Source organism: Janthinobacterium violaceinigrum (genome assembly GCF_009208555.1).
Lineage (GTDB): Bacteria > Pseudomonadota > Gammaproteobacteria > Burkholderiales > Burkholderiaceae_D > Janthinobacterium > Janthinobacterium violaceinigrum.
This window is the reverse complement of sequence record NZ_WFLI01000030.1, coordinates 1-56,474: the sequence shown is the minus strand read 5'-3', so window position 1 is coordinate 56,474 and position 56,474 is coordinate 1. Positions and strand designations below refer to the sequence as shown.

The window sequence follows — 56,474 nt, the reverse complement described above, 5'->3', positions numbered from 1 at the left end:
AGCGATCGCCGTATCGCCGGCGGTGGCGGCAGCGGTCACGGCAGCGCCCACGATCGATGCTGACGTGGCGCCAGGCGCTGCAGCGGCGGCCGCCACGGCCGCGCCGATGGCTTGCGCCGCCGTGGCAGGGTTGGCGGCGCGCGCTGCCAGGGCAGCAACCAGATTGGAGGCAAAGGCTTTCGCGCCAGCATCGGCACCGGCAGCCGCGCCAGCCGCCTGGCCAGCAGCGGTGGCCTTCGCTTGCAAGTCGCCCAGCAGGAACAGCACGTCGTTACCGCCGGCCATCACGAAGACGGCTTCCGTGCCGCTGAACTTGCCGCCGGAAACGGCCAGGTGGTTCGCAATCTGCGTCACCACGGGCACGGTCAGGGCGCCCAGCGCACTGCCCGTCAACTTGTTATTCGGACCGACGGGGTTGGTGACGCGCGAGCCGCCCATGGCGTAGCCGAAGCAGCCGGCATGCTTGACGCGCGGGGCCTGCAGGGTGGGAATGCTGCCTTCCAGGCCCGTTTCTGCAGCGCATGGCGCCGGCAAGCCGAATTGCGCGGCCAGGTGCTCGGTCCAGTTCTTGCCCGTCAGTTCAGGATTGATCTTGGTATTGTCGCCATTGATGGTGAATTTGCCGCCACCGCTCGCCGCCACGCCTGCGACCGCATACGAACCGACATCGGACAGGCTGTCGCCGAACGACACCTGCGCCGTGTATTTGACTTTCAAGGCTTGATCGCCGCCGCTGGCGCCACCGCAACCTGCCAGGACAGCCGCAGCCAGCACGGCCAGCGCGAATTTTGTTTGATGCATTTTGTCTCCTCGGTCTTTTTTCTGGTTTCTAAACGAACGGGCGTGCTATTCGCTACCCAACTAATATGCCATCGTTCCTCAGGCTTGTATAGAAAATATGTTTTAAAAATCAACGAAATAACAACACTGCCAGCACCCTGCCGCGACAGGGCGATCGCATGAATTATGGAGGATTTAAGATGTTTCGTGGCAAGCATCTCTATTGCGCTGCATCAAGAAAAAGCCCCTTGCGGGGCTCTTTTTATGCGGATAGAAATTGCTGCAAGATACCACTTGAGCCGAACGCGGCACGCCGCAAACGGTCATTCACGCCCAGCCATGCGGGGCCGGTGGGCGGTGCTTCGACAAGTATCAGCTCGGCGCCGACCTGGTCCATCGTGCGCAGCGAGGCGTACAGCGCGTGTGCGTAGTTTTCCGGGCTGGCGGCCAGGCGCACGCTGGCGCTGGCCGGCGGCAGATCCGAGTAGTGGATCAGGGCCACGCGGCGGCCGTCATTGAGCAGGCGGTTCAAGGTGGCGCGCACGTCGTCGCTGTGCTGCATCGCAACAGGCGTGTGTGGCGCGTAATGCGATTCCAGGGTGCCCGAGGCGCGCGGCGCGGCCGCGTCCGCCACGGCCGGTGCGCGGCCGATGACGGCGGCAATCTGCTCGCTGCTGATATGGCCGGGACGCAGCAGCACGGGACCGTGCGTGGCCAGGCGCGACAGGTCGACGATGGTCGATTCGATGCCCACGTCGCTCTGCCCGCCGTCAAGGACCTGGCCCAGCAAGCCGCTGTCCAATTCCGCCGCGAACTCGTCGCGCACGTGCTGCGCCGTGGTGGGGCTGACATTGCCGAACTTGTTCGCCGACGGCGCCGCCAGGCCGCCCTTGCCGCCCTTGAAAGTGCGTAGCAATGCGATAGCCACCGGATGCGACGGGCAGCGCAGCCCCACCGTATCCTGGCCGCCGGACACGGCGTCGGGAATGTGCGCGGCGCGCTTGACGATCAGGGTCAGCGGACCGGGCCAGAAGGCGGCTACCAGCTGCTGCGCTTCGGGCGGGATATCGTCGGACCAGTGTGCCAAGTCGGTACCGGGCGCCACGTGCACGATCACGGGGTGGTCCGATGGCCGGCCCTTGGCTTCGTAGATGCGCGCCACGGCGGCGGGGTTTTCCGCATCGGCGCCCAGGCCGTACACCGTTTCCGTCGGAAACGCGACGAGGCCGCCCGCTTCCAGCACGGCGGCCGCGGCCGCGATGGCGGCCTGGTCCAGGTCTTGTGCGGGCACGCTCACGGCGCGATTCCCAGGATCAGGCAAGCATCGCGCAGGCGCTGCTGCGCTTGCGCCAGGGTGGACGCCACCAGGGTCAGATGGCCCATCTTGCGGCCGCGGCGCGGATCGTCCTTGCCATACAGGTGCAGGCAGGCGCCCGGCAGCGCCAGGATATGGTCCCACGCCGGTTCGATGGCCACATCGCTGTCGCCGGCAAACCAGGCGTCGCCCAGGATGTTAAGCATGACGGCCGGCGAATGCTGGCGCACGTCACCCAGCGGCAAGCGCGCCATGGCGCGTACCTGCTGCGCGAACTGGCTGGTGACGCAGGCATCCATCGTGTAGTGGCCGCTGTTGTGGGGACGGGGCGCCATTTCATTGACCACCAGGCTGCCGTCTTCCAGCACGAAGAATTCGATGCACAGCACGCCGACATAACCCAGTTCGGCGACCATGGCTTGCGCCGCCCGCTGCGCCCTGGCGGCGCAATCGTCCGACACGTTCGGGCCCGGCACCGTGGTGGTAAACAGCACGCCGTCGCGGTGCACGTTCTCGGCGATCGGGTACACGACCGACTGGCCGTCCACGCCGCGCGCCGTCAGCACGGACACTTCATAGGCCAGCGGCAGCATTTTTTCCAACAAGCAAGTCACCTCGCCCATTTCCGCAAACGCGGCACGCACGTCGTCGCGCGTGCGCACGCGGAACTGGCCCTTGCCGTCATAGCCCATGCGCACGGTTTTCAGTATGCCGGGCAGCAAGTCGTCGCCGATGGCATCGATGTCGTCCTGCGTGGCGATGACCATGTGCGGCGCCGGCAGCACGCCCGATTTCGGGGCGCAGTCGACAAAGAAACGCTTTTCCGCGATGCGGTCCTGCGCCACCGATACGCCGTGCGCGTCGGGCGCCACGAACACGTGCTTGGCCAGGCGCGACAGGCTGTCGGCCGGCACGTTCTCAAATTCCGTGGTGACGGCCAGACATTGCGCGGCCAGCGCGTCCAGGCCGGCCGCATCATCGTAGCCGGCATTGACCAGGCGCTGCGCCACCTGCCCCGCAGGGCAGGCGTCCGACGGTTCCAGGACGGCCACCTGATAGCCCATGCTCTGGGCGGCCTGGGCAAACATGCGGCCGAGCTGGCCGCCGCCCATCACGCCCAGCCACGCCGGTGGGTTGGCGGCAGGCAGCAATGGGGAAGTCGATTTACTATTCATTATTTTTCAAACACATTAGTCAGGCAAGACCATGGCCTTGGCGGCGGCCGTTTGCGTGGCGCGGAAGGCTTCCAGCTGGTCGGCCAGGGCATCGTCGTTGGCGGCAAGCATTGCCACGGCCGTCAGCGCCGCATTCGCGGCGCCCGCTTCGCCGATGGCGAAGGTGGCCACCGGCACGCCCTTGGGCATTTGCAGGATGGACAGCATGGAGTCTTCGCCGCGCAGGTATTTCGACGGCACGGGCACGCCCAGCACGGGCACGATGGTCATCGCCGCCACCATGCCAGGCAGGTGGGCGGCGCCGCCGGCGCCGGCGATGATGGCGCGCAAGCCGCGCGCGCGCGCGCTTTTCGCGTAGGCATACATCTCGTCGGGCATGCGGTGCGCGGAAATGACTTGCGCTTCGTACGGCACGCCAAACTGTTTCAGGATGGCCACTGCATTCTGCATCACGTCCCAGTCCGAGGACGAGCCCATGATGACGCCGACCAGCGGCTTATTGTGCTCGCTCATCTCAGGCCTTCAGCTTCTCGCCCGTCAGGCGTTCGATGGCTTCAAAGTACTTGGCCTGGGTTTTTTCGATGACGTCGGCCGGCAGCGCAGGCGCCGGTGCGGTCTTGCCCCAGGTCAGCGTTTCCAGGTAGTCGCGCACGAATTGCTTGTCGAACGATGGCGGCGAGATGCCAGGCCGGTACGAATCCGCAGGCCAGAAGCGCGACGAGTCGGCCGTCAGCACTTCATCCATCAGGTGCATGACGCCATTGTCGTCCAGGCCGAATTCGAATTTGGTGTCGGCGATGATGATGCCGCGCGTGGCCGCGTATTCGGCGGCCGTCTTGTACAGGGCGATGGCCACGTCGCGCATCTTGGCGGCCAGGTCGGCACCGATGCGTTCTTCCATTTCAGCAAAGCTGATGTTTTCGTCATGCTCGCCCAGCTCGGCCTTGGCTGCCGGGGTGAAGATCGGTTCCGGCAGTTTTTCCGCCTGTTGCAGGCCCGCTGGCAGCGCGATGCCGCAGATGCTGCCCGTATCCTGGTAGTCTTTCCAGCCCGAACCGATGATGTAGCCGCGCACGACCGCCTCGACCATGATGGGTTTCAGACGCTTGGCCACGACGGCGCGGCCTTGCACTTGTTCCACTTCCTCGGGCGCCACCACGGATTCCGGCGCCACGCCGGTCAGGTGGTTCGGCACGATATGGCCCAGTTTCTCGAACCAGAAGTCGCTCATCTGGTTGAGGACCTTGCCCTTGCCGGGGATAGGCTCGTTCATGACGACATCGAAGGCCGACAGGCGGTCCGTGGTGACGATCAGGATCTTGTCGTCGCCAACGGCGTAATTGTCGCGGACCTTGCCGTGGCCCAGCAATGGCAGGGAGTGGATGGAAGTCTGATAGAGGCTGTTCATAGCGGGGGAATAGTTGGATGAAACGAAACCGGCAGGCAGGGGGTGCCCGCCGGTCGAGAAAATCGGGCGCAGGGATACGCTGTCTGCGGATGCCTGCTGCCCGTTCCAGACAGAATTTTACTTCACAATTTGCGACAGCTCGCCGGCCTTGTAGCGCTCGGCCATTTTTTCCATCGTGATGACCTTGATTTTCGACGCCTGGCCTTCGCAGCCGAACGCCTGCATGCGGGCGCGCACGATCTGCTCGGCAGCGGTGCGCGCTGGCTTCAGGAAGTCGCGCGGGTCGAATTTCGACGGGTTCTCGAACAGGTACTTGCGGATCGCGGCCGTCATCGCCAGGCGGATGTCCGTGTCGATGTTGATCTTGCGCACGCCGTGACGGATGCCTTCCTGGATTTCCTCGACGGGCACGCCATAGGTTTCCTTCATGTCGCCGCCGAATTCACGGATGATGGCCAGCAATTCCTGCGGCACCGACGACGAACCGTGCATCACCAGATGGGTGTTCGGGATGCGCGCGTGGATTTCCTTGATGCGGTCGATGGCCAGGATGTCGCCCGTTGGCTTGCGCGTGAATTTGTAGGCGCCGTGCGAGGTGCCGATGGCGATGGCCAGGGCGTCGCACTGCGTGCGCTGCACGAAGTCGGCCGCTTGCGCCACGTCCGTCAACAGTTGTTCGCGGGTCATGGTGCCGTCGGCGCCATGGCCGTCTTCCTTGTCGCCCTTCATGGTTTCCAGCGAACCGAGCACGCCCAGTTCCGCTTCCACCGTCACGCCGATGGCGTGCGAGAATTTCACCACTTCACGCGACACTTCCACGTTGTATTCGTAGGAAGCCACCGACTTGCCGTCCGCTTCCAGCGAACCGTCCATCATCACGGAAGTAAAACCCGAGCGGATGGCGGCCATGCAGACGGCCGGCGACTGGCCGTGGTCCTGGTGCATGACGACGGGAATGTGCGGGTACGCTTCGACGGCGGCGTCGATCAGGTGGCGCAGGAACGCTTCACCGGCGTACTTGCGCGCGCCAGCGGACGCCTGCATGATCACCGGCGAGTTCAGGGCATCGGCGGCGGCCATGATGGCTTGCACTTGCTCCAGGTTATTGACGTTGAAAGCAGGAATGCCATAACCGTTTTCGGCGGCATGGTCCAGCAGTTGACGCATGGATACGAGAGACATGGTAATACTCCAGATAACAATAGAAACCGTTGCGGCGCTGCGCGGCTCGTGGCGGATGGCCGCGCCGGCGCCTGAATTCTTTACATCAGATCAGCACTGATTCAAGGTCGCCCACCTTGACAATCTTCAGGGCGTTCGTGCCGCCCACCTGGCCCATGGGCTCGCCCCAGGTGACGACGATCATGTCGCCCTTCCGGACGATGCCCTGCTCCACCAGCAAGTCTTCCGCCTGTTTCAGCACCTGCGCGCTGGGGGCGTTCTGCATCAGATGATACGCCCGAACATTGCGGTACAGCGCGGCTTTGCGCAAAGTCGTCACGCTGGGCGTGAGCGCGTAGATCGGCGTGTCGATGCTGTGGCGGCTCATCCACAAAGCGGTGGAGCCGGACTCCGTCAGGGCCACGATGGCTTTCACGCGCAAATGGTGGGCCGTAAACAGGGCGCCGTAGGCGATCGACTGGTCGATGCGGGTGAACGTGACGTTGAGGAAATCGGCGTCCAGCTTGTTGTATTCGGACTGTTCCGCCTCGACGCAGATGGCGGCCATCATTTCCACCGTTTCGATCGGGTACTTGCCCGACGCCGTCTCGGCCGACGTCATGACGGCGTCGGTGCCGTCCAGCACGGCGTTGGCCACGTCCGATACTTCGGCACGGGTCGGCACGGCGTTGACGATCATCGATTCCATCATCTGCGTGGCCGTGATCGCCAGTTTATTTGACGCGCGCGCCATCTTGATCATGCGCTTTTGCAAGGCCGGCACGGCCGCATTGCCCACCTCGACCGCCAGGTCGCCGCGCGCCACCATGATGCCGTCGGACGCGTCGAGGATTTCCTGCAGGGCAGGAATGGCTTCCGCCCGCTCGATCTTGGCGATCATCATCGGCTTGTGGTGGTACGGTTCGCCCGCGATATTGGCCAGCTGGCGCGCCATTTCCATGTCGGTCGCGCATTTCGGGAAGGAAATCGCCAGATAGTCGGCCTGGAAACTCATGGCCGTCTTGATATCTTCCATATCCTTGGCCGTCAGCGCAGGCGCGGACAAGCCGCCGCCCTGGCGGTTGATGCCCTTGTTGTTCGACAACTCGCCGCCGATTTTCACGGTGGTGTGGATCTCGCTGCCGTGGATGCGCTCGACGATCAGCACGATGAGGCCATCGTTGAGCAGCAGCACGTCGTGCTTGTGCAGGTCGCGCGGCAGGGCCTTGTAGTCGAGGCCGACTCTTTCCTGGTTGCCCAGTTCGCCGTTCTCGCCCCACTTGGCGTCGAGGATGAACTTGTCGCCCGCCTCGAGCTGGATGCGGGAATTTTCAAACTTGCCGACGCGAATCTTCGGCCCCTGCATGTCGGCCATGATGGCCACTTCGCGGCCGCACTCGAGCGCAGCCAGGCGTACCAGCGCCGCGCGGTCGATATGGTCTTGCGCCTTGCCGTGGGAAAAATTCAAACGCACCACGTCGACGCCCGCCCGTATCATCTTGACCAGGATATCGAGGTCAGTGGAGGCGGGGCCGATTGTTGCTACGATTTTTGTACCGCGTGGCATAGGAATCCTTGTGCGCGAGCGAAGGTGAGCAAGGCCGGTTGATCAGGCATCCGGCAAGGTAAAAGCGCAGCGGTCAGGCTGCGCTTGGTATTGCACTACAGTCAGGCTGTATCAGCCAGCACGTTGCATGAGAATTTCCACGGCGGGCAAAGTCTTGCCTTCCAGGAACTCCAGGAAAGCGCCGCCGCCCGTCGAGATATAGCTGATTTGATCGGTAATGTCGTATTTGGCAATTGCCGCCAGGGTGTCGCCACCGCCGGCAATCGAAAAGGCTTTCGATTCAGCAATGGCCAGCGCCAGGGTCTTGGTGCCGTTGCCGAACTGGTCGAATTCGAACACGCCCACGGGGCCGTTCCACACGATGGTGCCGGCGGCGGCGATCTGCTGCGCCAGCAGGGCGGCCGTTTTCGGGCCGATATCGAGGATCATGTCATCGTCGGCCACGTCGGCCACGTCCTTGACGGTGGCGGCGGCCGTGGGCGAAAACTCCTTGGCGCACACGACATCGACAGGAATCGGCACTTGCGCGCCGCGCTTGGCCATGATCTCGATGATGGCTTTTGCTTCCTCGACGAGTTCCGCTTCCACCAGCGACTTGCCCACGTTCAAGCCAACGGCTTTCATGAAGGTGTTGGCGATGCCGCCGCCGACGATCAGGTTATCGACCTTGTCGGACAGGGCTTTCAAGATGGTCAGCTTGCTCGATACTTTCGAACCAGCAACGATGGCCAGCAATGGGCGGGCCGGCGCGTGCAAGGCCTTGCCCAGCGCGTCCAGTTCGGCGGCCAGCAGCGGGCCGGCGCAGGCGACGGGGGCAAACTTGGCGATGCCGTGCGTGGACGCTTCGGCGCGGTGGGCCGTGCCAAACGCGTCATTGACGTAGATATCGCACAATTTGGCCATTTTTTGCGCCAGCTCATCGCTGTTTTTCTTTTCGCCCTTGTTCACGCGCACGTTTTCCAGCAAGACGACCTGGCCGGCAGCCAGATTGTCCAGGCCGGCGCCATCGATCCAGTTTTGTTTCAGTGCCACTTCCTGGCCCAGCAGCTCGGACAGGCGTGCCGCCACGGGCGCCAGGCTGTCGGCCGGCTTGAATTCGCCTTCCGTCGGACGGCCCAGGTGCGACGTCACCATGACGGCAGCGCCAGCGTCGAGGGCGGCGCGGATGGCCGGCACCGAGGCGCGGATGCGCGTGTCTTCGGTAATCTTGCCACTGTCATCTTGCGGGACGTTCAGGTCGGCGCGGATAAACACGCGCTTGCCTTGCAGTGCATTTTGGGCGATCAAATCTTGCAGACGGATGAAGTTGAGAACAGCTGACATGGCGATCCAGATGACGAGTGGAAGGAAGTGCGCTATTTTACCGCAATGACCAGAGCAAATCGCCGATTTGTCCTGCTTTACTGAAAAACGTGCAACAGTCGCAAGCCCGTGAAAACCAGCATGCCAAACACGATGGTTTGCAGCATATTGCGCCGAATCACAAAAAAGATCGTGGCGGCAATACCCGACAAGAGTTTCAAATTAGATAATTCGAAGTGCACCTGCTGCCCCTCCATCAGCATGTCGGGCGCGATGATGGCCGCCAGCGCGCACGCCGGCGCATAGCGCAGCATCTCGCCCACGCGGCGCGGAATGGTGATGTGATGGCCGATCAGCCAGAACGTGCTGCGCGTGGCGGCCGTGGCCACCGTCAGCACGGCGATGGCGATCCATACGTCGGTCCTGCCCCAGTCGATACCGTCAAACATGGCGTTTTGTCCATTTTTCTGTCAATTCTTCCACGGCCATGGCGCTGACCATGCCCACCAGCACCGCCACCAGCAAGCCCAGCTTGTATGGCAAGCCATACGCCAGCACGGCCACCGTCCCCGCCACCAGCACGCCGCACAGGGCTGCGCGGCTGAGGATCAGGGGCACGGTCACGCACAGGATCGCCAGGGTGCCGGCAAAACCCAGTCCCCATTCGGCCGGCACGACGGCACCCAGCACGATGCCGATGAAGGAACCGATTTGCCAGGCCATCCAGTTGGGGTAGATCAGGCCCTTGAGGAAGGGCAGCTTGGCCGGGTCCGGCGTTTCATGGGGATAGCGCTGCAGGAACAGGCCCACCGTGATATCGCCAGACACATAACCGAGCGCAAAGCGCTGGCGCCACGGCAGATGGGCGAAATGGGGGGCCAGCAGCACGGAAAAGATAACAAAACGCAAATTGACGACGAGGGCCGTGGCAAAGATCACCCACACGGGCGCGTGCGCCGCCAGCAGAGGCAGCGAAGCGAGCTGGGCCGAACCGGCAAAGACAAACAGGGTCATCGCCCCTGCCTGCGCCACCGTCAGGCCGCTTTTCACCATGGCCACGCCCACCACCATGCCCCAGGCGGCAATGCCCAGCAGGCTGGGTGCGCCCAGTTTCAATCCCGCGCGCCAGGCGTCTTTCAGCAGGGCGTCATCGCGGGCGGCCGCGATGGCGTTCATGCGGCGCTCCGGCTGGCTGAGTGTGGTAACTGCACAACAATGGTGCGTGGCGACAAGGGCGACAACGGCGATACCGGCAAGGCAAATCCAGTCAGTGTGGCGCTGCAGGCGCCATATTTTCGCAAAAAAACGCGCCGCAGCCGAAGAGGGTCGAGCCGCCATTTTAGCCATGATTTTTGCTGTCTGCCTGAATCCGTTAAAATCGTGCTTTTGGCAGCAGCCGACTTCCTTCCATACAGCCTCACGGAGCATGACAAGATGACAAAAACCACCCAGCCAGCGGTCGAACTCGACAGTAAAGACCTGCCAGCCCACTGCCCTAACCCGGCCATGCCGCTGTGGTCGTCGCATCCGCGTGTCTTCCTGGAATTCAACAAGGACGGTATCGCCAAGTGCCCGTACTGCGGCACGGCCTACACCCTGAAGGAAGGCGCCAGCGCCGGCCATCATTAAACTGCCCAGCGGCGCGCCTCCGGCGCGCCGTTTTCATTTACACAGCTAGCTGTACCGCTCAAGCCGGAGTCGTCATGAAACGTCTGAAAGAACTCAATGGCAGCGCCGCGGAAATCGAGGCGGCCTTCTACGATGCCTTGCACCGCGCCGACCTCGAAGCGCTGATGGCGCTCTGGGCCGACGATGAAGAGATCGTCTGCATCCACCCGGGCGGCGCCCGCCTGATCGGCCATGCCGCCATCCGCGCTTCGTGGGAAACCATCTTGGCGGGCGGCGGCCTGCATATCGTGCCGGCCCAGCTGCATGAAACGCACAATTTGATGAGTTCGGTACACACGGTGATCGAAGGCGTCACCAATGAAGATGGCGCTCCCGCCCACCTGCTGGCCACGAACGTGTATGTGAAAACGCCGCGCGGCTGGCGCATCGTGCTGCACCACGCCTCCATCGCCCCCGGTGGCGCGCCGGCCGACGCCACGGGAGCGCAGATCCTGCACTGATGGCTTTATCTCTTTCCTACACCGCCCCGCTCTGGCTGCCTGGCGGCCATGCGCAGACGATTTATCCCGCCGTGTGCCTCGCCAAGCCGGCCGTGGCCTTCCGCCGCGAACGCTGGCAAGCGCCCGATGGCGATTTCGTCGACGTCGACCTGGTCGACGGCCAGCCGGGCCAGCCCTTCGTGGTGCTGTTCCACGGCCTGGAAGGCTCGTCCAACAGCCACTACGCGCGCGCCCTGATGGCCGAGGTGGCCGCGCGCGGCTGGTCGGGCGCCGTGCCGCATTTTCGCGGGTGCTCGGGCGAAGCCAACCTGGCGCCCCGCTTCTACCATTCGGGCGATGCACAGGAAGTGGACTGGATCGTGCAGCGCCTGCGCCCGCGCGCGACGGGCAAGTTTTACGCGGCCGGCGTGTCGCTGGGCGGCAACGCCCTGCTGTGCTGGCTGGGCCAGTCGCAGCACCAGGCCGATTTCATCGATGCGGCCGCAGCCGTGTCGGCCCCGCTGGACCTGGCGCAGGGGGGCAAAGCCCTGTCTTCCGGCGCCAACCGGCTCTATACGCGCATGTTCCTGAACACGCTCAAGCCCAAATGCCTGGCCAAGCTGGAACAGTTTCCCGGCCTGTTCGCGCGCGACGCCATGCTGGCCGCGCGCGATTTGCACGCCTTCGACAATGTCGTCACGGCGCCCCTGCACGGCTACCGCGACGCCGACGATTACTGGCACCGCGCCAGCGCCAAGCACGTCTTGCCGGATATCACCGTGCCCACCCTGGTGCTGAATGCGCAAAATGATCCTTTCCTGCCCGGACGCTTCCTGCCCCGCAGCGCCGCGCCCAGGGTCACGCTCGAGTATCCGCGCCACGGCGGCCACGTCGGCTTTGCCGCGGGCAAGTTGCCGGGAAGCACACGCTGGCTGCCGCAGCGCCTGATTCATTTTTTTGAAGGCGGCAACACGGCGCCACCGGCGCCGCAAAGCTGTCACGCTGGCGATGCGCGCACTCACACGGAAAACGCTACACATGGATGAACTCGTCAAACAGGCCCTGGCCAAATGGCCGAACGTGCCCCACTGCTACGGCTGGCTGGGCCTGGACGCGCGCGGCAACTGGCGCATGCGCGACCAGCATGCGCAACAGCAAAAACTGCCCGGAGACAAGATCGCCCACGTAGCCCTGCTGAACTTTATCAACCGCAATTACGACCATGACGAACGGGGCTGCTGGTTTTTCCAGAATGGCCCGCAACGCGTCTACCTGAACCTGGAAGCGACGCCGTACATCGCGCGCAGCGACCCGCAGCACGGCTTCGTGCTGCAGACGGGCGCGCCGCTGGAACAGATCGCACAAGCGTATTTGTGCGACAACGGCGCGCTGATCTTGCGCGAGGGCGACATCGTCGCGCAAGTCGACGACCGCGACATGGCGCAGGTGCTGCCGGCGCTGCGCCTGGACGGCCAGGCCCTGAGCGACGACGCGCTGCTGGCCTGGCTGGAAAATGGCCAGGGAAACTTGGTGTTATTGCATAACGGCAAGGAGATTGCCGTGCAGCCCCTGAGCTACGATGCCGTGCCGCGCACCTTCGGCTTCCAGCGCGCGCCGCAAGCGGAGAAGGGCTAGCCCTTCTGGTCCTTGAGCTGTTCGCGGCGTTTTTCCTGCAATTCCCGCTCACGCGCATCGATCACGGCCTGGTCATAGAAAGTCGCGTCCGTCGACTTGCGGGCGATCGTCAGCTGGTCCAGCGCGGCCATCGTGGCGCCCTGCAGCACGTAGGATTCGGCCAGCGCCATGTGCTGCAAGGTCATCTTGCCCTGGTCCGCATACGCTTTCGCCAGCAAGTCATACAGTTCCGGCTCTTCCTTGTACAGCTGCACCTGGTCGCGCAAGTACAAGGTCGATTGCTCCAGTTTGCCGGCTGCCATCAGCGCTTCCGCATACTGGTGGGCAATGCCGCGCGACAGGGGGAATTGCTGGCGCGCCGCATCGGCCGCCTTCAGCGCCTGCTGCGCCACTTCCTTCTTTTGCACCGGCATCAACAACACTTCCAGCCCCATCGCCGCCAGCAGCGAATTGGGGCCCTGCGTGCCGCCCGAGGTAAACACATTCGGTCCGGCAGGCTGGTGCAGGGCGGCATTGGCCGCATCGAGTTCCTTTTGCGCCTCGGCGGGCTTACCCTGCTTGACGGCAACGAAAGACAAGCCGTAATGGGCGGCCGTCACCTGAAAGCGGCTTTGCTGTTCCAGCTGCGTCTTGAACACGGCCTTGGCATTCAACAAGCCTTGCATGCTCTCATCCTGCAGCACGCGGGCACGCGCGCGGGCCAGGTGGAAACTCAGGCTGTCCGGGCGCTGCTTGTACGGCTGCTCGCGGATGCGCGCCTGGATGTCGGCGATACGTTCCGTCGTCAGCGGGTGCGTCTGCAGATAGGCGGGCATCAGGTCGCTGTACGAACGGCTGGCCGCCTGCATGCGGCCGAAGAAGGCCACCATGCCGGTGGTATCGAAACCGGCCTCGCCCATGATCTGGAAACCGATGCGGTCCGCCTCGCGTTCGGCATCGCGGCCGAAATTGAGCTGGCGCTGGATGGCCAGCCCCTGGCCGGCGGCAAACACGCCCAGGGCCACGTCGCCGCCCGCGCGCGAAGCCAGCGCCGCCAGCAGCATGGCTGCCAGCGGCATCAGGGCATCCTGGCGCTGCTGGCCCAGCATGCGCGCGATATGGCGCTGCGCCACGTGGCCGATCTCGTGCGACAGCACGGAAGCCAGTTCCGCCTCCGTTTGCGCCGCCAGCACCAGGGCCGAGTGGACACCGATGAAGCCGCCAGGCAAGGCAAACGCGTTCAATTGCGGGTCGCGCACGGCAAAAAAGAAATAATCGTAATTCGTTTCGCCGCGCACGCTGGGGCGCGCCGCCACGAGGGCGTTGCCGAAGGTATTCAGGTATTCGAGCAGGGGCGCGTCGTCGAGGTAGTCGCGGTCGCCGCGGATGCCCCGCATGACTTCCTCGCCGATCTTGCGCTCCATCGCCGGCGACAGGTCTTCGCGCGAGGTATCGCCCAGGTTGGGCAGGTTCGGCGCCGGCGGCACGGCCAGCGGTGTCCAGTTGCCTGCCGGCTTGGCTGCCGCGCCTGCAGCTGGCGCCGCCGGCGCGGACGTATAGGTTTGTGCCGGCGCGCATGGCGCAGCCAGGCAGAGGGCCGCGAGCACGGACACGCGCCAGGGGCTGCGCAGCAATGCCGCACGGGCGTTTTCAAGTACGATCGGAAGGGTAGTTTTTGAATTCACGGGTGCTATCATACCTTGTTCGCAGCGCCCATTCCCACGCAACAAGCATGCGCCATGCCAGTGGCATGACGCGGTGGCACGGCGCGCCGCGCCCCCACTTCTCACCTATTTTGACGCCATGACAACAGCAGACAAGCAAGCCCCCGCCGGGGAACTGACCCATTTCGACGCCACGGGCCAGGCCCATATGGTCGACGTGGGCAGCAAGGAAGACACGCGCCGCAGCGCCGTGGCCGCCGGCACCATCCGCATGCAGCCCGCCACCCTGGCATTGATTATTTCCGGCAACGCCAAGAAAGGCGACGTGCTGGGCATCGCCCGCATCGCCGCCATCATGGGCGCCAAGCGCACCAGCGACCTGATTCCCCTGTGCCACCCGCTGGCCCTCACGCGCGTCACCGTCGACTTCGAAGTGGACGCCGCGGCCAACAGCGTGCACTGCCGCGCCCAGGTCGACACCACGGGCAAGACGGGCGTGGAAATGGAAGCGCTCACGTCCGTGCAGATCGGTTTGCTGACCATCTACGACATGTGCAAGGCCGTCGACCGGGGCATGGTCATGACGAATGTGCGCGTGCTGGAAAAGCATGGCGGCAAATCGGGCGATTGGACGGCGACGGTCTAATCGAGTCAGGCACCTGACCTGATCGCCTCCCTGAACACTGGCATCGTCGGCCCTCCCTAGTGACGGGAGATCCCTCACTAGGCGGCTTGACGCGTGAAAAGGGTGGCTTGGCCGCTTTACAGCTTGAAGTAATAAAGCAAGGACTCTTTCTGATACTGCAGACTCTCCGCGCTGGCGTCTTGCATCGAGCTCAACCACAGTTGTGCCAGCTTTCTTTTTCCAAGCAAATTGAAATTGCCGTCATCAGACAGGTAAGCGTCCCCGAGTCCACTCAGATCTGGTCCAGCAAATCGGCCAACCAAGGGATCCCAGGGATGCATGACGTTACGTGATAATTTATCCTTCCTCACACTGATACTTTTTGAAATGATAAATTTATCAACAACGGCATTCATCTTCACCACTTTGAGTATTCTTTGTACATGACTCTGATAATTAGATGCAGAAATCATCCCATCAAGCAAAGCACCTTGCCAAAGCACATATTCAAAACGTACATTGCTGGAAACCGCTTCATGCAAAGCGAGTTTCAATTTCTCCTGCGCCCGTCCGCCAGCGAGCCAATCTTCGATGTGGCTGCCCTCGACACCCACTGGCATGAAAATCACCCGATCAGCCATACCTGAACGCAGGATATCCTGCCCCAAGGACGTCAAAAGTGTTCCGTCCGCACACTCATCCCACGCGAAAGGTGACTGAAATGGACGCTCGCTGCCATCCAAACCAATCTGATAGACGCCCGGGACGCTGGCAAAATTTTTCACCTCACATTTTGATGAAGATACTTCGTTCAATACCAAGATACGAACATCGCGTGCGCTAGCGGCAGCAAAAAAAATTAAAGAGAAAATCAACGCAAATGTTTTAACAACCAATAACATAACGACTCCGCTTCCCCAACACCACCTTGATCAAAAAAACAACAGCTATAGAAACAAAAACGACTATTGCCACTTCCGAAAAAAACCTTGCATAAGCGCTGCCAAAATCCACATCGCGAGAAATTCTTGAAAAAATCAGAATCATAAATCCATGAATAAAAAACAATCCAAAACTTATCTTTGCAAGATAACCGAGGATATTATTTTTACGCTCAAGGTAACGCTCGAAAATAAAAAATATGGCCACCAAAAAAGCCAGCTTCCCGACATTCAGGAAATTCAATGAGCCTAGCGAACTTAAAAATCCAACAGGCTCGCTTTCAATGCCAGGATAAAGGAAACCAAAAAGCAAAAATATCGCAACTGAACCAAAGATAATTCTTGACTTCCATGCATAACTCAAGGAATCCAAAACCGCAACGTTCTTTGCTGCAACCATTCCAAGCAAATAAAAACCTGCAAAATTTAAAAAAGAAAAGAATGCATTCGTATTATTTACCGAACGGGATGAGAAGATACTAAGAACAAGACCACAGACGACAAAAACGTAAATTATTTTATTTTTTGATAAAAAATTGAAAACCGGCGTCAGCAAGAAAAAAATGACAATCATCGGAATGAACCACATCGGCGGAACAACTGTTCCCCCTGTAACCAAAGACCACGCGATATACTGATCTGAAGTCAGTCCATACAGAACATGACGCGAAAAATATAAGCCTGCAATAATCGCTGGAACAGAAAGAATCAAATATGGAAGAACCACATACTTGAGCTTCTTGATTAAATATTTTCCATATTCGAATTTTTCAGATTCAAGATAATAAAAAAGATATCCAGAAATAAAAACAAACCAGGCAGTCGCATTTGTCAGCAAATAAAACAAATAATCTCCACCTTTGTCGAAGGAATAAATTGAAGAAATATGTGAAAGCATGACAAAAATTATTGCGACACCTCTGAAATTCTCCAGCGAATACCTGAACCTTCCCTTCATCTACAATCCAATCTTTTATTTGAGAGCCGACTTTACTGAGTCAAGCCACATTGATGCCATTTTCTCCTGCCCCTTTTCATTCAAGTGGCAAGTATCAATCCTATATTCATCGCCTAATAAATTATTATTAGGTCCACTATAGCGCCTTAAATCAGGGCGATTCCCCACGAGTAACTGAGCCGCTTCAATATCGCGATCATATACACCATTGCAACGGGAATGTATTGCAATCAGCCAGCGAGTAATCGTTACTTTGGCATCTACGTAATCAAGAACAGCACCCAACTTCTGCGTGTAGACAGCCTTCCCCGTACCCGCATCTGAAGAGCCCTGATGCCAAAAGGCAAAATCAAAATTAATGCCCTTGGCCTTGATCAAACTGATCGCGCTATTCAGCTTTGCAAATGCCCGGCCACCTTCCTGCCAGTCCTCCACTTTTGTCCCACCGACGCCAATAGGCATAAACACGACTTTTTTCGCGATACCCGCGTCAATCAACTGTTTCCCAAGCGGCATCCACATTGCCCCCTTGCCACAATCAGCCCATTCGAAAGGATCCGCTGCCGCTTTAATTTCACCATTTTTCCCCACTTGAAATACGTTATTCGCAGGCCCGTAAACATGCTCATTACAATTCGATGAGATAGACTGGCCTATGACCAGAATTTTCATTTCAGGCAGTGGGTAGATGCTTATCGGCGGACTGACGGGCTGCGGTACAGGGTTGTCGCCACCACCACCACCACCACCGCATGACGCCACGTTAAATCCAAAGAACAGCATGGTCAGATACTTAATTACGCGGGTATTTTTCATAATTTATGCCAGTAATATTTTATGGAAGTCCCAGAATTTTCCCTGCATGCAATTCAGCAAAGAATGTGCTTCATGAGACACGTTCACGTGTTCAAAACAGCCAGTGCGGCATATTTACTCCATACACGCCTGCCATAAAAATATAGTTGCTAGTTACCATGCTGGTATTGCGCTAAAGACATAGATGATCTTTCTGGGCCATGACATCTCCACTCAACTCGCATACCTGCGCAAAATTCTGTCGAAAATACGTAAATTGTAACCTATTTGCTGAAGAATACCTTTCAGAACGAGGAAAACTGGGGGTTTTGCTCACTGGAAAGATACATTTGTTACATTTTGATACATTACAGGACGGATTTTCATCGCACGCCCGGCCTCCCCCAACAGCCAGCGCATGAAAAAAGTTTGACTCACATATATATTCATGTGCGCAGCTTTCCAACGCATTTTGCACAATGGAAGGCCTGCTGCAGCACGTCGGTATGAGGACGACTAGTCGGTCTGCAACGCTTGACGACACCTGTAAAGGTTTTACACATGTTTCAGCCCTGACTGGATTGCCGGGCAGGCAGCGGAAAGACCATCCCGGCCAGAAACGGCGGCGTTAGCGCATGCTGCAGCCAGACGCGCAATTTCCGCGACGCCATTTTTCGTGCCAAACAAGAGAGGCAGACAAGAGCCTTGATGCAGATGGAATGACCAGCATGGGGAGGCGGAAAACACTGGAAGACGCTGCGGCCTAACGCTCAGGCCAGCGGACATGCTGGCCTGAATATGCGGGGAGAAAGGCAACGCAACTGCCGTCCCATATTGCTTATCAAAATAAGCTTACTTGCAAGGCTTCGCCTCGTCGCCGCACGCGACGTCTCGCCCATTAGCGGACTATTGCGAGCGGCCATCGCATGACGTGCATCGTGGATTTCCGGCCTTCCACGCGATGGAGTTATTGCTTAGAAGACTGAATGCATGTGATCGTTAGCCACAGGCCGCTGCCCAGGCACAGTACGATGATGGCGATCGACAGGGGCAAATGAAATTGCGCCAATCCCGCCAGCGCAAAGCCAGCATGGATTGCAAAGGTGCCCATGCCCAGCGCGGCGCACACTGCCGCATAGCGGCGCGCTTGCCTGGTGCCCAGCAATACATGCCGATAACCGGCGAGCACCACGGCAATGGCTGCCATATTGAAGACCAGGAAGCCCTGCACGCCACCCGGCAAATAAAACATTTCCCATTCTTTCCAATAGGCTGCATCGATTTGATGCAGGATCAGGAACAACAGGGTCCAGAAGTAGCTGCGCGCCATGACATTTTTATTCGTTAATATTGACGCAATTGTAAAGCTTTCGCTGGCTCCCGGCACCGTCGCGGCAAAATTTCCATGTCAATTTGCCATTTTATTGATATAAATGCTTTTTCATTAAGAAATCATGCATACTGCGAGTCGACCATATCAAGATGAGCATCGCATGACTAGCAACAAGCCCGCCGCGGAAACCAAGCTCCAGGACTTCGAATTTGAGGCGATGAATCTGCAGGTAGGCGGACGCATCCAGTTCATCACGCATCGCACCATCAAACCCATCCAGCATTTCTCGACCCTGATCGGCTACGTCAAAGACGAGTACCTGATCGTCAAGATTCCCATGGAGAACGGCGCCGCCATCGTGCTCAACGAAGGCGACAAGCTGACCATCCGCGTGTTTTCCGGCGTCACCGTCTGTTCGTTTGCCTGCAGCGTGCTGCGCATCTTTGGCCGCCCGCTCAATTATGTCCACCTGAGTTTTCCCGACGCCATCCAGGGCACCAGCCTGCGCACGGCCATGCGCGTGAAAGTGGAAATCCCCGCGCAGCTCAGCTATCGCGACGTGGCGCCCGTGCCCGTGTTTATCGTCAACCTCAGCGTCTCGGGCGCGCTGATCGAAGCGCCCAGCATGCTCACGCCGGACGACGAGGGCGTGGCACTGAGCTTTACCTTGCTGGTGCAGCCGAACAAGCATCAGATGCGCGTCAACACGCGCGCACGCATCCAGAACGTCAGCGTAGGCAAGCCGTCGAATGGCCATGCCGCCCAGGTGGCCGAAGTCTATACGTATGGCGTGCAATTCATCGACCTGGAACCGACCCACTACACCCTGCTGCAAAACCTCACCTATGAAGCGCTGATCGCGGACCGGCAAAAAATCGTGTAATGCCCTGCTGGCAAACCCCGCTTACTGGGTCGGGGTCACATCGGGAATATTGTTTTTGGTAATCGCTTCCTTTGCCGCCAGATTCGTCACGGTGGTGCTGTTGAACCAGCTCAGACTGCTGGTGCCCGGCTTCATGGTCATCGTCACGCTTTGTCCGCCGATCCCCGTGCCCAGGTCGGCAGCGAGGGTCAGTACGATATTGCCCTTGTCCACAGTGGCGCCCGCCACTTCGCGAGTGGCACTGAAGACGGGAATGGAACTTGGCACGGCCGGGGTGGGCGTGCTGCAGGCAGTCGCCTCGCCTCCGTTTTCCTGCACGCACAGGGCCACGGCCGTTTTCAAGGGCGCGGCGGCCGCCAGCACATTGCTGACCTTGGCCCGCATCGTATAGTCGCCGTACTGGGGAATGGCCACGGCCGCCAGGATGCCGGCGATGGCCACCACGATCATCAGTTCTATCAGGGTAAATCCGCTTTGCGCGCGCATCGTCTCCTCCCATTGTGCATTGCTCACGCCGTGCATGGTGCAAGCGCCATGCCAGCGGCACGCCCGGGCAGCGGCGGCACACATGGAAAGAAAAGCGACACTTTTGGGCAGCTTCGGACCAGTTGCGTCGGCCCGGGCCGGGATGCGGCCTGTCTTGCAGACAAAAAAAAGGAGCCGAAGCTCCTTTTTTGTACTGCGGCAAGCCGGCTGAAATTACAGCATGGCTTTCAGCAGACGCGCCATTTCCGACGGGTTTTTGGTCACGGTGATGCCGCAAGCTTCCATGATTTCCAGCTTGGCTTGTGCCGTATCGGCACCGCCCGAGATCAGCGCGCCGGCGTGGCCCATGCGCTTGCCTGGAGGAGCGGTCACGCCGGCGATGAAGCCGACGACCGGTTTTTTCATGTTGTCTTTGATCCAATAAGCCGCGTTGGCTTCGTCCGGACCGCCGATTTCGCCGATCATGATGACCGCGTCGGTATCTGGATCGTCATTGAACATCTTCATGATGTCGATGTGCTTCAGACCGTTGATCGGGTCGCCGCCGATGCCGACTGCCGACGATTGGCCCAGGCCCAGTGCGGTCAGCTGACCCACTGCTTCATAGGTCAGGGTACCCGAACGCGATACCACGCCGATGCGGCCTTTTTTATGGATGTGGCCTGGCATGATGCCGATCTTGATTTCGTCTGGCGTGATCAAGCCTGGGCAGTTAGGGCCCAGCAGCAAGGTCTTGCTGTTGGCTTTGGCCATGCGATCTTTCAGGGCCATCATGTCGCGGACAGGAATGCCTTCGGTAATGCAAATGGCCAGATCCATTTCAGCTTCGACAGCTTCCCAGATCGCCGCTGCCGCGCCTGCTGGCGGCACGTAGATCACGGAAACGTTGGCGCCGGTTTCTTTTTTCGCTTCGGTAACGTTAGCGAAAATTGGAATGCCTTCGAAATCTTCGCCGGCTTTCTTCGGGTTCACGCCTGCCACGAAGGCAGCTTTGCCGTTCGCGTAGTCGCGGCAACCGCGGGTGTGGAACTGGCCGGTCTTGCCGGTGATCCCTTGGGTTACGACTTTGGTATCTTTATTGATCAGAATGGACATGTTGATTCCTTAATTAAGCTTGACCAGCAGCGGCGGCAACGACGCTCTTTGCTGCATCTTCCATGGTGTCGGCTGCGATGATAGGCAGACCGGAATCGGCCAGCATCTTTTTGCCCAGGTCTTCGTTGGTGCCCTTCATGCGCACCACCAGCGGTACGTTCAGCGAAACGGCTTTCACCGCGGCGATGACGCCTTCGGCGATCACGTCGCAACGCATGATGCCGCCGAAAATGTTCACCAGGATGGCTTTCAGGCCTGGGTTTTTCAGCATGATCTTGAACGCTTCGGTTACTTTTTCTGCCGTGGCGCCGCCGCCGACGTCCAGGAAGTTGGCTGGCTCGCCGCCGAACAGTTTGATCGTGTCCATGGTGGCCATGGCCAGGCCGGCACCGTTCACCAGGCAACCGATGTTGCCGTCGAGCGAGATGTAAGCCAGGTCGAATTTCGACGCTTCGATTTCCGCTGGATCTTCTTCGTCCAGATCGCGCAGGGCGACGATTTCCGGGTGACGGAACAGGGCATTCGGGTCAAAGTTGAACTTGGCGTCCAGGGCGATGACTTTGCCGCTGCCGGTGACGATCAGCGGATTGATCTCGGCCAGCGAGCAATCGGTTTCCCAGTACGCTTTGTACAGGCCTTGCAGGTTGACGCGTGCGTCGACGATGGAACCGGCAGGCACGCCGATTTTGGTCGCGATGTCGTCTGCCTGGGCATCGGTCAGGCCGACGCTTGGCTCGATGGTGACGTGGTGGATCTTCTCTGGGTGGCTCTCGGCCACTTCTTCGATGTCCATGCCGCCTTCGGACGAAGCCATCAGGACGATCTTCTGGGTAACGCGGTCGGTGACCAGCGAAACGTACAGTTCTTGCTTGATGTCGGCGCCTTCTTCCACCAGCAGGCGGTTGACTTTCTGGCCTTCGGCGCTGGTCTGGTGCGTGATCAGCTGCATGCCCATGATCTGGTCAGCGTATTCCTTGACCTGTTCGATCGATTTTGCCACTTTCACGCCGCCGCCCTTGCCGCGGCCACCTGCGTGGATCTGCGCCTTGACTACCCACACCGGGCCGCCCAGGGTTTCCGCAGCCTTGACTGCCTCGTCGACGGACATGCACGGAATACCGCGTGGTACCGTCACTCCGAATTGCCGGAGGATTTCTTTGGCTTGATACTCATGGATTTTCATGCTGGCTTCCCTTCTGATACTGATTTGTAAAAATACGGTTAGTGGTGCAAAAAAAACAGGAAAAACAGAGCGCCGGGGTCACGCTTTGGCTACCCAGCGCGGGTAATACCGTGCAACTGCCCCGCCATCGGTGCGCAGGGCGTGGCATTTGTCGAGTTGAAACGGCTTTTCATGCGACAAGTCAGCATTCGCACCGTCACGGGTCGACCAGACATCGCCGGCAAATGCCTGAACCGTCGCAGTCGGCAAGACTTGCGCCAGTTCCGTCAAATGGGTACAGCCGGCGATTCCCGCCAGGCGCTGTTTCAAGTCGCGGCGGAAATTCTTCAATAAATTCAAACCGATCAGCGCCCTGTAAGCGGGGCCGATGGTATCGCAAAAACCGGGATAGGGCACGGCATCGGAGGCGGCTTCGGCCTCGACGATGGTCAGTTCGCGATCGACGGTAATGCGGAGATGGAGGTCGTGCAGAGGGGTGCCGGCGGGACGGGGGCCCGAGGCCAGGGTCGCGTCGTAGCTTTTGATATCGGTAATACGGGCGTCAATATCCCACAGGCCGTCGTCGCGCAGATACGCTTGGACGTCGATAACGCGGGAGTGCCGTAGGGCGCGCCGGGATACGGGAGTTGACAGGGGCATAAGACCGATGCCGCTTGCGCGGCCATAATTAGTAAGCAGCCATGTGCATAAAGCACGCCGTTCGCAGCTTCTACGAACAGCAACCGCACCTGCGGCGCCGCAAAAACCCTAAAAGTGTAGCACATTGGGCGCTGGTTGCGCCGCAACATAATTTTTCACCGGCCTGATCGCCCGCCTGCGATTATTGATGCAAATCGCAAAATCAATGACGATCATTCGCAATTCGCATAACTTCTGGCATGGCGCGGACACGCCAACACCGTGCCTCAGTCGGCCACGCCCAGCGCGCGCAAAACTGGCAAGGTACGCTCGGCAAAATGGCGGGCATGCTCCCACAGCTCGGCCAGGTTCTCTTCTTCCGTCAGCAAGGGCTGCCCATCCTTCGACAGCAACTGCTTCAGGCGTATCAGCACAGGCCATGTCTCGCGCACCCAATCCTGCGGCTCTTGCCATCCTTGCATTTTCGCCCACAGGAACAGCTGTTGTAAATGCGGTACAAACACGCCACCGCCCGTCATCGGGCTGGCAAGGCTGTACAGGTCGGACCTTGCCAGCGCCTGCTCCAGCAAATACGCATTCAGGCGCGCCGTCTGCGGCTGTGCCACGGCAATGTCGGCTTCGTCCTGGACGGCGTAGACACTGCCCTTGCTGATCAGAATCAGCATGATCTGCAACAAGGCGGCCAGGCTGGCTTCGGTGCCAGCCAATTGCTGCTCCAGTTCCCCGATCGTGTGCACGCGGTGATCGGCAAGCGCATCGAGCACGGGCGCATATACGCGCTCATCCATATCGGCATCGCCCAGCACGCCATGCACGCTCAATACCACCGTATCGCGCGGCACCGCCAGCATCACGCGCACGGCCCGCAAGGCCGTGGCCTGAGCGAACGGCGTCAGCGTGCGCGCACCCTTGATCCAGTAATCCCTGCGAAATTGCTGGTTGATCAGGAACGCCCGCGTCGTTTCGCGGAAGATGGGGTCAGGAATCTCGGCCAGGAATTGCTGGTGCTCGGCCGTGAGATTGAGCATGTCGACATGCTCGGTGTAGGTGGCGGAAGCGGCGAACTCCAGCTTGGCTTCGCTCAACATGGCAGCCACCTGGGAAAAAGCCATCGGCTGCCAGTCCGCATTGAAATACTCGTGCGCAACATAATGACGTTCAAACGATTTCAGCTTCTCGAAGCGGTCGGCCAGCAGGGGATTGGCCTCGAGATAGCGCGGCTTCGTGGCGATCATCCTGTCGACGAAATCGATGGCGCCGTCGATACGCGCCAGCACGCCTTGCCCCGGCGCCCCCATGACGCGGCTATGTTCGGTCAGCAAGTCGCGCATCGGCATCATGGCGGCCCAGCCTGGCTGCGTGTTGTAGCTGAGGTAGGCGACGCCGCCCACTTTCAGCTTGCGCTGCAGGAAGTCCACGATCAATGCACGGTTTTCCGCCGAAATCCAGCTCCAGATACCGTGCAGGCAGATGAAATCGAAATCGGGCAAGTCGTCGCGGCGGCAAAACTGTTCGAACGATTCGTCCGTGAACTGCGCCCCGGCGCCAGCGGCGCTGGCCAGTTCCTGGGCATAGGCCGCCTGGGCCGGATTGAAATCATTGCCATACCAGCGCGTGGCGGACGCCGCGGCATGGAAGTTGGCACTGACGCCCTGGCCGAAGCCCAATTCGCAAGCCGTGCCATTGGCAGGCAGGACCAGGCCGGCGGCCAGCAGGGGCAGGCGCAGGCGCAGGGGATTCAATTCTTCGTAATAGCCATAGGTATAGGCGACCTCGGCCATATAGCCGGCATTCCAGTTGCTCATTGCGCTTCCTGTCTCGATCAGTGGCGGTGCGCGCAGCGCACCAGGTTCGAGCGCCAGAATACCCGATATCGCGGGCGCCCAGTAGCGCGAACAGAGGGCATTTGAAAGCGCAGTTCACGGCCGCGCGGCGTGGCGCGGCGCGGCGCGGCGGCAGCATCATGGCCAGGGTGCAAAGCTGACGGCAGGAGCGGCAGAGCGACCTTGCCTGGCGGCAAATGGGAGCGCCAGTGCGCGCGACGGCCTTAGTCCTCGTCGGGCTCGAGTCCCTTCAACGCCACCTGCACGGCGCGCTGGGAAAAGCCGCGCTGCATCAGGAAGCGCATCTGCTTACTGCGCTGTTCGGCATCCTGCGCCACTTGCCCGAACTTGCGGCGCCACACTTCGCAGGCGCGCTCGGTCTCGCCTTCGGCCAGGCCCGCCTTGAGTTCCTGCAGCGCCTCGCCGGCGATGCCATGGCTTTGCAATTCCGCCATGATGCGGCTATTGCCGAAGCGGGCCGAGCGGCGGTGGATCAGCGACTCGGAAAAACGCTCCTGCGACAGCCAGTTGGCCTGCTCCAGGCTGTCGAGCAAGGCTTCCACATCGTCGCCCTCCTGCGCATGCCGCTGCAGCTTGCGCCGCAATTCCATGCGGCTGTGCTCGCGCATCGACAAAAAGCGTAGCGCCCTGCCCTTCAGGCTCAGTTGTACCGCTGCCATCATTCCACCCTATCGTTCAACACATCAAGACAACTCAAATCAAATACAACATCAACTCACGACAATTCAAACACGACATCGCCGCGACAGATCTGCCGCCCGACATGCCGTTAACAATGCCGCCGGTAATCCCGTCGATATTGCCGTCAACAATGCCGTCAAAAACACAAATGCCGCCGGGCGCACAGGCGCGAGGCGGCATTCATTGTAGATCTTTTAGGCGGCAAACCACGGCGCAAGGGGCCGTCATGTGTCGCAGCGTGTCGCTGGCAAGACCAACCGCAGCTGGCCACGCCAGCGCAGCCGACCTGCGCCACCTTATTACTCGGCTGCTTTCGCTTCTGCAGCCTTGGCAGCCTTGTCGGCAGCCTTATCCGCTTTTTCCGGCTTTTCAGCAGCCAGCGGCGGCAGTTCGCGCACGCCCAGCGAAGCGCGGACCTTGTTTTCGATTTCGCGGGCCAGCGCCGGACGCTCTTGCAGGAAGGCGCGGGCGTTGTCCTTGCCCTGGCCGATGCGTTCGCCGTTGTAGCTGTACCACGAACCGGATTTTTCCACGATCTTGGCATCCGAACCCAGGTCCAGGATTTCGCCTTCGCGCGACGTGCCGGCGCCGTACAGGATATCGAAGTGCGCTTCCTTGAACGGCGGCGCGATCTTGTTCTTGACGACCTTGACCTTGGTTTCGTTGCCGATCACTTCATCGCCGGACTTGATCGAGCCGGTGCGGCGGATATCCAGGCGCACGGACGCGTAGAATTTCAGCGCGTTACCACCGGTGGTGGTTTCCGGGCTGCCGAACATCACGCCGATCTTCATGCGGATCTGGTTGATGAAGATGACCAGGGTATTCGTGCGGTTGATGGAACCGGTCAGCTTGCGCAGGGCTTGCGACATCAGGCGCGCTTGCAGACCTGGCAGGGAGTCGCCCATGTCGCCTTCGATCTCGGCGCGTGGCGTCAGTGCGGCCACGGAGTCGATGACGACGAGGTCGACGCTGCCCGAACGCACGAGGGCGTCGCAGATTTCCAGTGCCTGCTCGCCCGTATCCGGTTGCGAGATCAGCAGTTCATGCAGGTTCACGCCCAGCTTTTGCGCGTAACCGACGTCGAGTGCATGCTCGGCATCGATAAAGGCACAGGTGCCGCCCAGTTTTTGCATTTCAGCAATGGTTTGCAGGGTCAGGGTGGTTTTACCCGACGATTCCGGACCGTAGATTTCCACCACGCGGCCGCGCGGCAAGCCGCCTACGCCCAGCGCGATATCGAGGCCGAGCGAACCGGTCGACACGACTTGCACTTCTTCGATCGGTGCGCTGGCATCCATGCGCATGACCGAACCTTTGCCAAACTGCTTCTCGATCTGCGCCAGTGCGGCGGCGAGCGCCTTGGCTTTTTCCGATGCGGGTACTACAGCTTTTTTATCGTCCATATGTTCTTTCAGCCGTTCTACAGTCGACGATTCACGTGAATCGGTCGGCCTGCGATAGCGCCAGTGGGTTAAATTCTTTACACAGACAGTACTGTATAAAAAAACAGTGATCAATGCAAGCGGAACGTGGATTTGTTTTGAAACAGATCAATACAACCCTGTTTTTCACAAAAATTCGCCACCTTGCGGAAAATGAAACACAATACAAGCTTCTACCGCCGCAAGCATAGGAAGTGCACCATGCGTATTTTACTTGCCGAAGATGACAGCGTGCTGGCCGATGGCCTGACCCGCTCGCTGCGCCAGTCCGGTTATGCGATCGACTACGTCAAGACGGGGCAAGAGGCCGATACGGCCTTGTCCACCCAGGAATTCGACTTGCTGATCCTCGACCTGGGCCTGCCGAAGATGTCCGGCCTGGAAGTGCTGCGCCGCCTGCGCGCGCGCGCCTCGCTGCTGCCCGTACTGATCCTGACGGCAGCCGATTCCATCGAACAACGCGTCAATGGCCTCGACCTCGGTGCCGATGATTATATGGCCAAGCCGTTCGCGCTGTCGGAACTGGAGGCAAGAGTGCGCGCCCTGACGCGCCGCGGCGCCGGCGGCGGCGCCACCATCATCAAGCACGGTCCCCTCAGCTACGACCAGGTGGGGCGCAGCGCCTACATCAACGACCAGATGCTCGACCTGTCCGCGCGCGAACTGGGCTTGCTGGAAATCCTGCTGGGCCGCACGGGCCGTCTCGTCTCGAAAGAGCAGCTGGTCGACCACCTGTGCGAATGGGGCGAGGAAGTGTCGAACAACGCCATCGAAGTGTATGTGCACCGCCTGCGCAAGAAGATCGAGGTGGGCGGCGTGCGCATCGCCACCGTGCGCGGCCTCGGCTATTGCCTGGAAAAATACTCGGAAGCAGCGCGCCTGAACGCTGAAGCGGGCGAGTCGGCAGGCCTGGCCAACGGACCCGCCAGCAAGTGAAGCCGCGCGAGGCGCCAGCGGACGAGGCGGACGACGACTGGTTCGAGCCGCCCACCACGGAGCAGGATGACACCATCGAGCATTCGCTGTTCGGCGAAATCCTCGACTGGATGCTGGCGCCCCTGTTGCTGCTGTGGCCGATGAGCATCGCCATCACCTATCTGGTGGCCAAGAGCATCGCCAATCAGCCATTCGACCATGCGCTGGAAGACAGCGTGACGGTGCTCACGCAGCAGGTCAAGCAAGCCGATGGCGCCGTGCTGCGCCACGTGCCGGAAAAAAACGGCAAGGGCCGCGACTTCCTGCGCGGCGACGATGTCGACACCCTGTATTACCTGGTGGTGGGCGCGCGCGGCGAATACCTGGACGGCGACCGCGACTTGCCGCCGCCCCAGGACCCCGACAAATACCGCAGCGGCATGGTGCTGTTTCGCAACGACACCATCCACGGCACGCCCGTGCGCGTGGCGTTCACCTATCTCGACATGCCGTCCAGCAGCGACGACGAACCGCGCCGCGCGCTGGTGCAGGTGGCCGAAACGCTGGAAAAACGGGCCCAGCTGGCCAATGAAATCATCAAGGGCGTGATTTTGCCGCAGTTCATCATCCTGCCCGTGATCCTGGCCCTGGTCTGGTTTGCCCTGGCGCGCGGCCTGTCGCCGCTGGCGCAATTGCAGGAGCGCATACGCGCCCGGCCGCCCGACGATTTATCGCCCATCGAATCGGGCCAGGTGCCCGAGGAAATCACGCCACTGGTCGGTTCGCTCAACGAGATGCTGGCCCGCTTGTCGCTGTCGATCGACATGCAGAAACGCTTCATCGCCGATGCCGCGCACCAGATGAAGACGCCGCTGGCCGGCATGCGCATGCAGTCGGAGCTGGCCCTGCGCCAGACCGACCACGACGAAATACACCGCTCGCTGCTGCAGCTGGCGAAAAGCTCGGAAGCGGCCACGCGGCTGGTGAACCAGCTGCTGGCCCTGGCGCGCGCGGAAAACCAGCCGCAGGCGGGCACGGCGTTCGAACCGATCGAGCTGAGCGAACTGGCGCGCGGCGTGGTGCAGGACTGGGTGCAAGCCTCGTTTGCCCAGCATATCGACCTGGGCTTCGAACAACCTGCGTATTCGATCATGATTTCCGGCAATGCCATGATGCTGCGTGAACTGCTGAGCAATCTGATCGACAATGCCCTGCGCTACACGCCGGCCGGGGGCAGCGTCACGGTGCGCGTGCGCAGCACCCTGGAACTGGCCATCCTGGAAGTGGAAGATACGGGTCCCGGCATCCCGCCGGCCGAGCGGGCGCACGTGTTCGAACGCTTTTACCGTATTCTCGGCAGCAATGTCGACGGTAGCGGACTGGGCCTGGCCATCGTGCGCGAAATCGCCCAGCAGCATGGCGCCGAAGTCGATATTTTCAATAATCCCCGCGCGCACTCGCCGAAGCTGCCGGGCACCCTGCTGCGCCTGAGCATCGCCCTGCTGCTGCCGGACGCGCCAGAAGAGGATGACATCACGTATGGATAAGCCCAGCCCTCCCGCGCCGCCGCTGCGGCCCGCGCGCACGCCCGGCCCTGAGTTGCAGGCGCGCCTCGATACGCACTGGCGCAAGACGCGGCGCCTGACGGCCATCCTGCTGCTGGTCTGGCTGCTGACGGGCTTCCTGACCGTGTTTTATGCGCGCGAACTGCTGCACCTGAACCTGTTCGGCTGGCCCCTGCCCTTCTATATGGCGGCCCAGGGCGCCTCGCTGGTCTACCTGGCCATCATCGCCTTCTACGCCTGGCGCATGCGGCGCCTGGACCGGGCCTTTCATGTCGAGGAGAAAACATGAGCGGCCAGCGCAGCTTCTTTGCCCGGCTGAGCCGCTACTACCTGCTGTTTACGGGCGGATTTGCCGCCTTCCTGCTGGCCCTGGCCGTGCTGGAACAGGAAGGCATGCCGCGCGCGTGGATCGGCTACCTGTTCATGCTGGTCACCATCACCCTGTACGCCACCATCGGCGTCATCAGCCGCACCTCGAACGTCACCGAATACTATGTGGCGGGGCGCCGGGTGCCGGCCATGTTCAACGGCATGGCCACGGCCGCCGACTGGATTTCGGCCGCCAGCTTCATCAGCCTGGCCGGCGGCCTGTACCTGAACGGCTTCGACGGCCTGGCCTTCATCATGGGCTGGACGGGCGGCTATTGCCTGGTGGCGTTGTTGATCGCCCCCTACCTGCGCAAGTTCGGCCAGTACACGATTCCCGATTTCCTCGCCGCCCGCTACGGCAGCGGCGCGGACGGCCGCGGCGCCAGCGTGCGCGTGGTGGCCGTGGCCGCCACCATCATCGTGTCGTTCACCTATGTGGTGGCGCAGATCTACGCCGTTGGCCTGATCGCCTCGCGCTTCACGGGCGTGGATTTTTCCGTCGGCATCTTCCTGGGCCTGGCCAGCATCCTCGTCTGCTCCTTTCTGGGCGGCATGCGCGCCATCACCTGGACGCAGGTGGCGCAGTACATCATCATCCTCGTCGCCTTCCTGATTCCCGCCATGTGGCTGTCGGTCAAGCATGCGGACAATCCCGTGCCGCAGATCGCCTACGGCAAGGTGCTGCCGCAGCTGAGCGCGCGCGAACACGTGCTGGAAACGGACCCGAAGGAAAACGAGGTGCGCGCCATCTTCCGCCAGCGCGCGCAAAGCTACCAGGCGCGCATCGACGGCTTGCCCGGCTCGTGGGAGCAAGGCCGCCTGGCGGCCCAGCGCCAGCTCGACAGTTTGCGCCAGCGCAATACCTCGCTGTTCGACATCCGCAACGCGGAGCGCTATCTGATCGCCTATCCGAAAAGCCCGGATGAGGCGCGCGTGCTGTGGCAGGCGGCGCAGGCGCAGAACCAGAAACGCGCCGAGCCGATCATTCCGCACGCGCAGCCGTTTCCCGCTGCGGACCGCGCGCAGTCCGACATCAAGCGCAACAATTTCCTCGCCCTCGTGTTTTGCATGATGCTGGGCACGGCTGCCCTGCCCCATATCCTGATGCGATCCTACACCACACCGTCCGTGCACGAAACGCGCGTGTCCGTCTTCTGGACCCTGTTCTTCATCTTGTTGATCTACCTCACGATTCCCGCGCTGGCCGTGCTGGTCAAGTACGATATTTACTCAGCACTGGTGGGCACGCAATACGCGAACCTGCCCACCTGGGTATCGTACTGGGCCAACGTGGACAAGCTCAGTCCCCTGATCAGCATCGTCGACGTCAACCGCGACGGCATCGTGCAACTGGCGGAAATTTCCATCGACGCCGACGTGCTGGTGCTGGCCACGCCCGAGATCGCCGGCCTGCCCTATGTGATTTCCGGCCTGGTGGCGGCGGGCGGCCTGGCGGCCGCCCTGTCGACGGCCGACGGCTTGCTGCTGGCCATTTCAAACGCCTTGTCGCACGACATTTACTACAAGGTGGTCGATCCCAGCGCCTCGACGCAAAAGCGCGTGACGATTTCCAAATTGCTGCTGCTGGCCGTGGCCTTCATCGCCGCCTATGCCGCCTCGCAAAAGCCGGCCGACATCCTGTCGCTGGTGGGCGTGGCGTTTTCCCTGGCCGCCTCGACCCTGTTCCCGCCGCTGGTGCTGGGCGTGTTCTGGCAACGCACCAATTACCAGGGCGCACTGGCCGGCATGTTCACGGGCTTTGGCGTGTGCCTGTATTACATGCTGCACACGAGCACTATGCTGGGAGGCAATGCCAGCGGTCAATGGTTTCATATCGCGCCCATTTCCGCCGGCATCTTCGGCGTGCCGGCCGGCCTGGCCGCCGCCGTGCTGGTCAGCTGGCTGACACCGGCGCCGGGACGCCGCAGCACGGGGCTGGTCGAACATATCCGGGCGCCGGAATGAAGACCTGAAAAATAAGGTACAGAAACATCCTGAGCGACTGCATCGATGTTAATCTTGTGAAAATGGTGCTTAAATGACTACCACATTTCGCAACGCCACATGGAGCATGGATGCGGTCCAGTCTTGCCAGTCGTCTCTGCGCTATCGGCGCCCCGCTTTTCCTGCTGCTGTCTGCCGCCAGCCACGCGAACGACGACCGGGCAACCGTCACCGTCACGGCAGCCTTGCCCACGGAGCAGTTTTTCGAGAATGCCGCGCTGAGCGGCGTGCTGCTGGCGCATGGACAGCTCGACCGTCGAATTGCCGCCAGCGACGCCGCCAGCGACGCCGCCAGCCTGTACCAGGCCATCCGGCAAGGCAACCCGAACGCGGAATGGCTGCGCTATGACGATGAAGGCCAGGGCTTGACACTGCCCGGCAACCGCATCGACTTCTGGCGCAAAGTCGAGCAATTCCTGGCCCGCCACAATGCCCCCCCGCTAACCCCCGATCCCGCTCAGCCATGACCCTATTGCATTTCCTGCGCGCCGCCCTGGCGGCCGTTTTCCTCGTCGCCACGAACGCCGGTGCGCAAGCCGCGCCGCCTGTGTCGGCCTTCTTTTCCAATCCCGAATTCAGCGGCGCCCTGCTGTCGCCCGACGCGCGCCACCTCGCCGTCAAAGTCAACGGTCCGAACAAGCGCGAACGGCTGGCCGTCGTCAACCTGCTCGATAACAGCATCAAGGTCGTGGCGCAATTCAGCGACGTCGATGTGGGCGACGTCGAATGGGTCAACGACGAGCGCCTGATACTGAACACGCGCGACCTCCAGACCGCGCCCGGCGACCTGCGCTACGGGCCGGGCCTGTTTGCCGTCAACCGCGACGGCAGCGATTTCCGCCTGCTGGCGGCACGCAGCGCGGAACTGATCCGCTCCACCTCGATCTACAAGCTGCTGCCCTGGCATACCTATCTGACGGGCCAGCGCGGCGCGCAACATTCCAGTGCCGTCTATGTCCGCAGCACGGTGTACACACCGACCGGCGAAGCGGATTATGAAAGCCTGCGCCTGCTGGACACGCTCACGGGCCGCAGCACGAGCGTCAAGCCGCCGGGCAAGGTGCGGCGCTGGCTGCTGGACCAGAACGGCGAACCGCGCCTGGCGGTCACCCGCGAACGCAATATCGAAAGCGTGCAGTACCTTGATCCGGACAGCGGCGGATGGCGCCAGCTGGCCCAGTTCGACGCCTACCTCGGCGGCCCCGATGCCTTCACGCCCCTGTCCTTCGGCCCCGATGGCACCTTGTATGTGAGTGCCCGCATGGGCAACGACACGCTGTCCGTGCATGCCTACGACCTGGCCGGCAACCGCATCGTACCCACGCCCTTCGTCTCGCTCGATGGGTATGACTTCAGCGGCAATCTGATCGTCCGGCAAGGCAAGCTGCTGGGCGTGCGGCATCTGAGCGACGCGCTCGCCACACGCTGGTTCGACCCGGCCATGGCGGCCACGCAGGCGCGCATCGATGCCCTATTACCCAATACCATCAACCTGGTATCGCTGGCGGCGCGGCCCGCCACGCCCTTCATGCTGGTGACGTCCTATTCAGACCGGCAGCCCGGCAAATTCACGCTGTTTAACAGCGACACGGGCAAGCTGAGCATCATCGGCGAAACGCAGCCGCTCATCCAGCCAGGGCAGATGAGCGAACAGCAGCTGGTGCGCTACAAGGTGCGCGACGGCCTGGATATTCCAGCCTGGCTCACGGTGCCCAACGGCGGCAGCGGCAAGCCATTGCCGCTGGTCGTGCTCGTGCATGGCGGCCCGTACCTGCGCGGCAGTTCCTGGCAATGGGATGCCCAGGTGCAATTTCTTGCCTCGCGCGGCTATGCCGTACTGCAACCGGAATTTCGCGGCAGCACAGGCTTCGGCAGCAGGCATTTCCGCGCCGGCTGGAAGCAATGGGGCTTGAAGATGCAAGACGATATCGCCGACGGCGCGCGCTGGGCCATCGGGCAGGGCATCGCCGATCCGCGCCGCATCTGCATCGCGGGCGCCAGCTATGGCGGCTATGCCGCCCTGATGGGCCTGGTCAACGATCCCGACCTGTTCCGCTGCGCCATCGACTGGGTGGGCGTGACCGATATCAACCTGTTGTACAGCGGCCATTGGAGCTTCAAATCCGACCTTGGCGACGACTGGAAACAGTACGGCATGCCCGAGCTGATCGGCGACCGGACGGCCAACGCCGCCCAGTTCCAGGCCACCTCGCCCATCGCCCAGGCGGCGCGCATCACCCAGCCCCTGCTGCTGGCGTATGGCGCGGCCGACCGGCGCGTGCCGCTGTATCACGGCAAGCAGTTTTATGCGGCCGTCAAACAGCATAACCGCGATGTCGAATGGGTGGTGTACGAGGAAGAGGGGCATGGCTGGACGCTGCCGCAGAACCGCATCGATTTCTGGGGCCGCGTGGAGAAATTTCTCGACAGGAATATCGGAAAAGACAGCACCCCGGCAAAAAAGGAGTAGGCTGGAGGGCCGTTCCATTTACGAGGAAATCCCATGCCGTCTGGAAAAATTCTTGTCGCCCAGGGAGGCGGTCCCACCGCCGTCATCAACCAGTCGCTGGTGGGCGTGGTGCTCGAATCGCGGCGCTTCCAGCACGTCACGCGCGTGTATGGCGCGCTGCACGGCGTGCGCGGCATCATCAATGAAGAGTTCGTCGACCTGACGCAGGAAACCAGCCACAACCTGGAGCTGGTGGCCGCCACGCCGTCCTCGGCGCTGGGCTCCACGCGCGACAAGCCGGACATCGCCTACTGCCAGCAAATCTTCGAAGTGCTGCGCGCGCACGAGATCGAACACTTCTTTTACATCGGCGGCAATGACTCGTCCGACACGGTGCGCATCGTCAGCGAGGAAGCGCACAAGGCCGGCTATCCGCTGCGCTGCATCCACATCCCGAAAACCATCGACAACGACCTGGTGGGCAGCGACCACACGCCGGGCTTTCCCTCGGCCGCGCGCTTCGTCGCGCAGGCGTTCGCGGGCGCCAACCTCGACAACGCGGCGTTGCCTGGCGTCTACGTGGGCGTGGTGATGGGCCGCCACGCGGGCTTTCTGACGGCCGCCTCGGCGCTGGGCAAGAAGTTCCCCGACGACGGCCCACATTTGATCTACCTGCCCGAGCGCGTCTTCGTGTTGGAGAACTTCCTCGCCGACGTACAAGCCACGTATGCAAAATATGGCCGCTGCGTGATCGCCGTGTCGGAAGGCATCCACGATGCGTCGGGCGAACCGATCGCCAGCCTGCTGGCCAAACAGGTAGGCAATGAGGTGGAACGCGATGCGCACGGCAACGTGCAGTTGTCGGGCACGGGCGCGCTGGCCGACCTGCTGTGCGACGAGATCAAGGCCAAGCTGGGCATCAAGCGCGTGCGCGGCGATACCTTCGGCTATCTGCAGCGCTCCTTCATCGGCTGCGTCTCCGACGTGGACCAGCGCGAAGCGAGGGAAGTGGGCGAAAAGGCCGTGCAGTTCGCCATGTGGGGCGAGCGCGACGGTTCCGTCGCCATCAAGCGCACGGGCTTTTATTCCGTCGATTACGAGTTGCTGCCCCTTTCCGATGTGGCGGGCAAGACGCGCACCATGGAAGATGAGTTCATCAGCGCCAGCGGCACGGATGTGACGGATGCCTTCCGCCTGTATCTGCGTCCGCTGCTCGGTTCCGGCATGCCGGACGCCTTCCGCCTGCGCGCCGCCAAGGTAGCGAAAGTCTTGAAGCCTTAGTGGCTTTCCGCCAGCAATAGCGGCCGCAGTTTCACGGCCGCCTCCTTCAGCTGCGGCACGTGCTGCAGCAACTGTTCCACGGATTTGCGCGCCACGGGCGCGTGGCAGGCCACGGCCGCCACGATGCGCCCGTCGGCCGCGCAGATGGGCACGGCCACGGCCACCATGCCGTGCACGAATTCCTCGTCATCGATGCCGATGCCCAGGCGGGCGATGCGCACGATCTCGCGCTCGAGCAGCACGGGGTCCGTGATGCTTTTCGGCGTGCGCGCCTGCAGGGTCAGCATGGCCAGCAATTCGCGCCGCTCCAGTAACGTCATGTGCGCCAGGAAGAGCTTGCCGCTGGCCGTGCAATGCATGGGCGCGCGCGTGCCCAGCACCAGGTGCAATCGCAGCGGTTCCTGGGTTTCCACCCGGTCCACGTACACGATCGCATTGCCCTCGGGAATGGCGAGATTGCACGTCTCGCCCGTGGCCGCCACCAGGGTGCCCAGGATGCTGCGGCTCACGCGGATCAGGGCATTGTTGCGCAGGGTGGCCAGCGCGAGGTTGGTGGACGCGGCGCCGGGCACATAGCCGCGTCCCACGGGCGTGCGCAGCACATAGCCATGCTGTTCCAGGGTATCGAGCAAACGCATCATGCTGGCCTTGGGCACCTGCATGCGCGCGGCCAGCTGCGACAGGGTCAGGGGCTGGCTGGCGCTGGCCAGGTGCTCGATCAGGCGCAGCACGCGCAAGCCCCGCGCCTCGTCGCCATGACTGGCCGCGGCAGCGGCGCCTGCCTGTCCACCCGCCGCACCACTCTCTTCGGCCTCGGCCGGCCGTTTTTGAAACGCATCATGCATGTTCTGTTTCACCTCTCGCGTATGCGGTGGTTTCCGCTTGTCCCGGTGCTGCACGTCTTTTATAAATGGAACCAGATGTTCCAAAAATAATCAATAAAGACCAGTGTATCGCAAAAAACGCCCGCCGAGGCGGCTCGATACCGCAACGCAGGAGACAAGAGCAATGTTGCAAACACACTACGATTACATCGTTGTCGGTGCCGGTTCGGCCGGCTGCGTGCTGGCCAACCGCCTGTCGCACGACAGCGGCAACCAGGTGCTGCTGCTGGAAGCGGGCGGCAAGGACAACAATCCCTGGATACACGTGCCGGTCGGCTATTTCAAGACCATGCACGACCCGAACCTGGACTGGTGCTACCGCACGGAGGCGGACGCCGGCATCGCCGGACGCCAGTTGCAATGGCCGCGCGGCAAGGTGCTGGGCGGCTCCAGCTCGCTCAACGGCTTGCTGTACGTGCGGGGCCAGAAAGAGGATTACGACCGCTGGGCCGAGCTGGGCAATGCAGGCTGGAGCTATGCCGAGGTGCTGCCCTATTTCAAGAAATCGGAAGACCAGGAACGGGGCGCCAGCGATTACCACGGCGTGGGCGGTCCATTGAAAGTGTCGGACCTGCGCCTGCGCCGTCCCATCGCCGAACATTTTATTGCGGGCGCCACGGAAAGCGGCATCCCCTTCAATGCCGATTACAACGGCGCCACGCAGGAAGGCGTGGGCTACTTCCAGCAGACGGCCAGCAAGGGCTTGCGCTGGAGCACAGCGAAAGCCTTCTTGCGTCCGGCCCGCAAGCGCGCCAACCTGCGCGTGGAAGTGCGCGCGCAGATCACGCGCGTGCTGTTCGAGGGCAAGCGCGCCGTCGGCATCGAGTACAGGCAGGATGGCCAGCTGCGCCAGGCGCGTGCCGGCGGCGAAGTGATTTTATGCGCGGGCGCCATCGGCTCGCCGCAGATCCTGCAATGCTCGGGCGTGGGCCCGCGCGCCCTGCTGGCGGACGTGGGCGTGCCGCTCGTGCACGACTTGCCCGGCGTGGGGCAGAACCTGCAAGACCACCTGCAGATCCGCCTGGTCTTCAAGACGCGCCTGAAAACCCTGAACGATGAAGTCAACAGCCTGTGGGGCAAGCTGTGGGTGGGCATCCAATATGTGTTTTCCCGCTCCGGCCCCCTCACCTTGGCAGCGAGCCAGGTGACGGTATTTACCAGGTCTTCGCCCGAAGTCACGCGGCCCGACATCCAGTTCCACATGCAGCCGCTGAGCGCCGACAAGCCGGGCGAAGGCGCGCATCCGTTTTCCGCGTTCACCTCGTCCGTGTGCCAGCTGCGCCCGCACAGCCGCGGCCACGTGTCGATCAAATCCAGCGATCCCCTCGCCTACCCGGGCATCTACCCGAACTACCTGTCCGATCCCCGCGACCAGCAGACGGCGATTGCCGCCCTGCGCGTGGCGCGCCGCATCGCCGCCGCGCCATCGCTGGCGCCGCACATCATTTCCGAGTTCGTGCCCGGCCCGCAGTTCGAGACGGATGCGCAGCTGCTGGACGCGGCGCGCCGTTTCAGCCAGTCCATCTACCACCCCAGCGGCACCTGCAAGATGGGCCACGACGCCATGGCCGTCGTCGACGACCGCCTGCGCGTGCATGGCTTGCAGAACCTGCGCGTGGTCGATGCGTCGATCATGCCGGAAATCGTCTCGGGCAATACGAATGCGCCCACCATCATGATCGCCGAAAAAGCGGCCGACATGATCCTGGCGGACGCCGTGCGCCTGCCGCAGGCGGCCTGACCCACCCGTTCCATTCCCAGCAAGGAGGATGCCAACGGCGGGCAGAGCGGCCCGCCTCCAATGACTCGGCAAGCAGCCCAGCATCAAAAAACACATAATCGATATCGATTGGAGACTAGATATTATGGATAACAATCCGCGCAATCCGAAAAAGGCCAAAGAGCTACGGAAAGTCGTGATGGCCAGCGTGATCGGCGCCACCATCGAGTGGTACGACTTCTTTTTATACGGCGTGGTGGCCGGCATCGTGTTCAGCAAACTGTATTTCCCGGGCGGCGATCCGCTCGTTTCGACCATGCTGGCCTATGGCACCTTTGCCGTGGGCTTCTTGTCGCGTCCCATCGGCGGCGTGATCTTCGGCCACTTCGGCGACAAGATCGGCCGCAAGAGCATGCTGGTCATGACCCTGATGATCATGGGCATTTCCACCTTCCTGATCGGCGTGCTGCCCACCTACGACCATATCGGCTACTGGGCGCCAGGCTTGCTGCTGTTCCTGCGCGTGCTGCAGGGCATCGGCCTGGGCGGCGAATGGGGCGGCGCCGTGCTGATGGCGTATGAATATGCGCCGCCGAAGGAGCGCGGCTTCTATGCGAGCCTGCCGCAGATCGGCCTGGCCATCGGCCTGTGCCTCGCTTCCGGCGTGGTAGCGATCCTGTCGTACAGCCTGACGGACGCGCAGTTCCTGTCCTGGGGCTGGCGCGTGGCCTTCATCCTGTCGGCGGCCCTCGTCTTCATCGGCATGTGGATACGTTTGAACGTGATGGAAACGCCGGAATTCCAGGCCGTCAAGGAAAAGAACGCGGAGACGCAGATCCCGTTCTTCGACCTCTTGAAACGCTATCCGGGCAACGTCTTGAAAGGCATGGGCGCGCGCTATATCGACGGCGTGTTCTTCAATATCTTCGGCGTGTTTTCCATCACCTACCTGACCAACACCATCAAGATCGCCCGCACGGAAGCGCTGATGGGCGTGATGGCGTCGGCCGTCGTGATGTGCTTCTGCATCCCGTTCTTCGGCCGCCTGTCGGACCGCATCGGCCGCAGCAAGGTATTTTTCTGGGGTTCGCTGATCACGGGCGTGTCGTCGATTCCCGCCTTCTGGATCATGCTGAACCACGCCGACAATCCGCTGCTGCTGTGGTGTTCCGTGATCATCCCCCTGGGCGTGCTGTATTCGGCCGTGTACGGCCCGGAAGCGGCCCTGTTCTGCGACCTGTTCGACGCCAAGGTGCGCTACACGGGCATCTCCTTCGTGTACCAGTTCTCCGGCATCTTCGCCAGCGGCCTGACGCCCATCATCGCCACCTACCTGCTGAAGACGGGCAATGGCGAACCGTGGCACATCGTCGGCTACATCCTGTTCGCGTCCCTTGTCTCGGCCGTCAGCGTGGCCATGATCGGCAAAGGCGGCGCGCAACCGGAAGGAGGCATGAAGCCGGCGCACGCAAGGTAGGCGCAGGCACGTAAAAAAAGGCAGGCCTCTTGCGAGTGCCTGCCTTTTTCATGCGAACGACAACTTAGATGACGATGGTCTGGTGCTCGTCGCCCACGCGGGCGCGGATGGTGCCGATGCGCGAGACGGTTTCGCCCGCCGCTTGCAGCTGGGCGATGGCGGCGTCCGCATTTTCCTGCGAGACGATGACGGTCATGCCGATGCCGCAGTTGAAGACGCGGTGCATTTCGGCGTCAGCCACGCCGCCATGCTGTTGCAGCCACGTGAACAGCGGCGGCATGGTCCATGCCTTCGAGTCCAGCTCGGCCACCAGGCCTGGCTGCAGCACGCGCGGGATGTTTTCCACCAGGCCGCCGCCGGTGATGTGCACCATGCCCTTGACTTCCATGGCATCCATCAGCGCCAGCAGCGGCTTGACGTAGATGCGCGTCGGCTGCATCAGCACGTCGGCCAGCTTGCGGCCGTGGAAGTCGCCTTCCAGGTCCGGCTTGGCCACTTCGATGATCTTGCGCACCAGCGAATAGCCGTTCGAGTGCACGCCCGACGAGGCCAGGCCCAGCACCACATCGCCCGGGGCGATCTTGGTGCCGTCGATGATTTTCGATTTTTCCACGGCACCCACGGCAAAACCTGCCAAGTCGTATTCGCCGGCCGGGTACATGCTCGGCATTTCCGCCGTTTCGCCGCCGATCAGCGCGCAACCGGCTTGTTCGCAACCCTGGGCAATGCCCTTGATGACGTCGGTGGCGATGGCCACGTCCAGCTTGCCGCAAGCGAAGTAGTCGAGGAAGAACAGGGGCTCGGCGCCTTGCACCAGGATGTCGTTGACGCTCATGGCGACCAGGTCGATGCCGACCGTGTCATGGCGGTTCAGTTCGAACGCCAGGCGCAATTTGGTGCCCACGCCGTCGGTGCCCGAGACCAGCACCGGCTCCTTGTACTTCTTGCTGATTTCAAACATGGCGCCAAAACCGCCCAGGCCGCCCATCACGCCTTCGCGCAGGGTGCGCTTGGCAAACGGCTTGATTGCTTCGACTAAAGCGTCGCCTGCGTCGATATCGACGCCAGCGTCACGGTAGGAAAGGGAAACATTAGAAGTCTGGTTCATGGTGTGGTGGCAGCGGAGGCGGTAAAATAGAAGGCGGATACCCGCCAGCACGCGCGCGCACGGATGTTTTTGACATCCTGCGACAGGCGGCCAGCCGGTGAATTCGGTCGATCAAGACGCTATTTTATCAAACTGCCCCCGCGATTTCGTAATTAACTGCCTTTTTTTAACGCAACAACACAACTCCATGCCATTTCCGATCACCGCCGAACAGAAGCAAACAGCATTTTGGATCGCGGTCTGGCTGGCATTTTTGCTGTTGCTCGTCAGCCTGGGCCCCATCCTGACGCCCTTCCTGGCCGCCGCCATCCTCGCCTACGTGCTCAATCCCGGCGTGGACCGCCTGCAGCGGCTGCACTACAAACGTTTTTACCTGCCCCGCCCCCTGGCCGTGCTCATCGTCGTAGTGTTGTTTTTCCTCTCGATTACGGCGCTGGTGCTGATCGTCGTGCCCGTGCTGCAGAAGGAAATCCCCCTGCTGCAGGCGCAGATTCCCCAGTTTCTCAGCAAGGCCAACGAATTCCTGGCGCCCAAACTGCGCGACCTGGGCATCCGCGTGCGCCTGGACGGCACGGGCATCAAGCGCATGCTGAGCCAGCAGATGGCCACCAGCGGCGATGAAATCTGGAGCACCGTGCTGGCCTCGGCCCGCATCGGCGGCACGGCCGTGCTGGGCTGGCTGGCCACCGTCGTGCTGATCCCCGTGGTGCTGTTCTACCTGTTGCTGGACTGGCACCCGATGCTGGCGCGCATCGCCGGCGCCGTGCCGCGCCGCTGGGTGGGCCGCACGGTGGGCATGGCGCAGGAAGTCGACACCCTGCTGGCGCAATACCTGCGCGGCCAGCTGCTCGTCATGCTGGTGCTGGCCACGTACTACTCGGTGGCGCTGGCCATCGCCGGCTTCGAAGTGGCATTGCCTGTGGGCATCATCACGGGCTTGCTGGTGTTTATTCCCTACCTGGGCTTCGGCCTGGGACTGATGCTGGCGCTGATCGCCGCCCTGCTGCAGTTTGCCGACTGGAGCGGCGTGATCGCCGTGGCCGTCATCTATGGCTGCGGCCAGGTCATCGAGGGCTTTTTCCTCACGCCGCGCCTGGTGGGCGAGCGCATCGGCTTGAATCCGCTGGCCGTGATCTTCGCCTTATTGGCCTTCGGACAACTGTTTGGTTTCGTCGGCGTTCTGCTGGCTTTGCCTGCTTCTGCCGTCCTGATGGTCGCTTTTAAGCATCTAAGACGCCACTACCTCTCCAGCAGCTTCTATAATACCTAATAAAAGCGGATATCATATCAACCTAGCAATACCACGATGCACATGCAGTAATGAAAAACAGGACAAGGCGTACGCCATGAAACAACTGGTGCTCGATTTAGGCACAGACCAGGCGCACAGCCTCGATACCTTCGAGGTGGGACAGAATGCCGAAGTGGCGCAGCTGATGCGCCAGTTCGCCGCGCGTACCTCGCGCGAACATTTTGCCTACCTGTGGGGCGAACTGGCTGCCGGCAAGAGCCATCTGCTCAAGGCCCTGGCCAGCACCGAGCGCGCGCGCTACATTTCGCCATTCTCGATCGAGTCCGAATTCGTGTATTCGCCTGACGTGGATCTGTACCTGCTCGACGACTGCGAAAAGCTGTCGCCGCTGGCGCAGATCGACGCCTTTGCCCTGTTCAATGAAATCCGCGCCAACAAGGCGTTCATGGTGTGCAGCGGCGCCGTGCCGCCGGCCGTGCTGCCCGTGCGCGAAGACTTGCGCACGCGCATGGGCTGGGGCCTGATCTATCAAATCCACGGCTTGACGGACGATGAAAAAATCGCCGCCCTGACCCAGGCGGCCACCACCCGCGGCTTGACCTTATCGCCGGGCGTGTTACCCTATCTGCTGTCCCATTTCCGGCGCGACATGCGTTCGCTGTCGACGATGCTGGACTCTCTCGACCTCTACTCCCTGGAAACCCAACGCCCGATCACCTTGCCTTTATTGCGCGAGTTGCTGCAGGCGGAAGCGAAAGAATGATGAATCTGGCCCTGTTTGACCTCGACCACACCCTGCTGCCCATCGACTCGGATCACGAGTGGGGCGAATTCCTGGTACGCATCGGTGCCGTGGACGCCGCCGAATTCACCCGCCGCAACGACGAATTTTTCGCGCAATACCAGGCCGGCACCCTGGACCCCGTGGAATACCTGGAGTTTTCCCTGGGCACCCTGGCGCAGTTCCCGCGCGAACGCCTGGAAGCGCTGCACAAGCAATTCATGGCCGAAGTGGTCTTGCCGGCCATCCGCCCCGAAGTCGTGGCCCTGCTGAAACAGCACCAGGACGCGGGCGACCTGCTGGCCATCGTCACGGCCACCAACCATTTCATCACCAAGCCCATCGCCGATGCGCTGGGCGTCGAGCACCTGCTGGCCGCCATGCCCGAATATGACGCCGAGGGCAATGTCACGGGCAAGCTGCTGGGCACGCCGACCCTGGGCGCGGGCAAGCTGACCCACACCCATGCCTGGCTGGAAAAGATGGGCAAGGAGCTGGGACAGTTCGAGCGCAGCTATTTTTACAGCGATTCACACAACGATATTCCCTTGCTGTCCGTCGTTACCCACCCTGTCGCGACCAATCCCAACACCGCTTTGAGCGCACACGCATCCCTCCACGGCTGGCCATCACTCCACTTATTCAATGATTAAAAAATTCATCCGCAAGATCCTCGGCGTTAAAAAAGAGGCAGCGCGCGACACCACGGCACCCGTGGTGCTCGGTCCTGCGCAACACGGAATCGACCCGAAACTGGTGTCGTCGAATGCCATCCGCGTCACCAGCAGCCTGCAGGAAGCGGGCTTCGAAGCCTTCGTCGTCGGCGGCGCCGTGCGCGACCTGCTGCTGGGCGTCAAACCCAAGGACTTCGACATCGCCACCAACGCCACGCCGGAACAGGTCAAGCGACTGTTTCGCCGCGCCTTCATCATCGGCAAGCGCTTCCAGATCGTGCACGTGATGTTCGGCCAGGATCTGCTGGAAGTGACGACCTTCCGCGGCGCCGGCGCCGACTCGGCGCCCAAGGATGAACATGGCCGCGTCCTGCGCGACAATACCTTCGGCTTGCAGCACGAGGATGCCCTGCGCCGCGACTTCACCATCAACGCCATGTACTACAACCCGGCCACGCAGGAAGTGCTGGACTACCATGGCGGCGTGGAAGACATCCGCGCCCAGACCTTGCGCATGATCGGCAAGCCCGAAGAGCGCTACCGCGAAGACCCCGTGCGCATGCTGCGCGTGGTGCGCTTTGCCGCCAAGCTGAAATTCACCATCGAGCCGGCCACCGCCGCGCCGATCCCCGTCATGGCGCCGCTGATCAACAACGTGCCCGCGCCGCGCGTGTTCGACGAAATGCTGAAACTGCTGATGAGCGGCCACGCGCTGGCCTGCCTGCAGCAGCTGCGCAAGGAAGGCTTGCATCACGGCCTGCTGCCGCTGCTCGACGTGGTGCTGGAGCAGCCGCTGGGCGCGAAATTCGTCACCCTGGCGCTGGACGCCACGGATGCCCGCATCGCCGCCGGCAAGACCGTCTCGCCGGGCTTTTTGTTTGCCTCGCTGCTGTGGCACCAGGTGCTGGAAAAATGGACGGCCTACCGCGCCGCCGGCGAGTCGACCATCCCCGCGCTGCACCTGGCGGCCGACGACGTGCTCGATTCGCAGACGGAAAAACTGGCCTTGCAGCGCAAGATCGGCTCCGACATGCGCGACATCTGGTCGATGCAGCCGCGCTTCGAGCGCAGGGTCGGCAAGGCCCCGTACAAGCTGCTGGAACACCTGCGCTTCCGCGCCGGCTACGACTTCCTGCTGCTGCGCTGCGCCTCGGGCGAGATCGACATGGACATCGGCGAATGGTGGACGGCCTTCTACGAAGGCGACGAGGAAACGCGCGAAGCGCTGCTCGTCAGCGCCAATGCCGCGCCGGGCGCCGTCAAGAAGAAGCGTCCGCCACGCCGCAGCACGCGCAGCAAGACGGGCACGGGCGGCTCGACCAGCGGCAGCACCAGCGGCGAGTAAACGCAGCCATGCAGACAGCAACGCAAGTTATCGCTTACATCGGCATCGGCGCGAATCTGGGCGACGCGCGCGCCAACGTGCAGGATGCGCTGGCGCGCCTGGCGCGCCTGCCCGGCGCCAGCCTGCTGGAGGCCTCGGCCAGCTACCGCACGGCGCCCATCGATTCGAGCGGCGACGACTACATCAATGCCGTGGCGCGCATCGCGACCACCCTGCCGGCAGAGGAGCTGCTGCAAGCCCTGCACGCCATCGAGGCGGCGCATGGGCGCGAGCGGCCTTACCGCAACGCCCCGCGCACGCTGGACCTGGACTTGCTGCTGTACGGCAACGAGCAGATCGCCAGCGCCACCCTGACGGTGCCGCATCCGCGCCTCACCGAGCGCGCCTTCGTGCTGGTGCCGCTGCTGGCCCTGGCGCCCGCCATCGCCGTGCCCGGCCTGGGGCCCGCGCAGGACTACCTGGCAGCCGTGGCCGGCCAGGCCATCAGCCAGCTCTGAGCCGTTTCGCTCGCATCCTCTACAATGCCGCTCCTGCAGCGCGCCGCATAAAGTACTACACTAGCGGCGTCGCAATCGCATCACCCCCTTTCACTCTAGAGAATACCTATGTCCGCTTATTTGCAAGGAACAGATCTGGCCGCCAAAGACAAGGCCGCCGCACCGGCGCCGGCGCCATCCAAGCCTGTCGCCAACAAGGCCGTGACCATCCATACGCTGGCCACGCTGCGCGCCGCCGGCGAGAAGATCACCATGCTGACCTGCTATGACGCCAGCTTCGCGTCGCTGATGGACCGCTGCGGCGTCGAGATCCTGCTGATCGGTGATTCGCTCGGCATGGTCTGCAACGGCCACAACTCCACCCTGCCCGTCACCGTGGCCGAACTGGCCTACCACACGGCTGCCGTGGCGCGCGGCAGCAAGTCGGCCATGATCCTCGCCGACCTGCCGTTCGGCGCCTATGCCACGCCCGAGACGGCGTACGCGAATGCCGTCATCCTGATGCAGGCTGGCGCGCACATGATCAAGATCGAGGGCGGCGCCTGGCTGGCCGACATCGTCCGCTTCCTCACCGAGCGCGGCATCCCCATCTGCGCCCACATCGGCCTGACGCCGCAATTCGTGCACCAGCTGGGCGGCTATAAAGTGCAGGGCAAGAGCACGGAAAGCGCCACGGAGCTGAAGAACGACGCGCTGACGCTGCAAAACGCGGGCGCCGCCATCGTGCTGATGGAAGCGATGCCCTCGCAGCTGGGCAAGGAAGTGACCGAGATGCTGACGATACCGACCATCGGCATCGGCGCCGGGCCCGACTGCTCGGGCCAGGTGCTCGTCATGCACGACATGCTGGGCGTGTTCCCAGGCCGCAAGGCGCGCTTCGTGCGCAACTTCATGGAAGGCGCAGCCAGCATCGACGACGCCGTCATCGGCTACGTGAAAGCCGTCAAGGATGGCAGCTTCCCGGCGCTGGAACACTGCTTCTGATGGTTTGATCGGGGTTCGCGGCTGCTCGCAGAACCCCGACTGCCGGGGTCAGACCCTCAGGGACTCGGCGTCCCCGTCTGCCCCCGGTCCTCCGCTCCGGCTTACCTACCCCACCTGTATCCACGTCGTCTTCAGCTCCGTGTATTTATCCAGCGCGTGCAGGGACTTGTCGCGCCCGTTGCCCGACTGCTTGTAGCCGCCGAACGGCACGGTGATGTCGTCGCCGTCGTACTGGTTGACGTGCACGGTGCCGGCGCGCAGGGCGCGTGCCGTCTGGATGGCCTTGCTGATGTCGGAGGTCCACACGGCCGCCTGCAAGCCGTACGGCGTGGCATTCGCCTGTTTCACCGCCTCGGCGATGTCCGTAAAGCCCAGCACGGACAAGACGGGCCCGAAGATCTCTTCGCGCGCGATCGTCATGCCGGCGTCCACGCCGAAGACGGTGGGCTGCACATAGTAGCCGCCCGTCTCCGTGCGTACGGCATCGCCGCCGCCCAGCAGCTGCGCGCCCTCGCTCTTGCCCGCCGCGATATAGCCCATGACCGTCTTCATCTGCGTGGCGTCGACGATGGCGCCCATGACGGTGGCTTCGTCGAGCGGGTCGCCCGGCTGGAAGCGGGGCAGCATGGCCAGGGCCTTGGCCAGGAATTCTTCCTTGATCGACTCTTCCACGAACAGGCGCGACGGCGCGTTGCAGCTTTCGCCCTGGTTGAAGAAGATGGCGCCGACGGCGGTGGCCACGGCCTTGTCCAGGTCCGGGCAATCGGCGCAGACGATGTTGGCGGACTTGCCGCCCAGTTCCGTCCAGGCCCGTTTCAGGTTCGACTGGCCCGCCATCTGCACGATCAGTTTCCCCGTGCGCGTGGACCCCGTAAAGCCGATGCAATCGACATCCATGTGCAGCGCCAGCGCGGCGCCCGCCTCGTTGCCGTAGCCGGGCAGCACGTTGAAGACGCCTTTCGGCACGCCCGCTTCCAGCGCGATGTCGGCCAGCCGCAGGGCCGTCAGCGGGGATTTTTCCGACGGTTTCAATATCACGCTGTTGCCGGCCGCGAGCGCGGGCGCGATCTTCCAGGCGGCCATGATCATCGGGTAGTTCCACGGCACGATGGCGGCGACCACGCCCACCGGTTCGCGCGTGATCAGCGCCAGGCTGTTGGCGGGCGTGGGCGCAATTTCATCGTAGATCTTGTCGATCGCCTCGCCATACCAGCGCAGGCAGTTGGCCGTGGCGCCCACATCCACGCTCTGGCTGTATTTGATCGGCTTGCCCATGTCCAGGGTTTCCAGCAGGGCCAGTTCGGGACCGTATTTCTGCACCAGGTCGGCAAACTTGATCAGTATCCGCTTGCGCTGCGCGGGCGACTTGCCCGCCCAGCGGCGGTCGTCAAAGGCGGCGCGGGCCGCCTGCACGGCCGCATCCACGTCCGCGCCATCGCAGCGCGCCACCGGCCCCAGCGAGCGCCCATCGATGGGCGACAGATTGTCGAATGTCTGGCCGGACTTCGCCGCCATCCGTTCGCCATCGATGAAGGCGCGGCCATCGATCTTGATCTCTGCGGCACGTGCATGCCAGCTGGTGTTTTCCGTCATCGCCGTCTCCTGAAAGGTGAAGACGCCAGCTTACTCCTAGTCCGCCGAATACGCCGCAGACATCTGCTTGCGGCGTCTGCGGTCGGCGCGCGCCAGCATCACCGCATACACGATCACGGCGATCGTCACAGCGAGGATGGTCAGCGCGGCGATGGCGTTCACGCGCGGGTCCAGCCCCAGGCGCGCGCGCGAGAAGATCACCAGCGGCATGGTCGTCGAACCGGGGCCGGACAGGAAAGCGGAGAGCACCACGTCGTCGAGCGACAGGGTAAACGTCAGCAGCCAGGCCGAGGCAAGCGCTTGCGTGATGTTCGGCAGGGTCACGAGGAAGAAGACCTGGTGCGCGCGGCAGCCCAGGTCCATGGCCGCTTCGGCCAGCGACTTGCTCATCTCCTGCAGGCGCGACTGTACCACCACGGCCGCATACGCCATGCCCAGCAGCGTGTGGCCCAGCCAGATGGTCAGCACGCCCCGCTCGGGAAAGCCGAAGACCTTTTGCATGGACACGAGCATCAGCAGCAAGGACAAGCCGATGATCACTTCCGGCATCACCAGCGGCGCGCTGACCATGGACGAGAACAGGGTGCGGCCGCGGAAGCGCTGGTAATTGGTCAGCGCAAAGGCGGCAAACGTGCCGAGGATGACGGAAGACGTCGCCGACATGAAGGCGATCTTCAAGGACAGACCGAAGCCCGAGATGATTTCCGTGTCGCTCATCAACTCGCTGTACCAGCGCAGCGAAAAACCGCTCCACACCATGTCCTGGCGCGAGCTGTTGAACGAGAAGACGATCAGTACGATGATGGGCAGGTACAGGAACAGATAGCCCAGCGAAAGCCAGCCCCGCCCGAACCAGCGCTGCAGGAAATTACGTCCGTTCATGCTTGTTTCTCCGCGTCCTGGTCCGTCTTGTATTTGTTAAAAATCGCCATCGGCACGAGGATCAGCAGGATCACCAGCACCGTCACCGACGAAGCCATGGCCCAGTCGTTGTTCGTGAAGTATTCATCCCACAGCACCCGGCCGATCATCAGGGTTTCCGGGCCGCCCAGCAGCTCGGGAATCACGTATTCGCCCACGGATGGAATGAATACCAGCATGGCGCCGGCGATGATGCCCGACTTCGACAGGGGCACGGTGATGCGCCAGAATGCCTGCAAGGGCGTGGCGCCCAGGTCGGCCGCCGCTTCCAGGTAACGCATGTCCATTTTGACCAGGTTGGCGTACAGGGGCAGGATCATGAACGGCAGGTAGGCGTACACCATGCCGACGACCAGCGAGAACGAGGTATTCATCATGTGCAGCGGTTCGCTCACCACGCCCAGCGCCAGCAGCAGGTCGTTGAGCAGGCCGTGGTTGGCCAGGATGCCCTTCCACGCATACACGCGCAGCAGGAACGAGGTCCAGAAAGGCAGCATCACCAGCATCATCAGCACGGGGCGGATGGACGGCTTGGCGCGCGCCATGAAGTAGGCGAACGGGTAGCCGATAAACAGGCAGATGGCCGTGGTAATGGCCGCGTACTTGATGGAACTGAGATAGGTGAGCAGATACAGTTCATCGGCGGCGATGAACAGGTAATTGGCGACTTTCACCTTCAACACGACGATGCCGTCGACGTACGACAGCAAGCCGCCGAACGGGCTGCCCGCCGTATCCATGTCGGACAGGCTGATGCGCAGCACGATCAGGAACGGCACCAGGAAGGCGACTGCCAGGAACAGCGAAGGCACGGCGATGACGGCATTGCGGCCCGTGAGCCAGCGCAGGGTGACGATGTGGCGCAGCGATTGCAGGAGGGACGTCATGATGGCCTCAGCTGGTCAGCACGACGATGTCGGCGCCATCCCACCATACCCACACGCGCTGCTCGCGCTCGAGGCGCGAGACATCGTGGCGGGCCGCGTTGGTGCGCGAGACTTTCACCACCGTGCCGCTGTCGAGGCGCACGTGGTAGCTGGTTTCATTGCCAAAGTACGCCATGGCGACGATCACGCCCTGGGCGCAGTTGTAGCCATGTTCGGCCGGCGACACGCGCTCTTCCAGGGCGGGGGGGTCGATCTGGATGCCGATTTTCTCGGGGCGCACGGCCACCGAAACATCCATGCCCAGGTTGCCCGTGATGCCGTGCGCGACATACTGGCGGCCGTCGGGCGTGTCGATGATCACGTGATCGGGTTCGTCTTCCGTGATGCGGCCATCGAACAGGTTGACGCTGCCGATGAAGTCGGCGACGAAGCGGCAGTTCGGCGTTTCATAGATTTCGCCGGGCGCGCCCACTTGCAGGATGCGCCCTTCGCTCATGACGGCGATGCGCGTGGCCATGCTCATGGCCTCGTCCTGGTCGTGCGTGACCATCACGCAGGTGACGCCCACCTGTTCGATGATGTTCACCAGTTCCATCTGCGTGCGCTCGCGCAGTTTTTTATCCAGCGCGCCCAGCGGCTCGTCGAGCAGCAGCAATTGCGGCCGCTTGGCCAGGCTGCGCGCCAGCGCCACGCGCTGCTGCTGGCCGCCCGACAGCTGGTGCGGCTTGCGCTTCGCGTATTGGCCCAGCTGCACCAACGCCAGCATCTGCTCGACCCGCGCCGCCACTTCCGCTTTCGGCAAGCCATCGCGGCGCAGGCCGAAGGCGATGTTGTCCCACACGGACAGGTGGGGGAACAGCGCATACGACTGGAACATCATGTTGATGGGGCGCTGGTGCGGCGGCACATCGACGATGCTGTTGCCCGCCAGGGCGATGCGCCCCGACGTCGGCGTCTCGAAGCCGGCCAGCATGCGCAGCAGGGTCGACTTGCCGCAACCGGAACTGCCCAGCAAGGCGAAAATCTCGCCCTTGTTGATCGTCACGGAAATCGCATCGACGGCGCGCACGCCATCGAATTCCTTGACCAGCTGATCAATCAGCAGAAAAGGCGCTTGGGCGTCGCGGGCCGACGCGGCAGGTGTTGCTATCGTCATGTGTGGGTAGCTTCTGGGTAAGAGGGTGTCAAAATGAAAAACTGGCCGCTATAGTAGCGGCCAAGATGGAAGTTTAGCGGAACTGCCGCGATTCTGGTCCAAAAAATGCGCAGATGGCGGCAAAATTGGGCAAAAACCGACACCAGCCCAGGAGCAACCCCCGGGGTCGCACCCTCAGGGTAGGACCCCGGCCCTTGCGTTTGGGTACAACGCTACACCCAGCCCTTCGCCTGCACGTCCGCAAGGGTCTTGTCCAGGCACACCCGGATCAGGCCCACCATCTCGTCGATCTGCGCGCGCGTCATGACCAGCGGCGGGGCGACGATCATGCGCTCGCCCACGGCGCGCATGATGACGCCATTGTCGAACATGTGGCCGCGGCAGATCATGCCCACGCCCTGGTCCTCGTCGAACAGTTCGTTGTCATGCACGGTGGCGCCCTTCCGACGCACCAGGTTCAGGCCCGCGACCAGGCCGCAGCTGTCCGCATAGCCCACCAGCGGATGCTCGCCCAGACTGGCGAAGCACTGCTTCAGGTACGGTCCCGTATCGTCGGCCACCTTGGCCACCAATTGTTCTTCCTCGATGATGCGGATGTTTTCCAGCGCGGCCGCGCAGGCGACGGGGTGGCCGGAATACGTGAAGCCGTGCGTGAATTCGCCGCCCTGTTCGATCAGGACCTTGGCGACGCGGTCGCCCACCAGCACGCCGCCCAGCGGCACGTAGCCCGAGGTGACGCCCTTGGCAAACGTGATCAGGTCGGGCCTGATGCCGAACAGCTCGGAGCCGAACCAGCGCCCCAGGCGACCGAAGCCGCAGATGACTTCATCGGCGATAAGCAAAATGCCGTACTTGTCACAGATGCGCTGGATCTCGGGCCAGTAGGTCGAGGGCGGGATGATCACGCCACCGGCACCCTGCACCGGTTCGCCGATGAAGGCGGCCACCTTGCCGGCGCCGATTTCGAGGATCTTGTCTTCCAGCCAGCAAGCCGCCTTGATACCGAATTCTTCGGGAGTCAATCCGTGGCCAGCCTCCAGATAATTGGGCTGGCCGATATGCGCGATGCCGGGGATGGGCAAGCCGCCCTGCGCATGCATGCCATCCATGCCGCCCAGCGAAGCTCCCGCCACCGTGCTGCCGTGATACGCATTGTGGCGGCTGATGACGGTGTGGCGCTCCTTGTGGCCAAGGATGTCCCAGTAGCGGCGCACCATGCGCAGATTCGTGTCGTTGCCCTCGGAGCCGGAACTGGTGAAGAACACGTGCTGGAACTGCGGCGGAGAGATTTGCGCCAGCTTGGCCGCCAGCTGCGCGGCCGGCACGTTGGTCGTGCCAAAGAAGCTGTTATAGAACGGCAGCGTCTCCATCTGCCGGTACACGGCTTGCGAGATCGACGTGCGGCCATAGCCCACGTTGACGCACCACAGGCCCGACATGCCGTCGACGATCTTCCTGCCCTGGCTATCCCACAGGTAGACGCCGTCTCCGCGCACCATCACGCGCGCACCCTTGCTGGCGAGATCCTGGAAATTGGTGAACGGGTGCAGGTAGTGGGCCGAGTCCATCTGCTGGATGGCGGCCGTGTCGTACACCTGCGGCACCGCGTTTTTCTGCGCCACGGAGGCGACCAGCGCGGCGCTGGGCGCCAGCGGATTGTTTGTTGTGCTCATTGCGATCCTTTCCTAGACGTGGAGCAGCAGATGTTCGCGCTCCCACGGACTGATGACGGTCATGAATTCCTGGTGCTCGAGGTCCTTGATGGCCGCATACACGTCGATGAAGCGCTCGCCCAGCACCGTGCGCAGCTTGTCTTCCGCGCGCAGCAGTTGCAGCGCTTCGGGCAAGCCTTGCGGCAGCTCGAATTTCAGGTCATACGCGCTGCCCACCATCATCGGCGTCGCTTCCAGCTGTTCCGTCATGCCCAGGTAGCCGCAAGCCAGGGTCACGGCCAGGGCCAGGTAGGGATTGGCGTCGGCGCCGATGATGCGGTTTTCCACGCGGCGGTCCTGCACGCCCGACTCGGGCACGCGGAAGCCCACGGTACGGTTATCCAGGCCCCACTGGATGTTGATGGGCGCGGCCGTGTGGCGCACGATGCGGCGGTAGGAATTCACGTAGGGCGCGACGATGGCCATGGCCGACGGCATGTAGCGCTGCAGGCCCGCGATGTAGTGCTTGAAGATGGGCGCAGCCGAGCCGTCCTCGTTGCTGAAGATATTCAGGCCCGTCTTCGCATCGACGACGCTCTGGTGCACGTGCATGGCGGAACCCGGCTCGCCCGCCATGGGCTTGGCCATGAAAGTGGCATACATATCGTGTTTCAGGGCCGCTTCGCGCAGGGTGCGCTTGAAGAAAAACACCTTGTCGGCCAGGCCCAGCGGATCGCCGTGCAGGAAGTTGATTTCCATCTGTCCCGCGCCGATCTCGTGGATCAGGGTATCGACGTCAAGGTTCATCAGTTCGCAGTAATCGTAGATATCCTCGAACAGGGGATCGAACTCGTTGACGGCGTCGATGCTGTACACCTGGCGGCTCGTCTCGGCCCGCCCGCTGCGCCCGATGGGCGGCTTCAAGGGCAGGTCGGGGTCCGTGTTTTTCGCCGTCAGGTAAAACTCCAGTTCCGGCGCCACCACGGGTTTCCAGCCCTTGTCCGCATACAGTTTCAGCACGCGCCGCAGCACGGAGCGGGGAGCGAAATCGACCAGCATGCCGTCGGCGAAATAGCAGTCGTGGATGACTTGCGCGGTGGGGTCCGTGGCCCACGGCACCATGGTGATGGTGGTGGGATCGGCCTTCAAGATCATGTCGCGGTCGGTGCTGGAAATGGCGCGGTCATAGCCGCCGTCGTCGACCGGATAATTGCCCGTCACCGTCATGCCCAGCACCGCTTCCGGGATGCGCATGCCGCGCTCCTGGGTAAATTTCCCGCGCGGCAGGATCTTCCCCCGCGCCACGCCTGTCAGGTCGGGCACCAGGCATTCGATTTCCGTGACGCGCTTTTCATTGAGCCACAAATCCATGTCCGTATAAGTGAAATTTTCGCGTATTGCCATGCTTCCCTCTCGCTGGTCTTGATCAAACGCCGCGTACTGCGTGCGGCGCGCCTGTCATCCTGTCTTCCTGTGCTGCTGCTCCCGGTAATCGCGGCATGCCTGGCCGAAGGCATCGAACAGGCGCATCGACTGCGGGTTGTCTTCCACCTGCCATTCCGGATGCCATTGCACGGCCAGGGTAAAACCGGCGGCGCTGGCCACCGTATAGGCTTCCACCAGGCCGTCGTCGGCCAGGGCTTCCACCAGCAAGCCGTCGGCCAGCCGGGCAATGCCCTGGCCATGCAGGGAATTGACCAGCATTTCGCTCTCGCCGCCCAGCAGCCGTGACAGCAGGCCTTCGGGCATCAGCTTGATGCGGTGCGCGGGCGCGTACTGGCGCGCCAAGGGATCGAGCACGTTTTCGCGGTGGTCCTGCATGCCCGGCACCGCGTGCACGGCCTGGTGCAGGCTGCCGCCCAGCGCCACGTTGACTTCCTGGAAGCCGCGGCAGATGGCCAGCAAGGGCAGCTGGCGCGCCAGCGCGGCGCGGATCAGGGGCAAGGTGGTGGCGTCGCGCGCGGGGTCTTGCGGCAGGTCGGGGTGCAGGATGTCTTCGCCATACAGGCGCGCATCGACGTTCGAGGCGGAACCGGTCAGCATGACACCGTCGGCGATATGCAGCGCCGCTTCCAGGTCCGCCTCCACTCCAAAAGCGGGCAGCAGCAGCGGCATGCAGCCGGCGCCGTGCAGCACGGCGTGCAGGTATTTGTCCTGCGCCATGTGCCAGACGTGGCTGCCGAGCTGGCGCTGGCAGGCGGGGACGAGAACGATGGGACGGCGCATAGAGTGCTACCTCGCTGGCGTGACGATCCAATGACAGCGCATGACGGCGCTGCCGCTCGCTTCACTGTACAGCAGAGCCGCAGGCAGCGGCCACACCGATGGGCGTGGCCAGCGGTGGCACACATCGCCTACACTACGGCTTTGCAGTATTGCCTTTATTAAAATCATCATATGCCCGTCCGGCGCCAAACACCAGCACCGCAGGCAAAGTCGCCCTTTTTCACATGCATCCACACCACTTCCACGCCCTCCAGACCCTGTTTTCTCCCATGCGGAGGCCAGCATGAAGCACATGCCATGGCGCGACTTCTCTGCCCTCGTGGTCAGCATCGGTGTGGTGGGCCTGGGCCTGGGCGCCACCATGCCGCTCACCGCACTGACCCTGCACCAGCGCGGCGTGGGCACGGACATCATCGGCATGATCACGGCCGTCAGCGCCCTGGGCATCCTGGCCGCATCGCCGTTCGTCTCGGGCTGGGTGGGGCGCTTCGGCGCGCGCGCCACCATGCTGGGCGCCGTCTGGGTAGCGTCGCTGGCGACGGTCGCCATGCAGTTCACCGACCACCTGCTGGCGTGGAGCGTGCTGCGTTTCCTGTTCGGCGGCGCCATGGGCGTGCTGTTTACCATCGGCGAGGCGTGGGTCAACCGCCTGGCGCCCGACAATTCGCGGGGCCGCGTGGTGGCCATGTACACCACCAGCTTTACGTTTTTCCAGCTGATCGGCCCTGCCCTCGTGGCCCTGTTCAACGACAAGATCAGCTGGAGCTTCGCCGCCTGCGGCCTGCTGTTCCTGCTGGCCGTGCCGGGCCTGATGCTGATCTCGAACAGCGGCCCGGAAAGGGAGCCGGAAGAGCATGGCGTGAAGTGGACCTTGATCCTGCCGCGCATGCCGATGATCGTGCTGGGCGCCGCCTTCTTCGCCCTGTTCGATACCCTGGCATTGAGCTTGCTGCCCCTGTATGCGATGGAGCACGGCATCGGCACGGACCTGGCCCTGCTGTCGGCCACCGTGGTGCTGGTGGGCGACACGGGCCTGCAGTTTGCGCTGGGCTGGATGGCCGACCGCTTCGGCCGCGCCAGGGTCCATGCCGGCTGCGGCGTGGCCGTCTGCCTGCTGCTGCCGCTGCTGCCGTTCGCCGTCGGCACGCCGTGGCTGTGGTGGACCTTGCTGTTGCTGCTGGGCGCGGCGGCGGGCGGCATCTACATGCTGGCGCTGGTGGCCTGCGGCGAGCGGTTTACGGGCCTGTCGCTGACCAGCGCCAGCGCCATCGTCAATGCCACCTGGGGCATCACCAGCGGCGGCGGTCCCCTGCTGACGGGCGTGCTGATGCAGTCCGTGGGCGTGAATGCCTTGCCGGCCGTGATGTGGGTGTGCGCCGCCATTTTCGTGGGCAGCGCCGTGTGGGAGCGCAGGAAGGGGATCGTGTAGCCTGCGCTATTTCTGGATTTTTTCCAGCCGCTGGCGCAACTCCACGGCCACCGGATAATCGGGATACGCCTGCCTGAACGCGGCCCATTCCTCCTGCGCCAGCGCACCTTCGCCTGCCTTGAGCAAGGCATCGATCTTCACCAGCCACACGGAGGCATCCAGTTTTGCCGGCGGTGGCAGCGAGACGGTACGTGCCGCAACGGGCGCGGGCATGGCCAGCGCCCGTTGCGCGGGCGCCTGGCGCTGCAGGCTCGATTCGGCCTGCATGGGCTGCGCCATCGCCGCGGCAGGCGCCGGCGGGGG

General features: G+C 62.3%; 55 protein-coding genes (1 of these 55 running past the window's edge). 22 read left to right on the top strand and 33 right to left on the bottom strand.

Features of this window, described 5'->3' with window-relative positions:
* The 10 genes from GCN75_RS21520 to GCN75_RS21475 all read right to left on the bottom strand — a co-directional run.
* A protein-coding gene (locus GCN75_RS21520; RefSeq protein ID WP_152284221.1) for an SGNH/GDSL hydrolase family protein crosses the window boundary here: on the bottom strand, positions 1-801 show its 5' portion. Its footprint begins 612 nt before the window's first position; 801 of the gene's 1,413 nt are visible here — the first part of the coding sequence; the start codon lies at positions 799-801; the stop codon falls past the left edge of the window.
* A 241-nt stretch (positions 802-1,042) separates the two neighbouring features.
* Positions 1,043-2,077: an L-threonylcarbamoyladenylate synthase gene (locus tag GCN75_RS21515; RefSeq protein ID WP_152284220.1), complete on the bottom strand. Its 1,035-nt coding sequence runs from the start codon at positions 2,075-2,077 to the stop codon at positions 1,043-1,045.
* Complete coding sequence (locus GCN75_RS21510; RefSeq protein ID WP_152284219.1) at positions 2,074-3,270, bottom strand: 5-(carboxyamino)imidazole ribonucleotide synthase; 1,197 nt, start codon at positions 3,268-3,270, stop codon at positions 2,074-2,076. The genes GCN75_RS21515 and GCN75_RS21510 overlap by 4 nt, the downstream gene beginning before the upstream one ends.
* 15 nt (positions 3,271-3,285) lie before the next feature.
* A complete protein-coding gene (purE, locus tag GCN75_RS21505; protein WP_152284218.1) occupies positions 3,286-3,783 on the bottom strand; it encodes a 5-(carboxyamino)imidazole ribonucleotide mutase in 498 nt (165 codons plus the stop codon).
* Between the two features lies 1 nt (position 3,784).
* Positions 3,785-4,678, bottom strand: coding sequence for a phosphoribosylaminoimidazolesuccinocarboxamide synthase (locus GCN75_RS21500; protein ID WP_152254956.1), 894 nt, complete (start codon positions 4,676-4,678; stop codon positions 3,785-3,787).
* A gap of 117 nt (positions 4,679-4,795) precedes the next feature.
* Complete coding sequence (fba, locus tag GCN75_RS21495) at positions 4,796-5,860, bottom strand: class II fructose-bisphosphate aldolase (protein WP_010401625.1); 1,065 nt, start codon at positions 5,858-5,860, stop codon at positions 4,796-4,798.
* 85 nt (positions 5,861-5,945) lie between these two features.
* A complete protein-coding gene (pyk, locus tag GCN75_RS21490; protein ID WP_131373442.1) occupies positions 5,946-7,406 on the bottom strand; it encodes a pyruvate kinase in 1,461 nt (486 codons plus the stop codon).
* Between the two features lie 111 nt (positions 7,407-7,517).
* A complete protein-coding gene (locus tag GCN75_RS21485; RefSeq protein WP_152284217.1) occupies positions 7,518-8,729 on the bottom strand; it encodes a phosphoglycerate kinase in 1,212 nt (403 codons plus the stop codon).
* Positions 8,730-8,806: 77 nt separating this feature from the next.
* Positions 8,807-9,157, bottom strand: coding sequence for an AzlD domain-containing protein (locus tag GCN75_RS21480; RefSeq protein WP_152284216.1), 351 nt, complete (start codon positions 9,155-9,157; stop codon positions 8,807-8,809).
* Positions 9,150-9,884 (bottom strand): AzlC family ABC transporter permease, encoded by a 735-nt coding sequence (locus tag GCN75_RS21475; protein ID WP_152284215.1) that lies wholly within the window; start codon positions 9,882-9,884, stop codon positions 9,150-9,152. Before GCN75_RS21475 ends, GCN75_RS21480 begins: the two co-directional genes overlap by 8 nt.
* A gap of 258 nt (positions 9,885-10,142) precedes the next feature.
* Between GCN75_RS21475 and GCN75_RS21470 the strand changes: the two genes are divergently transcribed.
* From GCN75_RS21470 to GCN75_RS21455, 4 genes are all read left to right on the top strand, one after another.
* Entirely contained in the window at positions 10,143-10,337 is a 195-nt protein-coding gene (locus tag GCN75_RS21470) for a zinc-finger domain-containing protein (RefSeq protein WP_034780619.1), read from the top strand.
* A gap of 74 nt (positions 10,338-10,411) precedes the next feature.
* Positions 10,412-10,837: a YybH family protein gene (locus GCN75_RS21465; protein ID WP_152284214.1), complete on the top strand. Its 426-nt coding sequence runs from the start codon at positions 10,412-10,414 to the stop codon at positions 10,835-10,837.
* Positions 10,837-11,862, top strand: a complete 1,026-nt coding sequence (locus GCN75_RS21460; protein ID WP_152284213.1) for a YheT family hydrolase — start codon at positions 10,837-10,839, stop codon at positions 11,860-11,862. Before GCN75_RS21465 ends, GCN75_RS21460 begins: the two co-directional genes overlap by 1 nt.
* On the top strand, positions 11,855-12,451 hold the full coding sequence (locus GCN75_RS21455) for a DUF2946 family protein (protein ID WP_152284212.1): 597 nt from the start codon (positions 11,855-11,857) through the stop codon (positions 12,449-12,451). Before GCN75_RS21460 ends, GCN75_RS21455 begins: the two co-directional genes overlap by 8 nt.
* Here the strand turns inward: GCN75_RS21455 and GCN75_RS21450 are convergent.
* Positions 12,448-14,037, bottom strand: coding sequence for a beta-barrel assembly-enhancing protease (locus GCN75_RS21450; protein ID WP_152284211.1), 1,590 nt, complete (start codon positions 14,035-14,037; stop codon positions 12,448-12,450). The two genes, GCN75_RS21455 and GCN75_RS21450, sit on opposite strands and share 4 nt — an antisense overlap.
* A 196-nt stretch (positions 14,038-14,233) precedes the next feature.
* On the opposite strand from GCN75_RS21450, the gene moaC reads away from it, so the two are divergent.
* Positions 14,234-14,740, top strand: coding sequence for a cyclic pyranopterin monophosphate synthase MoaC (gene moaC, locus GCN75_RS21445; protein WP_152284210.1), 507 nt, complete (start codon positions 14,234-14,236; stop codon positions 14,738-14,740).
* 116 nt (positions 14,741-14,856) lie between these two features.
* Here moaC and GCN75_RS21440 read toward each other — a convergent pair whose 3' ends face one another.
* The 4 genes from GCN75_RS21440 to GCN75_RS21425 all read right to left on the bottom strand — a co-directional run bounded on the left by GCN75_RS21440 (position 14,857) and on the right by GCN75_RS21425 (position 18,800).
* Complete coding sequence (locus tag GCN75_RS21440; protein WP_152284209.1) at positions 14,857-15,621, bottom strand: hypothetical protein; 765 nt, start codon at positions 15,619-15,621, stop codon at positions 14,857-14,859.
* Positions 15,605-16,618, bottom strand: coding sequence for an acyltransferase family protein (locus tag GCN75_RS21435; protein WP_152284208.1), 1,014 nt, complete (start codon positions 16,616-16,618; stop codon positions 15,605-15,607). Before GCN75_RS21435 ends, GCN75_RS21440 begins: the two co-directional genes overlap by 17 nt.
* A 15-nt stretch (positions 16,619-16,633) precedes the next feature.
* Positions 16,634-17,434, bottom strand: coding sequence for a sialate O-acetylesterase (locus GCN75_RS21430; protein ID WP_152284207.1), 801 nt, complete (start codon positions 17,432-17,434; stop codon positions 16,634-16,636).
* 946 nt (positions 17,435-18,380) lie between these two features.
* Positions 18,381-18,800: a DUF6713 family protein gene (locus GCN75_RS21425; RefSeq protein ID WP_226941508.1), complete on the bottom strand. Its 420-nt coding sequence runs from the start codon at positions 18,798-18,800 to the stop codon at positions 18,381-18,383.
* Between the two features lie 106 nt (positions 18,801-18,906).
* Between GCN75_RS21425 and GCN75_RS21420 the strand changes: the two genes are divergently transcribed.
* Complete coding sequence (locus GCN75_RS21420) at positions 18,907-19,629, top strand: flagellar brake protein (protein WP_152284205.1); 723 nt, start codon at positions 18,907-18,909, stop codon at positions 19,627-19,629.
* Positions 19,630-19,650: 21 nt separating this feature from the next.
* Here the strand turns inward: GCN75_RS21420 and GCN75_RS21415 are convergent, their stop codons facing one another.
* The 8 genes from GCN75_RS21415 to recA form a co-directional block, all read right to left on the bottom strand.
* Positions 19,651-20,115 carry a pilin gene (locus GCN75_RS21415; protein ID WP_152284204.1) on the bottom strand — a complete coding sequence of 155 codons (465 nt, stop codon included), beginning with the start codon at positions 20,113-20,115 and terminating at the stop codon, positions 19,651-19,653.
* Between the two features lie 213 nt (positions 20,116-20,328).
* Complete coding sequence (sucD, locus tag GCN75_RS21410; protein ID WP_034746085.1) at positions 20,329-21,210, bottom strand: succinate--CoA ligase subunit alpha; 882 nt, start codon at positions 21,208-21,210, stop codon at positions 20,329-20,331.
* A gap of 13 nt (positions 21,211-21,223) precedes the next feature.
* Positions 21,224-22,393: an ADP-forming succinate--CoA ligase subunit beta gene (sucC, locus tag GCN75_RS21405; protein ID WP_152284203.1), complete on the bottom strand. Its 1,170-nt coding sequence runs from the start codon at positions 22,391-22,393 to the stop codon at positions 21,224-21,226.
* A gap of 78 nt (positions 22,394-22,471) precedes the next feature.
* Entirely contained in the window at positions 22,472-23,032 is a 561-nt protein-coding gene (locus tag GCN75_RS21400) for a DUF2889 domain-containing protein (protein ID WP_152254938.1), read from the bottom strand.
* Positions 23,033-23,298: 266 nt separating this feature from the next.
* On the bottom strand, positions 23,299-24,837 hold the full coding sequence (locus tag GCN75_RS21395) for a class I SAM-dependent methyltransferase (protein WP_152284202.1): 1,539 nt from the start codon (positions 24,835-24,837) through the stop codon (positions 23,299-23,301).
* A gap of 242 nt (positions 24,838-25,079) precedes the next feature.
* Positions 25,080-25,535 (bottom strand): recombination regulator RecX, encoded by a 456-nt coding sequence (recX, locus tag GCN75_RS21390; RefSeq protein WP_152284240.1) that lies wholly within the window; start codon positions 25,533-25,535, stop codon positions 25,080-25,082.
* A gap of 34 nt (positions 25,536-25,569) precedes the next feature.
* A complete protein-coding gene (locus GCN75_RS29275; RefSeq protein WP_193317592.1) occupies positions 25,570-25,737 on the bottom strand; it encodes a hypothetical protein in 168 nt (55 codons plus the stop codon).
* Between the two features lie 119 nt (positions 25,738-25,856).
* On the bottom strand, positions 25,857-26,963 hold the full coding sequence (recA, locus tag GCN75_RS21385; RefSeq protein ID WP_071321836.1) for a recombinase RecA: 1,107 nt from the start codon (positions 26,961-26,963) through the stop codon (positions 25,857-25,859).
* Positions 26,964-27,203: 240 nt separating this feature from the next.
* Here recA and GCN75_RS21380 point away from each other — a divergent pair, with 240 nt between their 5' ends.
* The 7 genes from GCN75_RS21380 (at position 27,204) to GCN75_RS21350 (ending at position 35,585) form a co-directional block, all read left to right on the top strand.
* Entirely contained in the window at positions 27,204-27,938 is a 735-nt protein-coding gene (locus GCN75_RS21380; RefSeq protein ID WP_152254935.1) for a response regulator, read from the top strand.
* Positions 27,935-29,464, top strand: coding sequence for a sensor histidine kinase (locus tag GCN75_RS21375; protein WP_226941507.1), 1,530 nt, complete (start codon positions 27,935-27,937; stop codon positions 29,462-29,464). Before GCN75_RS21380 ends, GCN75_RS21375 begins: the two co-directional genes overlap by 4 nt.
* The gene (locus GCN75_RS21370; RefSeq protein WP_152284201.1) at positions 29,457-29,771 is read left to right on the top strand and encodes a DUF4212 domain-containing protein; all 315 of its coding nucleotides are present in this window, start codon (positions 29,457-29,459) and stop codon (positions 29,769-29,771) included. The genes GCN75_RS21375 and GCN75_RS21370 overlap by 8 nt, the downstream gene beginning before the upstream one ends.
* Complete coding sequence (locus GCN75_RS21365) at positions 29,768-31,816, top strand: sodium:solute symporter family protein (protein WP_152284200.1); 2,049 nt, start codon at positions 29,768-29,770, stop codon at positions 31,814-31,816. The genes GCN75_RS21370 and GCN75_RS21365 overlap by 4 nt, the downstream gene beginning before the upstream one ends.
* Positions 31,817-31,926: 110 nt before the next feature.
* Positions 31,927-32,322: an alpha/beta hydrolase family protein gene (locus tag GCN75_RS21360; RefSeq protein ID WP_152284199.1), complete on the top strand. Its 396-nt coding sequence runs from the start codon at positions 31,927-31,929 to the stop codon at positions 32,320-32,322.
* A complete protein-coding gene (locus tag GCN75_RS21355; protein WP_152284198.1) occupies positions 32,319-34,325 on the top strand; it encodes an alpha/beta hydrolase family protein in 2,007 nt (668 codons plus the stop codon). The genes GCN75_RS21360 and GCN75_RS21355 overlap by 4 nt, the downstream gene beginning before the upstream one ends.
* A 33-nt stretch (positions 34,326-34,358) precedes the next feature.
* Positions 34,359-35,585, top strand: a complete 1,227-nt coding sequence (locus GCN75_RS21350) for a 6-phosphofructokinase (RefSeq protein WP_152284197.1) — start codon at positions 34,359-34,361, stop codon at positions 35,583-35,585.
* Here the strand turns inward: GCN75_RS21350 and GCN75_RS21345 are convergent.
* Entirely contained in the window at positions 35,582-36,430 is an 849-nt protein-coding gene (locus tag GCN75_RS21345; protein WP_152284196.1) for an IclR family transcriptional regulator, read from the bottom strand. The two genes, GCN75_RS21350 and GCN75_RS21345, sit on opposite strands and share 4 nt — an antisense overlap.
* Before the next feature lie 163 nt (positions 36,431-36,593).
* On the opposite strand from GCN75_RS21345, the gene GCN75_RS21340 reads away from it, so the two are divergent.
* Together GCN75_RS21340 and GCN75_RS21335 are read left to right on the top strand one after the other, a co-directional pair.
* Positions 36,594-38,210, top strand: a complete 1,617-nt coding sequence (locus GCN75_RS21340; RefSeq protein ID WP_152284195.1) for a GMC family oxidoreductase — start codon at positions 36,594-36,596, stop codon at positions 38,208-38,210.
* Positions 38,211-38,334: 124 nt separating this feature from the next.
* Positions 38,335-39,666, top strand: coding sequence for an MFS transporter (locus GCN75_RS21335; protein ID WP_152284194.1), 1,332 nt, complete (start codon positions 38,335-38,337; stop codon positions 39,664-39,666).
* 64 nt (positions 39,667-39,730) lie between these two features.
* On the opposite strand, the gene purM is transcribed toward GCN75_RS21335, so the two are convergent.
* A complete protein-coding gene (purM, locus tag GCN75_RS21330; RefSeq protein ID WP_034788683.1) occupies positions 39,731-40,774 on the bottom strand; it encodes a phosphoribosylformylglycinamidine cyclo-ligase in 1,044 nt (347 codons plus the stop codon).
* 187 nt (positions 40,775-40,961) lie between these two features.
* On the opposite strand from purM, the gene GCN75_RS21325 reads away from it, so the two are divergent.
* The 6 genes from GCN75_RS21325 to panB all read left to right on the top strand — a co-directional run bounded on the left by GCN75_RS21325 (position 40,962) and on the right by panB (position 46,307).
* Positions 40,962-42,044: an AI-2E family transporter gene (locus GCN75_RS21325; RefSeq protein ID WP_152284193.1), complete on the top strand. Its 1,083-nt coding sequence runs from the start codon at positions 40,962-40,964 to the stop codon at positions 42,042-42,044.
* Positions 42,045-42,120: 76 nt separating this feature from the next.
* On the top strand, positions 42,121-42,789 hold the full coding sequence (gene hda, locus GCN75_RS21320) for a DnaA regulatory inactivator Hda (RefSeq protein WP_058048421.1): 669 nt from the start codon (positions 42,121-42,123) through the stop codon (positions 42,787-42,789).
* Positions 42,789-43,460 carry a histidinol-phosphatase gene (locus tag GCN75_RS21315; protein WP_152284238.1) on the top strand — a complete coding sequence of 224 codons (672 nt, stop codon included), beginning with the start codon at positions 42,789-42,791 and terminating at the stop codon, positions 43,458-43,460. The genes hda and GCN75_RS21315 overlap by 1 nt, the downstream gene beginning before the upstream one ends.
* Positions 43,453-44,826 (top strand): polynucleotide adenylyltransferase PcnB, encoded by a 1,374-nt coding sequence (pcnB, locus tag GCN75_RS21310; RefSeq protein WP_152284192.1) that lies wholly within the window; start codon positions 43,453-43,455, stop codon positions 44,824-44,826. The genes GCN75_RS21315 and pcnB overlap by 8 nt, the downstream gene beginning before the upstream one ends.
* Positions 44,827-44,834: 8 nt before the next feature.
* Positions 44,835-45,323: a 2-amino-4-hydroxy-6-hydroxymethyldihydropteridine diphosphokinase gene (gene folK / locus GCN75_RS21305; protein ID WP_152284191.1), complete on the top strand. Its 489-nt coding sequence runs from the start codon at positions 44,835-44,837 to the stop codon at positions 45,321-45,323.
* Between the two features lie 108 nt (positions 45,324-45,431).
* Positions 45,432-46,307, top strand: a complete 876-nt coding sequence (panB, locus tag GCN75_RS21300; protein WP_193317591.1) for a 3-methyl-2-oxobutanoate hydroxymethyltransferase — start codon at positions 45,432-45,434, stop codon at positions 46,305-46,307.
* 105 nt (positions 46,308-46,412) lie between these two features.
* On the opposite strand, the gene GCN75_RS21295 is transcribed toward panB, so the two are convergent.
* The 7 genes from GCN75_RS21295 to GCN75_RS21265 all read right to left on the bottom strand — a co-directional run bounded on the left by GCN75_RS21295 (position 46,413) and on the right by GCN75_RS21265 (position 54,742).
* The gene (locus tag GCN75_RS21295) at positions 46,413-47,900 is read right to left on the bottom strand and encodes an aldehyde dehydrogenase (protein ID WP_152284190.1); all 1,488 of its coding nucleotides are present in this window, start codon (positions 47,898-47,900) and stop codon (positions 46,413-46,415) included.
* Between the two features lie 36 nt (positions 47,901-47,936).
* Positions 47,937-48,782 (bottom strand): ABC transporter permease, encoded by an 846-nt coding sequence (locus GCN75_RS21290; RefSeq protein ID WP_152254920.1) that lies wholly within the window; start codon positions 48,780-48,782, stop codon positions 47,937-47,939.
* Positions 48,779-49,708: an ABC transporter permease subunit gene (locus GCN75_RS21285; RefSeq protein ID WP_152284189.1), complete on the bottom strand. Its 930-nt coding sequence runs from the start codon at positions 49,706-49,708 to the stop codon at positions 48,779-48,781. The genes GCN75_RS21290 and GCN75_RS21285 overlap by 4 nt, the downstream gene beginning before the upstream one ends.
* A 7-nt stretch (positions 49,709-49,715) precedes the next feature.
* Entirely contained in the window at positions 49,716-50,864 is a 1,149-nt protein-coding gene (locus GCN75_RS21280) for an ABC transporter ATP-binding protein (RefSeq protein WP_152284188.1), read from the bottom strand.
* 212 nt (positions 50,865-51,076) lie between these two features.
* On the bottom strand, positions 51,077-52,537 hold the full coding sequence (locus GCN75_RS21275; protein WP_152284187.1) for an aspartate aminotransferase family protein: 1,461 nt from the start codon (positions 52,535-52,537) through the stop codon (positions 51,077-51,079).
* Positions 52,538-52,549: 12 nt separating this feature from the next.
* Positions 52,550-53,920 (bottom strand): glutamine synthetase family protein, encoded by a 1,371-nt coding sequence (locus tag GCN75_RS21270; RefSeq protein ID WP_152284186.1) that lies wholly within the window; start codon positions 53,918-53,920, stop codon positions 52,550-52,552.
* Positions 53,921-53,974: 54 nt separating this feature from the next.
* Positions 53,975-54,742, bottom strand: coding sequence for a gamma-glutamyl-gamma-aminobutyrate hydrolase family protein (locus GCN75_RS21265; protein WP_152284185.1), 768 nt, complete (start codon positions 54,740-54,742; stop codon positions 53,975-53,977).
* A gap of 283 nt (positions 54,743-55,025) precedes the next feature.
* On the opposite strand from GCN75_RS21265, the gene GCN75_RS21260 reads away from it, so the two are divergent.
* On the top strand, positions 55,026-56,171 hold the full coding sequence (locus GCN75_RS21260; protein ID WP_152284184.1) for an MFS transporter: 1,146 nt from the start codon (positions 55,026-55,028) through the stop codon (positions 56,169-56,171).
* Between the two features lie 6 nt (positions 56,172-56,177).
* On the opposite strand, the gene GCN75_RS29270 is transcribed toward GCN75_RS21260, so the two are convergent.
* The coding region (locus GCN75_RS29270; protein WP_226941506.1) for a hypothetical protein at positions 56,178-56,474 on the bottom strand (297 nt) is incomplete at its 5' end.

Excerpts from the sequence above, each read along its gene's own strand:
- GCN75_RS21510 (WP_152284219.1), bottom strand. The coding sequence starts at position 3,270 with ATGAATAGTAAATCGACTTCCCCATTGCTGCCTGCCGCCAACCCACCG.
- purE (WP_152284218.1), bottom strand. The coding sequence starts at position 3,783 with ATGAGCGAGCACAATAAGCCGCTGGTCGGCGTCATCATGGGCTCGTCC.
- GCN75_RS21500 (WP_152254956.1), bottom strand. The coding sequence starts at position 4,678 with ATGAACAGCCTCTATCAGACTTCCATCCACTCCCTGCCATTGCTGGGC.
- fba (WP_010401625.1), bottom strand. The coding sequence starts at position 5,860 with ATGTCTCTCGTATCCATGCGTCAACTGCTGGACCATGCCGCCGAAAAC.
- pyk (WP_131373442.1), bottom strand. The coding sequence starts at position 7,406 with ATGCCACGCGGTACAAAAATCGTAGCAACAATCGGCCCCGCCTCCACT.
- GCN75_RS21485 (WP_152284217.1), bottom strand. The coding sequence starts at position 8,729 with ATGTCAGCTGTTCTCAACTTCATCCGTCTGCAAGATTTGATCGCCCAA.
- GCN75_RS21480 (WP_152284216.1), bottom strand. The coding sequence starts at position 9,157 with ATGTTTGACGGTATCGACTGGGGCAGGACCGACGTATGGATCGCCATC.
- GCN75_RS21475 (WP_152284215.1), bottom strand. The coding sequence starts at position 9,884 with ATGAACGCCATCGCGGCCGCCCGCGATGACGCCCTGCTGAAAGACGCC.
- GCN75_RS21470 (WP_034780619.1), top strand. The coding sequence starts at position 10,143 with ATGACAAAAACCACCCAGCCAGCGGTCGAACTCGACAGTAAAGACCTG.
- GCN75_RS21465 (WP_152284214.1), top strand. The coding sequence starts at position 10,412 with ATGAAACGTCTGAAAGAACTCAATGGCAGCGCCGCGGAAATCGAGGCG.
- GCN75_RS21460 (WP_152284213.1), top strand. The coding sequence starts at position 10,837 with ATGGCTTTATCTCTTTCCTACACCGCCCCGCTCTGGCTGCCTGGCGGC.
- GCN75_RS21455 (WP_152284212.1), top strand. The coding sequence starts at position 11,855 with ATGGATGAACTCGTCAAACAGGCCCTGGCCAAATGGCCGAACGTGCCC.
- moaC (WP_152284210.1), top strand. The coding sequence starts at position 14,234 with ATGACAACAGCAGACAAGCAAGCCCCCGCCGGGGAACTGACCCATTTC.
- GCN75_RS21440 (WP_152284209.1), bottom strand. The coding sequence starts at position 15,621 with ATGTTATTGGTTGTTAAAACATTTGCGTTGATTTTCTCTTTAATTTTT.
- GCN75_RS21435 (WP_152284208.1), bottom strand. The coding sequence starts at position 16,618 with ATGAAGGGAAGGTTCAGGTATTCGCTGGAGAATTTCAGAGGTGTCGCA.
- GCN75_RS21430 (WP_152284207.1), bottom strand. The coding sequence starts at position 17,434 with ATGAAAAATACCCGCGTAATTAAGTATCTGACCATGCTGTTCTTTGGA.
- GCN75_RS21420 (WP_152284205.1), top strand. The coding sequence starts at position 18,907 with ATGACTAGCAACAAGCCCGCCGCGGAAACCAAGCTCCAGGACTTCGAA.
- GCN75_RS21415 (WP_152284204.1), bottom strand. The coding sequence starts at position 20,115 with ATGCGCGCGCAAAGCGGATTTACCCTGATAGAACTGATGATCGTGGTG.
- sucD (WP_034746085.1), bottom strand. The coding sequence starts at position 21,210 with ATGTCCATTCTGATCAATAAAGATACCAAAGTCGTAACCCAAGGGATC.
- sucC (WP_152284203.1), bottom strand. The coding sequence starts at position 22,393 with ATGAAAATCCATGAGTATCAAGCCAAAGAAATCCTCCGGCAATTCGGA.
- GCN75_RS21400 (WP_152254938.1), bottom strand. The coding sequence starts at position 23,032 with ATGCCCCTGTCAACTCCCGTATCCCGGCGCGCCCTACGGCACTCCCGC.
- GCN75_RS21395 (WP_152284202.1), bottom strand. The coding sequence starts at position 24,837 with ATGAGCAACTGGAATGCCGGCTATATGGCCGAGGTCGCCTATACCTAT.
- recX (WP_152284240.1), bottom strand. The coding sequence starts at position 25,535 with ATGGCAGCGGTACAACTGAGCCTGAAGGGCAGGGCGCTACGCTTTTTG.
- GCN75_RS29275 (WP_193317592.1), bottom strand. The coding sequence starts at position 25,737 with ATGCCGCCTCGCGCCTGTGCGCCCGGCGGCATTTGTGTTTTTGACGGC.
- recA (WP_071321836.1), bottom strand. The coding sequence starts at position 26,963 with ATGGACGATAAAAAAGCTGTAGTACCCGCATCGGAAAAAGCCAAGGCG.
- GCN75_RS21380 (WP_152254935.1), top strand. The coding sequence starts at position 27,204 with ATGCGTATTTTACTTGCCGAAGATGACAGCGTGCTGGCCGATGGCCTG.
- GCN75_RS21370 (WP_152284201.1), top strand. The coding sequence starts at position 29,457 with ATGGATAAGCCCAGCCCTCCCGCGCCGCCGCTGCGGCCCGCGCGCACG.
- GCN75_RS21365 (WP_152284200.1), top strand. The coding sequence starts at position 29,768 with ATGAGCGGCCAGCGCAGCTTCTTTGCCCGGCTGAGCCGCTACTACCTG.
- GCN75_RS21360 (WP_152284199.1), top strand. The coding sequence starts at position 31,927 with ATGCGGTCCAGTCTTGCCAGTCGTCTCTGCGCTATCGGCGCCCCGCTT.
- GCN75_RS21355 (WP_152284198.1), top strand. The coding sequence starts at position 32,319 with ATGACCCTATTGCATTTCCTGCGCGCCGCCCTGGCGGCCGTTTTCCTC.
- GCN75_RS21350 (WP_152284197.1), top strand. The coding sequence starts at position 34,359 with ATGCCGTCTGGAAAAATTCTTGTCGCCCAGGGAGGCGGTCCCACCGCC.
- GCN75_RS21345 (WP_152284196.1), bottom strand. The coding sequence starts at position 36,430 with ATGCATGATGCGTTTCAAAAACGGCCGGCCGAGGCCGAAGAGAGTGGT.
- GCN75_RS21340 (WP_152284195.1), top strand. The coding sequence starts at position 36,594 with ATGTTGCAAACACACTACGATTACATCGTTGTCGGTGCCGGTTCGGCC.
- GCN75_RS21335 (WP_152284194.1), top strand. The coding sequence starts at position 38,335 with ATGGATAACAATCCGCGCAATCCGAAAAAGGCCAAAGAGCTACGGAAA.
- purM (WP_034788683.1), bottom strand. The coding sequence starts at position 40,774 with ATGAACCAGACTTCTAATGTTTCCCTTTCCTACCGTGACGCTGGCGTC.
- GCN75_RS21325 (WP_152284193.1), top strand. The coding sequence starts at position 40,962 with ATGCCATTTCCGATCACCGCCGAACAGAAGCAAACAGCATTTTGGATC.
- hda (WP_058048421.1), top strand. The coding sequence starts at position 42,121 with ATGAAACAACTGGTGCTCGATTTAGGCACAGACCAGGCGCACAGCCTC.
- GCN75_RS21315 (WP_152284238.1), top strand. The coding sequence starts at position 42,789 with ATGAATCTGGCCCTGTTTGACCTCGACCACACCCTGCTGCCCATCGAC.
- pcnB (WP_152284192.1), top strand. The coding sequence starts at position 43,453 with ATGATTAAAAAATTCATCCGCAAGATCCTCGGCGTTAAAAAAGAGGCA.
- folK (WP_152284191.1), top strand. The coding sequence starts at position 44,835 with ATGCAGACAGCAACGCAAGTTATCGCTTACATCGGCATCGGCGCGAAT.
- panB (WP_193317591.1), top strand. The coding sequence starts at position 45,432 with ATGTCCGCTTATTTGCAAGGAACAGATCTGGCCGCCAAAGACAAGGCC.
- GCN75_RS21295 (WP_152284190.1), bottom strand. The coding sequence starts at position 47,900 with ATGACGGAAAACACCAGCTGGCATGCACGTGCCGCAGAGATCAAGATC.
- GCN75_RS21290 (WP_152254920.1), bottom strand. The coding sequence starts at position 48,782 with ATGAACGGACGTAATTTCCTGCAGCGCTGGTTCGGGCGGGGCTGGCTT.
- GCN75_RS21285 (WP_152284189.1), bottom strand. The coding sequence starts at position 49,708 with ATGACGTCCCTCCTGCAATCGCTGCGCCACATCGTCACCCTGCGCTGG.
- GCN75_RS21280 (WP_152284188.1), bottom strand. The coding sequence starts at position 50,864 with ATGACGATAGCAACACCTGCCGCGTCGGCCCGCGACGCCCAAGCGCCT.
- GCN75_RS21275 (WP_152284187.1), bottom strand. The coding sequence starts at position 52,537 with ATGAGCACAACAAACAATCCGCTGGCGCCCAGCGCCGCGCTGGTCGCC.
- GCN75_RS21270 (WP_152284186.1), bottom strand. The coding sequence starts at position 53,920 with ATGGCAATACGCGAAAATTTCACTTATACGGACATGGATTTGTGGCTC.
- GCN75_RS21265 (WP_152284185.1), bottom strand. The coding sequence starts at position 54,742 with ATGCGCCGTCCCATCGTTCTCGTCCCCGCCTGCCAGCGCCAGCTCGGC.
- GCN75_RS21260 (WP_152284184.1), top strand. The coding sequence starts at position 55,026 with ATGAAGCACATGCCATGGCGCGACTTCTCTGCCCTCGTGGTCAGCATC.